The following is a 57,671-nucleotide window of genomic DNA, read 5'->3' as shown; positions in this document are numbered from 1 at the left end:
CTTCACTGCATCAATAGCCTTATTAACAGTGTCAGTGGCTGTTTCCTCCACGCTAGATGCTGCTTTATCAGCTGCTTCAGGTGCTTTCTTCACAGCATCAATAGCCTTATTAACAGTGTCAGTGGCTGTTTCCTCCACGCTAGATGCTGCTTTATCAGCTGCATCAGGCGCTTTCTTCACTGCATCAATAGCCTTATTAACAGTGTCAGTGGCTTTTTCCTCCGCGCTAGATGCTGCTTTATCAGCTGCTTCAGGTGCTTTCTTCACAGCATCAATAGCCTTATTAACAGTGTCAGTGGCTTTTTCCTCCGCGCTAGATGCTGCTTTATCAGCTGCTTCAGGTGCTTTCTTCACAGCATCAATAGCCTTATTAACAGTGTCAGTGGCTTTTTCCTCCGCGCTAGATGCTGCTTTATCAGCTGCTTCAGGTGCTTTCTTCACAGCATCAATAGCCTTATTAACAGTGTCAGTGGCTTTTTCCTCCGCGCTAGATGCTGCTTTATCAGCTGCTTCAGGTGCTTTCTTCACAGCATCAATAGCCTTATTAACAGTGTCAGTGGCTTTTTCCTCCGCGCTAGATGCTGCTTTATCAGCTGCTTCAGGTGCTTTCTTCACAGCATCAATAGCCTTATTAACAGTGTCAGTGGCTTTTTCCTCCGCGCTAGATGCCTTATCAACTTCATCAACTTTATCCGTATCATGTGCAGGATATTCGGAAGCCCTTCGTGCCGCACTTTGAACAAGTGAAGTAGAACAAGCTATGAAAACCGCCATATAAAAGAGTGTTTTCCAATTGATTTTACGATACATTCCTTTTTCCCCTTAAGAGCTTATTGAATAGTTGAAACAAACAATCTTCTTTTTAATGACTATTCATGTCACTCAACGTTGTCACAGCACGTCGATTTTGATTCCAACAGGAAATATCATCACAGACCGCTACAGGTCTTTCTTTTCCGTAAGAAATTGTTTGAATCCGTTGTTCAGACACACCTAGAGACACCAAATAGTTTCGCACAGCAACAGCACGGCGCTGTCCAAGTGCCAAGTTATATTCACGTGTTCCCCTCTCATCAGCATGACCTTCGATCATAATAGAATAATAAGGATAATGAAGCAACCATTCCGCTTGGCGCGTTAAAATACGTTCAGCATCAGCATCAAGTGAAGAAGAATCGAGACTAAAAAACACGCGATCACCCACATTAACCGTAAATTCTTGTCCTGAGCCTGGTGGCACCTGATTCAAACCAGCATCATTCATATAAGCGCCATTCATACCGTTAAGTGCACCGACATTTTTTTTGCCACACCCAGCCAAGCATAGTGCGAAAAAAAAGAGGACAGCTAAGGAATGAGAGAAGGTTTTTTGGGTAGAGCGCATAGTCCGTTTCTCCTTGAGTGTCGTAAAGAAGGGTAAATTCTTAAAAATATTTTCAAGAATAACCGTTAATTCCTAATGAAGACGAAATTTTTCTGTTTTTTTGGTCATCATTTTTATTTTTGAGTCTCTGCCAATTTTTCTTCTCTCCAGCCACTCCTCTAACATTTCCATAAGAAATGTTTCCCTTATACGTCATGGCTTTTTATGCATCATCTTGATCTTGACGATTTTTTTGCAGCGCGTTCAGCTTTGCAAAAACTTTATCAGCATCAAAAGTCTTATGCAGATTTTCTTCACTCTCATTTTCCTCTAGGGCAGCGTTTTCCGTCACAGAAGCGGGAAGCAACGACCTATCTTCTTCTGCAGCAACAGGGCGATTTTTCGCCGCACGCTGGAGCTCAAAATCTAAATCGATTTGCGAACACAAACCAAGTCCTACAGGATCAAGAGGAACCAAATTTGCACTATTCCAATGGGTTCTAAGGCGGATTTGTTCAATTGTCGCTTTTGTTGTCCCAATCAACCGTGCAATTTGTGCATCTTTCAACTCAGGATGGTTCGTAACCAACCATAGGATACCATTGGGACGATCTTGGCGTCGAGAAAGAGGGATATAGCGCGCCCCTTTGCGTTTTTTTTCAGGAATATGCACCCTAGATTGAGAAATTTTCAAGCGTGCGTTTTGATCAGCCTCCACCCGTGCAATTTCACTGCGCGTCAATTGCCCAGAACTAATCGGATCTAAACCTTTAATACCATAAGCCGCATCACCATCGGCAATAGCTTTTACTTCCAAAACATGCAATTTACAAAATTCTGCAATCTGATCAAAAGAAAGAGCTGTATTATCAACCAACCAAACAGCTGTTGCTTTGGGCATCAAAAGTTGCGTTGCCATTTTTTATAAATCCTCTTCTGCGCCTCTTCTATGAGGCCGGTTACCGCCCACTCAAGAGCACTAGAACTTTTTATATGTTAGGTCTCTCCAACCACTCCTAAAACAAAGCGAGGCATGGAATAAACCATTTTGCCATGAGATTACATTCTGTTATAGCGTTATTTTTGCTCAACGACAAGAGATCTCTCTTGTAATGATCCTCAACTAAGGTGTCTTTACCTTTAAGATGAATTTTCTTATAAAGGGTTTATTCGATTACTTCACCTCATGCTGTGGCACATTTATTCTGGTGGGATGCGTGTTTTGTCGCCTTAAATTCTAAAGAGTATCCAACTGGAAAGAAAGCCCTAAAATAGGAAGGAAAACTATGGCTGGCCATTCACAATTTAAAAATATTATGCACCGTAAAGGGCGTCAAGATGCAATGCGCTCGAAAATATTTTCTAAACTTGCGCGGGAAATTACCGTAGCAGCAAAACAAGGTGCTCCTGATCCAGCCATGAATCCACGTTTAAGGCTGGCTGTTCAAAATGCCAAAGCACAATCGATGCCGAAAGATAATATTGAACGCGCGATTAAAAAAGCTTCAGGTACCGATGTCGAAAATTATGATGAAGTACGCTATGAGGGCTATGGACCAGGTGGCGTTGCCGTCATTGTTGAAGCTTTAACTGATAACCGCAACCGCACCGCTTCAAATGTGCGCGCCGCCTTCACAAAATCAGGAGGAGCCCTAGGAGAAACAGGATCGGTCAGTTTCATGTTTAATCGGATTGGTGAAATAATCTATAAGCCAGAAGCAGGGACAGCCGATAACATCATGGATGCAGCAATTGAAGCCGGTGCTGAAGATGTGCAATCAGAAGAAACCGGACATCATATTACCTGCGCATTTGAAGATATTGGTGAAGTTTCCAAAACACTTGAAGCAAAACTTGGTGAAGCAGAATCGATTAAAACGATTTGGAAAGCCACCACCCTTGCACCAATAGATGAAGAAAAAGCTTTGTCCGTTTTACGACTGATTTCAACATTAGAAGAAGATGATGATGTACAAAATGTTTATGCCAATTTTGATGTCAGCGATGAGATTTTGGCAAAATTATCTGTATAATTCCTATCATTTGCACAAGCCCTCTCTTCATTCATGAGGGCTTCAAAAGCATCTGTCACCTCGCCTCTTTATCCGCACATATAAAAGCCCCGCGTCAATAGCGGGGACTAACCATTGGTGCAACAAGAAAACCGCCATTAATTCCAGAAAACATAACCCAAAAAAGAAAGCATAAAAAACTCTGTAGCCTCACGCCTTTCTTACATGCCCCAAAGATTATCCCTATAACCCCTCTCTATTTAATCTTTTTGTTCTTTAAGATTAACCTCCCCACCCTCAAGTAATGAAGATGATCTGGTCTGTAAACAATTCGGATTTTCTTGACGTATTCCTATAACGAATCACTCATGGAATTCATTTGAAACTTAAGGCTCAAAAAATACACACTCCCCTAAATATTCGCCATGCACTTAAAAAACACTTAAATATCTCAAGGAAGTTTATATGCCTTATATCGCCACACCTCAAATGACAGTGTTTTTACAACATCACAGAATAAAAATAAGCAAATGGAAAGCCAGAGCTGATTGTTTAGCAAAGTATTATCCAAAAAGCCGATATATCTCTCTAATCCGTTGCGGATAAATTTTTGACTTTATAGCATTAACTTTATGGCATCGTATGTTTCATAAAATAATGTCATTTATCTTAAAAAAATAATGTCATTTATCTTAAAAATCTGTCCTTTTGCTATTACCGATCAATCAATATTCTGACCTAAAACAACAGCGTACTTGAATAAAACACATCAGAGAGCAGCAGAAAAACACCCTTGACAAGAGTCTGGACTCTTCGCAAACCAAATCAAAGAGGAAGTCAAAAAAACATAGAGAGACACTTTGAATAAAAAGTTGAAATCTAGAGACCTCAGAATTTTCTGACTATATTTTTTCAAGATGTTGTTTTTGAATTTTTTAAGCATTTTCCCCCAAGGAAATTCTATTGTCGATAAACAACCGTAGATGATAGATGAAATCTACATAACTCCCCATGCCCACTATAATCGATTCCTTCTTTTAAATAATTAAAGACAATTGAGATTGTGTAAACTTGAAACTGTATAGACTATATTCCTTCTATGTTCTGTTTTTAAGCATTTTGTTTTACTGTATATTGAGCAATGGCGACCATGCTGGATCCGAAGCATCATTGGGGGTGGGTAATTGACGTTCATTGCGTCCTGTAATGTCAATCGTATAGATTTTTGGTCCCATACCGGGATTTTTGCGAAAGAACATCAGCACACGACCATTGGGTGCCCAAGTTGGTCCTTCATTGTGAAACCCTGTGGTTAAAATTCGTTCTCCTTGTCCATCAGGGCGCATAACACCGATAGAAAATTGTCCGCTTAATTGTTTTGTAAAGGCGATATAGTCACCCCGTGGAGACCAAATAGGTGTCGAATAACTCCCCTCGTTTGAAGAAATACGCTGAATATCACTCCCATCCGCATTCATTTTATAGATTTGCGGCTTTCCACTACGATCTGAGGAAAAGACGATTTGTTTTCCATCCGGTGAATAAGAAGCAGAAGTATCAATAGCAGAAGTTGTTGTAAGTCGCGTCATCGTACGGGTTCGTAAATCCATGGTGTAAAGATTTGCACTGCCATCATTTTGTAACAAACTCATAATGACCTTTTGTCCATCAGAAGAAAAACGCGGAGCAATTGTCATGTTATTAAACGTTCCGATCAACTCTCTTTGTCCCATTTCAATTTGTTGAAGATAAACATGAGGTACTTGATTGTCCTCATAAGCCATATAGGTCATTTCTTGTCTTTTTGGGGAAAAACGTGGTGTGAGCACCAATTCACTTCCATCAGACATATAAATCAAATTTGCGCCATCTTGATCCATCATTGCTAAGCGTTTAATGCGTGCATTTTGGGGGCCTGTTTCATCGATAAAAACAATTCGTGTATCAAAATAACCACTTTCTCCTGTCATCTCACTATAGATCTCATCTGCGATCATATGTGCCACACGCCGCCAACGTTCTGTCGCGGTATAAAAACGCCGTCCTTTCAATTGTCTTTGTCCAAAAACATCCCATAAACGAAAATCGACCCTCAAACGTCCATCGATTTCTCTCATGACTTGCCCCGTAACTAAACCTTGCGCTTTTATTTTCTGCCAAGACGCAAAATGCGGTTGTTTATTAGGATTAGAAATATTTTCAAGAAAATTTTCTTTATTAAGCGGTAAAAAAAGCCCCGACCGCTCAAGATCGGCTGTCACCACAGCAGATATTTTCAACCCAATCGAATCATTGGAAATAAAGTCTGTAATTGCAATGGGAATGGGATTAAAATCAGCGCTCGAAATAGTCCCTTTCAATTGCGCATAGCCCGATGAAATACTTGAAAGCCACAACCCACAAGTGACAATAAACCAAGCAAAAACTTTATGTCTCGTTATAGTCATCATGGAATGTGTCCTTTCGTTAAGCCAATTTATTTTTTCTCATTTATCATCTGATTTCTTGGAGGGGATCAACATTAAAGTCAAAACCTTGCCCCCATAGATCATATTGATCACGTGGGAGATCTGCATAAGGTTGGCATGAAAAGACAGCGGCGTACACCTGCCTTATCATAATAGCTTGTTGACTCTCAAGACCGCTTACGGGATCAATGATAGGATCGCCCACAACCATCCCTTCACGATCTAAATAAAATCGCAACCGCACAACCGGACGGTTTTTTAAATCGCCACCAAGCGCCACAAGTTTAAGCTTCTGTTGAATACATGCCCCCGCAATATTGACCAATGTTTGTGCCATTTTTGTGGTATCATCAATGTTTTTTCTTGCGCCCAAAGCTTCTGGTGTATGAGAACGTTTTGCTCCCCCTCCTTGTGACCGCGCACGATTGAGCAAATTATTTTCCTCCAGTGCTAAAATATCTTCAATAGTCTGTTTTTCTTGGTTTTTCTTGTTAAGCTTTGGTGTCTTTTGATTCAATGCAGCCGCATTCTTCCTTGGAAATTCTTCGTCAAATTTTGGTTTAAACTGTGGAAGAAGAGATTTTTCTGGAAGTGTAATTTTGGGCGCTTGATGAACAATCTGTTCTGCTGGTACCTTCTGTACCGTTGGAGCCAATTCTTTTGGCGATATCATCTCTTCATTTTTGTGCGCAGGCTTGAGCGCATCTTCCGGCGCCTTAAAAGGCATCTCAGGTGCAACCTTGGGGGTATCCTCCGGCGCGCTCAAAGGCATCTCAGGCGCAACCTTGGGGGTATCCTCCGGCGGCGCGCTCAAAGGCATCTCAGACGCAACCTTGGGGGTATCCTCCGGCGGCGCGCTCAAAGGCATCTCAGGTGCAACCTTGGGGGTATCCTCCGGCGCGCTCAAAGGCATCTCAGGTGCAACCTTGGGGGTATCCTCCGGTGCTCTCAAAGGCATCTCAGGCGCAACTTTGGGAGTATCCTCTGTTTTTGCTTCTAATAATTCTGGTTTTGTAAGTTCGGGTGCAAATGTTTCTGACGTGTTCTTGCTTGGTGGTAGCGATGCTGTTTCAACAGGACGCAGTTTTTCCTTTGGTTGAAAAGGTGCTAGACTATCTATTTGTCCCTCTCCAATATGGCGTGCATCTTCTTTCTCTTGTGGTTGCATAGTTGGTTTAACGGCAGGGATTGCACGGATGGGAGCCTTCACGGATCCTTGTTGAGAGGACAACTCGTCCACTAAAGGAGCAAGAGTGATGGGAATTGCTTCCAATGGTTGTGGTAAAGAGACAGAGCTTGTAAACTGAACGGCTCCCCAACTGAGAAAAATGACATGGACCACAAGGGATAAAGCCAAGCCTCGTTTCATGCTATGATAGGAGTCTTTGTTCATTCTTTATGCCTTATTTATGACTTATATTTTTTCATTTTTAATCACTCTGAGCTCTATTAAACACTTTAAAAACAACAGGTTATGCGAAAATTTTATTACTTATTATTTATTGTGCTAGACTTGCTAACGCAACTTGAGAAAACCCCGCTTTTTGAATATCCGCCAGCAGTTTTAATACTTGCTGATATTCAACAGTTTTAGCAACCCGCACAAAAACCCGTTGATCTTTTTGTGTAGCATCTTCTTCCAGAAGAGTTTTAAGGTGTGCAATCAGTGCTTGTGACGTTTCATAATAATCTTGATTAATGGCAAAGCGCCCTTGCGCGTCAAGTGAAACCGTAAGGGGCGTTTTTTGAGCTCGTACGGGACCCGCTTGACTATGAGGCAAATCTAGAGGAACACCGTTCACTAAAAGGGGGGCAGAGACCATAAAAATAATCAACAAGACCAGCATGACATCCACAAAAGGAGTGACATTGATCTCACTCATCAGTTGGCTTCGTGAATGATAGCGCCTGCGTGTATTTTTTCGAGAAGAAGAAGCAACAGAAATTCCCATGGGATAAGCTCCTTTTTATAATGAGGAAGGTGCTGTGCGTGTTTCATCAATACGCCGCGATACAATTGTTGAAAATTCATCGGCAAAATTTTCTATTTGTGCAATGATGCGCGCACTTTCATGAGTCAACTTGTTATAAGCAATAACGGCTGGAATTGCTGCAAACAAACCAATAGCGGTTGCTAAAAGCGCTTCTGCAATCCCTGGCGCGACAATGGCAAGTGATGTATTTTGAGAAGCTGAAATAGAAAGAAAAGACTCCATAATACCAATAACTGTTCCAAAAAGTCCGATAAAGGGCCCCGCAGATCCCAGTGTCGCAAGAAAACTTAATTTTGATTCTATTTTTTCACTTTCACGTCCCAGCGTCAAATCCATAGCCTTATCAATTCTGCTCTGCAAACTTTTCGATGTATGGGTCCCTTTTTCAAGAGATTTTTTCCATTCAATCATCGCCGCCATAAAAACGGCGGATATACTATTGGTGTGTTGACTTTTACATGATGCATAAAGATCTTCTAGCGCTTTGCCTGACCAAAATGTACGTTCGAACTGCTTTATTTCACGCCGTAATCTCCGATACGTAAAAATTTTATCAAAAATAATTGCCCAACTCCAAATGGAAGCGAGCAGCAACCCGATCATAACACCTTTCACGATCCAACTCGCTTGCATAAACAAATGCAACATTCCAATTGTTTCCGGATTCGTTAGTTCACCATGCAGCATAATTTTTGTCCCTCTAAATAAAAGGTGTATTTTTTAAAATTCTATAAAACAGATTATTTTATAGTTTCTAAATTTAAGTAAAAAACCTTAGTTTCACATAAATTCATGTGCTAAAACAAGACTTGTTTCTTAAATTTCTTTAAAAAGTGATGACGAGAGACATCCCTCAACACACGCCCCCCCTCATTTCACAACAGCATTTATGAAAAATATAACGATAAAGCCTTCCCCATAAATGCTATAAAAACAAAAGATATAAAAATGCATGATATCAAATCTATTATGCACCACCACCTTTACGCTCATGAAAAAAAACTAAAACATCATACACGTTTTAAGCTCAAAATGCAGCGATAAATCTTAGCACTTGAAAAGATTCATAAGAGGCATTTTTATTCCTTTCTCAAGTGTTTCTGTATCCACTCACCAACCCCGCTTGTGACATGTAAGAAAATGTTTTTGATTAATTCACAGCAATAGGGCTTGAAAAGAAAAAATCTTACAAGTTTCAGAATTATCCAAAAGTGACAACGCAATGAATTATCATTATAAATAAATATGTTATAATCATGAAAGATTACGCTTTGCCTCAGACTATTGTTTCTCTCATTTTTCATCGAATTTAATACGGGGATACCCTCGGGCACAAAAACGACAATAAACCACCATAAAATGCCTCACAACAATGCGCCTCACCCATGCACCCCTATTGTAAGTCCCATATAATCTATTGTAAGTCTCATATAGTCTCATTGTGTTGTGAATTCGCCCCTTTCAATGCCCATCATCTCTCTGACACCATGGTATAACGTACAAGCTTCTATGACGTAAAAAAAGCCTTTTCACATCTTTACTTCATGAAAACCGGCTTCTTCGCTCTCTTTGCTCACTTGCGATATTTGATCGTTATTGCATTGAGAATGATCCATAAGAAACATTTTTACAATTTTTTCAATGATTTATATTGCTCATCTTATGATGTATAAGCAAATGATTTTAATTGTTTCAACATGAACAGATTTGAAATGAAAGTATTTTACTCTATGACTCTATTGGGGTTTGTACCCGTGAGAAGTGATAATTTATCTTTCTAAGTCAATCTATTATATAAAATAATATGCTTTTGAAACTTTAAATCCAGAATACATTTCTGCTTTGTATACATTAATCTCTCACTCATTCACTGCGTTTAGGAGCGCAGATAAAGTCATGCATTATGGATGAAAATGGATGGGACATGCGCTCTTGTGATGCCAAATGACAATCCAGTAAAAAACAAATCAAATTGCTTAAAATACTCTTTGGGTGTTTTGAGAAAATTTTTGACCTAATAGCTTATTATCACTTTATTGCAATCACTTTATTGCAATATTGTGCTGGGTATGTGCATTTTTATAAAAATAAATCTTAATCCATTTTTTATTTCTTTTTTGTTTTGTACTTTTCTGCTGTTTTCTTATGCCAACGAACCTTTCTTCAAAAGAAAGAAAATATCTTGAGTTTATAGCAGAAAATGGATGATGAGACATTGATTTTGAATCATAACATGGATGAGGCGTGTTTAATTTTGTGGGATATCATCTTCAATTTAGTGTAGTTATTGTAGCAGAGGTGCTTTCTTTTGATGTATCATGTGACCTTGTTGGGAAACATTTAGGCTATGATAAATGTATGGTCTTAGATTGTAGGTTACTTTATATCCCCTGATCTCTCCTGAAGCTGCTCGCTCAATGAATAACACTTTTAACCAAGCATTTTTGCAAAAAGTTCTTTGGGTAAACGTCGCGGTTTTGCCTCCTCATTAATCAGAGCAATTTCAACTTTAGCTGTTACCAACGTGGTCGCCTCATGCAAAATAGATTGCTCCATAAAAAAGCGTGCCCCTTGGATATGAGTAACACGTGTTTTAACAACTAAAAGATTATCAATTTTAGCTGGTCTTGAAAAATTAATTTCCATATGACGCACAACAAAAAACAGTTTTTCCCCCTCAACCCCTGCTGCTAACATCTTATTATTAAAACCGGTATCCCGTAAAAACTCTGAACGTCCTCGTTCAAAAAACTCAAGATAACGCGCATGATAAACCACTCCGGAAAAATCTGTATCCGCAACATAAACGCGGACCTGAAAATTATGAAAAGCATTTGTATGATTGCTCTTAAAAGGAGTTATTTCTGTCATTGGCTTCATGTCCCATAAAATCATCTAATATAGCAAATTATTTATCAATCAAAAGATTGAACACATTTTTGTGTTGAAGTTGTGAAAAGAAAAAGCCCCCCCTTAATCGTGCAAGACCTTTTTGGTCAGAATATACTAAAAGAAGCACGTCTCTTGTATTTTATGACCTTGCTATAAAATATTCACATAGTTTCTTTTAATAAAGAGAATATCTTAGTCATCTTCCCCATCCCATAAAGACGTCTGAAGTGATGAATTGTCTTGAGCATCAGAAAGTTGAGAACGCCTTTGTATAGACGTTGTAGAGGCAGGAGCAGAAAGCCCTAAATGGCTCCAAGCCTTTTCAGTTAGAATGCGTCCACGAGCGGTTCTTTGAATAAAACCTTGTTGGAGCAAATACGGTTCAACAATATCTTCAATGGCATCGCGTGGTTCTGATAAAGCAGCAGCAATTGTTTCAATCCCCACCGGTCCCCCTAAAAAAGTTTCCGCAATCAGGAGCAAGTAGCGGCGGTCAAGCGGATCAAGCCCAAGATGATCGACCTCAAGGCGCGAAAGCGCTTCATCGGCGATTTTTTGGTCAATTTGTTTTGCCTGTTTAACCAAAGCAAAATCACAAACGCGCCGTAAAAGCCGCCCAGCAATACGAGGAGTGCCCCGTGCTCGGCGTGCAATTTCATGAGCACCATCATCACTGATCTTGACGGCAAAAAGCCGTGCATTACGCTGCACAATATATTCCAATTCTTCTATAGTATAAAAATTTAGACGAATTGGGATGCCAAAACGGTCTCTCAGCGGTGTGGTCAAAAGCCCCAAACGTGTAGTTGCCGCTACCAAAGTAAATTTAGCCAGATCAATTTTCACCGAACGTGCCGCCGGCCCCTCCCCAATAATCAAATCAAGTTGATAATCTTCCATAGCTGGATAAAGAATTTCCTCAATCGCCGGATTTAAGCGATGAATTTCATCAATAAACAAGACATCACGTTCTTCGAGATTGGTCAAGAGAGCGGCTAAATCTCCTGCTTTAGCGATGACAGGTCCTGAAGTAGAGCGAAAATTAACGCCTAATTCTTTTGCCATAATCTGTGAAAGCGTTGTTTTTCCTAACCCCGGAGGTCCTACAAACAAAACATGATCCAGCGCTTCTTGCCGCGTTTTTGCTGCTTCAATAAATATTTTTAAATTAGCCCGTGCCGCTTCTTGACCAATAAAATCATCGAGAACTTGTGGTCTTAAGGAACGATCTGGATCGTTAGGAAGGGGAGCGGGACCCAGAAGGCGTTTATCTTCATCTTTATGCATTGTTACCTTGATTTTAAGTAGGAGAAGAAAGCAATTTGAGACTATGGCGGATCAGCAGGGCAGAAGAAACAGTTTCCTCCTCAAGAGCGTTCATCGCAAGAGCAAGAGCACGGGATGCTTGCTCCCGTTCAAACCCTAGCTTCATCAACGCGGAAAGCGCGTCATGCGCAGGTTGATTGGTCATCTCACGCTGAGGAACCGAAACAGTCTTGAGCGCTTGTTCAAAGGGGAGTGTTTTACTTTTCAGTTCACCCACAATTCTTTCACTGACTTTTTTACCAACGCCCGGCGCTCGACTAATCATCGCAACATCGTTTAAGGCAATAGCTTGTGCGAGTTCATCTGGCGATAAAGTACCCAAGATTGCCAAAGCAACCTTCGCCCCTACTCCAGGAACATTTTGTAGAAGACAAAACCACTCCTGTTCAGCTCTTGTAGCAAAACCAAAAAGGCGGATTGCGTCTTCCCGAACATGCGTTTCAATAAAAAGGCTTAACGCCTCCCCAACAGAAGGCAAAGAAGGACGCAGCCGATTTGACACAAAAACAACATACCCCACACCGTGCACATCAAGAAGGATATGATCATCAAAGATATGTTCAAGGGTGCCCTTTAATTTGCCAATCATGTTGCCACCCCACTCATATCGCCATCCTTGCCTGATAAGATCGGTCAATACTCTTACGATGCATACTATGACAAAGAGCAAGAGCAAGAGCATCAGCCGCATCACTGCTATCAAATTCAGCACGTGGGAGTAGAACTTTTACCATCATATGGATTTGTTCTTTAGCACCGTGTCCAACACCAATAACTGATTTTTTCACTTTGTTGGGCGCATATTCAAAAACAGGAAGAGTTGCTTGCGCAGGAACCAGCAATGCAATTGCACGTGCTTGCCCAAGTTTTAAAGTTGCTGTAGCATCTTTGTTAACAAACACATGTTCTACAGCGGCTTCATGGGGCATAAATTGATGCACAACCTCTGAAAGACCTTTGTGGATCTGACATAATCTGGAAGCCAGCTCACACTTTACATCAGAAGAAACCGTCCCTGCTGCAATAAACTGAAGACGATTACCAGCAACATCGATAACGCCCCACCCTGTACGCCGTAATCCGGGATCAATGCCTATAATACGAATCGTCTCTGCCATAAACTACAGTCTATACACTTTTCCCCCTTGTGAATAAAGACAAGACCACAAAGAAAACAACAGCACAAGACAAAACCAGTCAAAAGATGGTCATGCCCCCCAATTTATACAATTATAAAACGCAACGAACAGCATCTTTATGGAACATACTTTATGAAGCATAACTAAAATCAATCAAAATCTTTTATCTGCACATCACACGTGGGATTTCCGTATGGAGTGAAACTGTACAAGAAAGGACTAAACATGCCTCTAATGAACCATCTCAAGAGCCAAGAACTTGTCGCAACACTGGGGACTGGCAAATATGATGATGGTGCCGGCTTGCTCCGTTGCAAGCGTTAAGATGAGGGAGCTCAATGGATGTGAACAAGAACTGAGAGGTGTTTTTGAATATGCCCATTACACCACAATGTCATTGCATAGAGAGGGGACATTGCATGGGGGCACAGAGAACCCCTGAGGCATTCATTATATGGCACTTTATTTTGGATGTTTTATTTTACGCGAAGAAAATAACTTCCATTCAAAACAAGAGAAGCCCAAAAACTGACACAATGTGTATCATCCTCATTAAGACACGCTCTACAGCAACTTTATAGGCATAAGTTATAGAGCATAAATAAATTGATATACAAGCCCCAGCTCTATCTAGCGCCTGATCATTATCATAGCCAAAACAAAATCACACGATATATCAACAGAAAGTGTTCCAGCTGCAATCAATCAAAGCCGATTTCCACAAGACCAACCATACCCCATCCCATGCCATAATTCGAAATCAATACCTCTCAGCTATAAGCTCAAGATATTTCCTACGCTCAAATAGAAATTAGGCAGAAAAAAGCACTCTAGATTGGTTTTAGTTGTGACATTTTGGTTGTGAAAAATGGGTAGATTGCTCTAAATATCGCAAGAAAGAAGCAAGGCGCTATTCTTCTCAAAACACCCCCAAAAGCTGTTTTCAGTAATTCGATTTGTTTTCCCACTGGATCGCTTAAACTACAGCCTCCCCTTATTTACCAGAGCGCTTAAACTACAGCCGCATATCTAAACGAAAAAATGCGCGCTTCTAAACGCAATGAATGAGAAACAAATTGGCGGAAAATTTCTGGCAATTCATGCCAATGAGGGGTTTCAAGTTCCAATATTGGTGTATGAAGTGACACTTTTACAATTGCTTTTTTATTTGTTCTGATGACATTTCCCCTTCGCGCAAAGCAAGGGAATACCTCTAAGAACGCCCAAAGGCTGTTTTGAGCAATTCGATTTGTTTTCCTACTGGATTATCATCTTCTAAGGCACAAGAGGCTGCAGTTTCCCACCCAGCACGCATATACTGTATGCGCGCTTCTAAACGCAATGAATGAGAAACAAATTGGCGGAAAATTTCTGGCAATTCATGCCAATGAGGGGTTTCAAGTTCCAATGTTGGTGTATGAAGTGACACTTTTACAATTTCTTTTTTTATTTGTTCTGATGACATTTCCCCTTCGCGCTCTGCCCGAAGAAGAAGGAGTTGAGAAGCAATTTGCATCAGTCGTGTACTTAAATACATAGCTTCTTTCGCATAGATTGCAGAAACTTCTGCCGAAAGGGAACGTGCCACTAATTTCCCTTCTGAATCAATATACGCTGCGGTTTTTTCAATCAGCGCCATTGTTTCTTCATAGAGACGATTAAAAGCATTTTCAAAAGCATTATGCTCAATCATGATAATAGGTTCATCATATGGACGTTTATGTACACTCACGCTTTTATACTCCAAGTATCAGCACAAAATTACACCACTCAACGAATAGAGTATTAAAAAGTTTCTTTTGTTGCTGTGTAGAACGCTTTTTTTTTTAAACTGCTACCTCTTTTAATTTTTTTGCGCAACGCGCTTTTTATACTAAGGTTAACGCACCCAACAAACACTACAGGAGCGTTTTTCTTATAAACGGATCAGTTTCCTTGAAAAGGACCACTGCCAAGATCGCCGTCTTTCACAATAATAGGCGACTCCAAATTGCAGAGCAATACCCGTTATTATTAAGAGGGTATCGGAAAAAAACGTTCCTGTCATCACTGTTTTTATAATTTGTCCAAACATCGCAAAAATGGTTCCCGTTACAAAGACCGGTAAACTATGTTTTCCTAAGATTGCTAAAGGATGTTTCTGAGAGACATAAAACCATTTATTGATGCAGGGCAAAGAAAGAATAAAAAAGGCTAATGCAAGAACATGGAGTAAACGTGGCAAGCTTAAAAAGGTTTTATTAAAGTTCAACAATGGGGAAGACCAGCCAAGCCACCCCAAAATACCCCACCAGTTTAAGCGAACCCATAACAGCGCCAACAAGAGATACGCTGCCGCACAAACAATCCAAAAAGACTGAAAAGCGATTGTTTTTCCTTGTTTAAGCGCTAAAGTACTGGTCAATCCTATGACGAATAAGAATTGCCAAGACAAAGGGTTTAAAAACCATTTTCCTTCTAAGGGATAAGAAGGAGGAGCAATTTTATAAAATCCGCAGATAAGATACAGTGTAAACGAGCCCAAAAGCAGCCACTTTGTCTGTTTACAACTCAAATAAAGGATAAAAGGCGCAAAAAACATCAAAACGATATAAAGAGGAAGAATATTATTATATCCCAATTGATGCCCAAAGCTTAAGGTACTCAAAAATGCGATACCAGGCTCTTTAAAAAAGAGTCCCACATTGTTCATTGATAAAAGTTTTTCTGTTTTCCATAATAAAAAGGCAGCAAAAAAAAGACTTAACGTGACAAAAGTAGTAAAAAGATATGCGCCATAGAGCTGCAAAGCTCTGTACCACAGTTTTCGGATGATAAAAGCAAAGGATTTTTGCTGTAACCGTCCATGAAAACTTAACCCAAGAGCAATCCCTGAAAGCAAAACAAACACTTCTGCACAATCAGAAAAACCGAAATTTCTATGGGTAAAAGACTCATAGATCGTTCTGGGAATATGGTTGATGAAAATCGTCAATAAGGCTAAAGAACGAAAAACGTCAATACGCGTATCACGGTGAAAAGGTTGAGTATTATGCTCAAGAACACCTTGGTATTTCATCAGTGGACTCCCACACGCCACAAACCCCTTGAAGTCCCATAAAAATGGTGGTTACCCTTATTGCCAACAAGCATCAACAGGATGAAATTTTAATTTTTAAGAGTCAAGTTTCATTTTAAGCGTTTATTTTTTAAAAGGCAAAATTTTTTTAAAGGTAAAAGAACGAAAAGAATCCATACATGTATCACAGCAAAAAGGCGACATATTATGCTTAAAAACACTCTCATTTCTCATAAGCAGGCTCCCACACACCCACAAATCCTTTAAATTACGTGAAAATGGTGGTCACTTTCATCGCAAATAAGCATAATAGAATGAAACTTTAATTTTAAGCATTATTTTTCTCTAAGAAACAGGGATTTGACATGACAGAACAAAAAAATAAACCAATTGATCCGCCTCTTTTCCCTCAGTTGATTTTAACACTCGATGTTCGGCGCAACACCCCACACACATTTTTGCAGCAAATTTTGCAAACAAAGTCTTTTGCATGCGTCATCCTCTATGATTCTGAAAAATTGAAAGATGATAGCTCTTTTTTACAACAACAAGCGCAAACTTACGCAGAAGATATTCAACATCATAACGCAGCCCTTCTCATCGCTGATGACAGCCGCATTGCTGGGCGCATAAAGGCTGATGGATTGCACATAGAAGATGATCTTAACGCTCTTGAAAGCTTCAAAAATCAGCAAAAGGAACAAAAAATCATAGGCTTTGGCAATCTACGCAATCGCCATAGTGCTATGCTTGCAGCGGAAACAGGTGTTGATTATCTATTTTTTGGCAAATTAGGGGCTGATAAAAAACCCCATGCGCACCCCCGCAATCTCCAGTTAGCAACATGGTGGGCAGAAATTATGCAAACCCCCGCCATTATCCAAGCAGGAAGCGATTTTTCAACCTTTGATGAAGTCTTAAAGACTGGATGTGAATTCATTGCTGTAGAAGAAGTGATTTTGGGGAACGACAACCCCTTAATACTGCTTAAAACAATGCAAGAAAAATGTGAAAACACCCCCTTGTAATATAGGAGGAGAATTTATAAATAAAGCGTTAATAAAAATCCAAACACTCACCACTATATTACTTATGTAGAGCACACAATAACAGATAAAGAAGATACCTCGAAACTCAATAAAATTGCTTAATAATTCAATCAAATGAGATGAAAAGCTAGCATCTTTTTTTGATATAATAAATAGAGAGAAGAATCATAAAAACTTTCTAATTCAAAATCTTATAAAAAGAAGCCTTTATGATTGCGGGGGAATTTGTCATTGTTAATGTTGATCACTAATACCAACAACGAATGATAGAGATATGAAGGGGACATAAAAAATGGAATACAAATACAGAGGGCCGTTTGAATACAATGGAACACTTGAAGATCTTAAAAACATAATTCGCAAAGCTGGATATCAAATCACAGATGTTAAAGCCATACAAAAAAGTCCCTATGGTTTTACGTATAAGATTGAAGCCTCTGAAGGAAGAATCATTCTTTGGGATGATAACACAGGAAAAACAGTCATACTAGGTGAAAAAATTTTCTGCCATGAGCTAGAAAAAGCTTTAGCAAAGCATCTAGAAGAAACATCAACGATTCCTTCCTCAAAAACTGCCCCCAATACCTCAAATAAAAAAATCTTTATCGTTCATGGTCACGATCGTTATGCCTTAAAGGAGCTTGAACTTATTCTTCTCAAGCTTGGTCTCGAACCATACATCTTACAAAACACGAGTGGTAATGGTTTAACCATCATTCAAACTTTGAAAAAAGAAATTTGTGACAGTTCTATAGGTTTTGGTATTGTACTCCTCACGCATGATGACATGGGTTATGCTATATCTCAAGGTGCAGAAAAAGTTCAACCCCGTGCACGACAAAACGTTATTTTCGAAATGGGCATGTTAGCTGCCGCACTTCCTCTTGAGAGGATTGCTATTCTACAAAAAGAAGGCATTGAAATGCTTTCAGATGTTGGTGGAGTTTACTACCTTTCTTTTAAAGAACACGTAAAAGAAACATTTCCCAAACTTATAGAGCGCTTAGGAGAAGCTGATTTCTCTTTTAATACAAATACAATTACTCGTGCATTAAATTAAATTTGAATAATGCTTATGTTTATTTTTTAAAGCGCACGCCCAAAACCACAAGACACCCCATCACATTCCACAGACACACAGATCCTATAGGCTCAAAGAAACGATCACCCCCCAACCCTTCCTCAAACAGCAAGCGATTGTGCAAATTTAAATGAAGAGACCGCGTGTGAATTCACTACCGTAGAAGAAATCATTTTAGTCTCTTTGATAAACGCGGGGCTGTTGTCATAATTTTGGTAATTGTTCCAGAAAGGTTTAAGAGGCAGATAGCCTCTGATTAGATTAAAGAAAAATAGGAAATTCACGTCGGGCATGTACTACAGCTACAATTTCGATTTGATTTGCAGCTACTCGATACAATATAAGGTAATTTGGATGCGCTACAATTTCTCGTAATCCTAATACCTTCTCACTCTGTCTGTATAAATATGGATGTTCTGCCAATGGCAGTACGGAGGCTTCTAAAAACCTTTTCATTCGGCGCGTAGCAGATGAATTTTCGCGAGCAATGTACGTTAAAATCTGACGCAAATCGTCGCGCGTCGAAGACAACCAAACAACCGGAAGCATCACTTTTCCTGTTCAGCTTCAAGCTGACTGATTATAACTTCCATTTCAGCCATAACCTCATCATGCGGAATAGGAGGATATGGATTTGCAAGACTTCTCGCTACCTTATCGCGCAGCCATGCAGTGTAGCTGCTTTCCTGTTCAACAGTTTCGAACTCTGAAATTAGCGGAGAAAGGGTGGTCTTCATAATATATGTCCTTTCTATTCCTGAATATTGAAGATAATTACTCTTGGCTATGTTGTCAATACTAGAGAATTGAAAATGTTTAACTTTTAAGCGTCCAAAGTTCTTTTGATCTTAAAACTTAAGGCTTTTTAACCCTCTCAAAAAACACGGATCTGATATCATGATTTTGGTAATCGTTCCAGAGAGGTTTAAGAGGCGAATAGCCTCTCATTAAAAAACAAATTTTGTAAGTAAAAAACTATTTTTATTGTAAATTTCCTGAAATTACTTTATGAATTAAAAGATGTTTTGGTCGCATACGCAACGACCAAGAGGGTCTTGAAAGCCCGAAAATCTAAACATGAATTTACCCCACTTTGTGGGTATCCCGGAATTCCGGGAGTTTTTGCTATGTCCAGGTGCTTTAAGCACTAAAAGTAAAAAAAGCTGATTAGATTTCAGTACTTTCAAGCTCCCGGAATACTCATGCGAGGGCGCTCGCAACCGGCGGGGAAAAATGCAATCTCAGAATCTTGATATTGACCTTTTTATTGGCAAAAAAATTCGCTTAAAACGAAAAATGTTGAAGATGTCTCAAAAAACATTAGGTCAACATTTAGGCGTCACTTTCCAACAAATCCAGAAATATGAAAAAGGCTTAAATCGTGTCAGCGCAGGGCGTTTAATGGAAATTTCTGATATTTTGAATGTTCCACTTTCCTTTTTTTACGCGGATATCTTAACAAAACAACAGCCCCCATATCATCATGATGAAATCGCATCGAGCACAGAGGAATATCTGCTGCTCCAAAGATTTAGAACTCTCACAACGGTAAAAAAGAAAGCCTTTTTACAGCTCATCGCTGATGAGAATGCAAGCTAACATCATACGGATAGCGCACTATTCATAAGCATTCATACGTATTTTAAAAAGCAGCCCCCATTGTAAGCATTTTTTCATTTTAGGAGGAGATGCCCTTAATATAATAGAAGATAAGCATTTTTACACACGATACTCTTCATCATTATTATTTTTAACAAAACTGTTTTAAACAGTCTGGCTCTCGTCGACATTTATGCTATTTTTTTAAACTTACCCAACCCTACCTTAACTAAGATGAAAAACTGAGAAATAAAAAGTAATATAGAAATGAGATTCTTATACGGCTTGTAATGATGAAAGAAAAATGTGAAAATTCTGATCGGTAATGAGGAGAAAACACCATGATCAAGAGAAGCGTGAAGCTGCTTATCTTAGGCGTGATTGGACTTGCAAGTTCTGCTGTCAATTCAGCTGGAAACACTGAAGAATTCTCAAGTTCTGAAGGCTCTTTCAATACGATTCAAGAAGCTTCAAACACTCAAGAACCTTTTCAGCCCTTAAAAGCTGGAGACTATGATCAAGCCTATGACTATTACATCCAAGGTTATTATTTAAAAGCTTTTCGTGAAGCACTCCGACGTGCTGAAAAAAATGATCCTTTTGCACAAACTCTTCTTGCCCGAATTTATATGGAGGGATGTGCTGTCCCTATTGACGGTGCGCGTGCTGCTTTATGGTTTGAACGCGCCGCAAAACAGGGGGAACCCCAAGCACAACTACGCTATGGACTTATGTTGTTTGATGGTCACTTTATAAAACAAAATCAAGAACTTGGTGAACAATTCATTCAAAAAGCTGTCAATGCAGGCGTCAAGGAAGCCTATTTTTATTATGGACAACTGCTTCTTTATAAAGCCTCACAGGAAAAACAAGCTCTCCCCGGTGTTTCTTCCCAAAGTCGTGAAAATGAAGCAATCGAGCAAGCCTTAAAATTGTACTTAAAAGGTGCTGCTCTTGGGGATGCTGAAGCTGCTTTTTCTGCTGCAAAAATTCTTGCCTTAGGCACGTTAACACGACCCAAGGATGATCGCAATGCCCGCAAACTCATGGAGGTAGCGGCTCAAAACAACCACTTAAAAGCTCAACTTCATTTAGCACAATGGCTTATACAGGGGCGTGGAGGAGAAACAGATTTTCCCCGTGCTTTTCATTTACTTCAAAGAAATGCTATCAACATGATAGCACCAGCACAGATTTCCCTTGCAAGGCTTTATCGAGATGGCACAGGAACAAAAGGCGATATAATAATGGCAGCGGCATGGTATATGCTTGCAAAGGAGGCAAAAATGCAAGCCCCTGATCTTGAAATGATGCTCCAAGGCATGGACAAAACACAACTAGAAAAAGCGCACAAAGAAGCAATAAAGCTCCTTCCTGTTTTTTAAAATACTCCTCTCTGCTTCAAAAAGATAAAATTTATAGAAATTCCGGAAGATTTTGCACTGTCTAGGGGCGATAAGCCCTAAAAGCAAAAAGGCTGACTAGGACTCAGTGTTTTTAACTCCCAGAATACCAATGCGAGGGCGCTCGCACCCCGTCGGAGGGAAATGCAAACCAAAGATCTTTATAACGACATTTCCATTGGTAAAGAAAACGCACTGATGTCATTTGCTTAAGCAAACAATATCCAATAAGCAAAAGAACTAGGCTATCACGCAAATTCCAAAAGCTCTATTTTTTCATTCTTTTTGCTTGGATAAAAAACACGCCGTCTCTTATAAAAAAACTATTTTTTATTGTAAATTCCCTAAAATTACTTTATGAATTAAAAGATGTTTTGGTCGCATACGCAACGACCAATAGGGCCTTGAAAACCCGAAAACTCAAACATGAATTTACCCCACTTTGTGGGTATCCCGGAATTCCGGGAGTTTTTGCTATGTCCAGGTGCTTTAAGCACTAAAAGCAAAAAGGCTGATTTGAGTTCAGTATTTTCAAGCTCCCGGAATACCAACGCGAGGGCGCTCGCAACCGGCGGGGGCTTTAAAATGCGAGCTAAAAATCCTCATATTGATCTTTTTGTAGGCAAAAAAATTCGTTTGAGACGAAAAATGCTAAAAATGTCTCAAACAACTTTAGGTCAACATTTAGGTGTTACTTTCCAACAAATCCAGAAATATGAAAACGGCTTAAATCGTGTCAGTGCAGGGCGTTTAAAAGAGATTTCCGATATCCTAAATGTTCCGGTTTCCTTTTTCTATGCTGATATCGTCACAAAACAACAGCCCCCATACCACCATGATGAAATCGCATCAAGCACAGAGGAATACCTGCTTTTAAAAAGATTTAGAGTTCTAACCACTGTAAAAAAGAAAGCCATTTTACAGCTGATCTCTGATGAGAATGCAAGCTAACATCATACGGATAGCACACACCACACTCTATCCCATGAGACACTATAATAAACTCCGTATTCAAATATTCACCACACATTCTCAATTAAAAACACCTCATGGTTTTACGGAACTTATATCATTGCCATCAATTATATCATTGCCATCAATGATGATATTTTACGACACAACGGGATAAATTCCCCCAAAAATTCTAAAAAATTTTTGTGCAAATTTTTAAAAAGCTTGCGTCTGAGCGCTTTTTATGGTCTTGCAAAGAACTGAAAAGCAAAAATACATCAAGGTCCTTTTTTACTTAAGCTTTTCTCTTTGCAAAAAACATGAGAAAACCTATGGAGCACACAGGACCATGAGAGAGCCGCAAGGCTAATCAAAGAGATTTGAGCCCGAAAATAACAAAAGAGCTCACCGTTAAAGGCAGCAAAGAAAAGCGCCATAACGACAACAAAAGAGTTCTTTTTGCAAGAATAGAATTGGATAGAAACGATGAAAATTAATGGCAATGAAATTCGCCCTGGTAATGTGATCGAACATCAAGGAAGCTTATGGGTTGCTGTTAAATGCAACGCTGTAAAACCAGGAAAAGGTGGTGCATTTAACCAAGTTGAAATGAAAAATTTAATTGATGGTACAAAACTTAATGAACGGTTTCGTGCTGCTGAGACGGTTGAACGCGTGCGCCTTGAACAAAAAGATTTCACATTTCTTTATCAACAAGGGGATGCTTTGGTCTTTATGGATTCAGAATCTTATGAACAACTTGAACTTCAAAAGGATTTTGTTGGTGAACGTGCTGCGTTTCTCCAAGATGGGATGACTGTCACAGTTGAACTTTATCAAGAAAAGCCTATTGGCATCTCACTTCCTGATCAAGTTGCTGTCACGATTGTGGAAGCCGATCCTGCCATCAAAGGACAAACGGTTACCTCCTCTTATAAACCCGCCATTCTTGAAAACGGGATTCGTATTCTTGTTCCCCCCTTTATGAATGCTGGTGAACGTATTATTGTAGACACCAATGAGTTGATTTATTTGCGTCGCGCAAATGAAAAAGATAAATAAAGGAATAAAAAATGGCCCATTCTGCAGTCATGAATGTCATGGTGCAAGCTGCAATGAAAGCAGGACGCTCGTTGGTGCGTGATTACGGTGAAGTGCAAAATTTGCAAGTATCTTTGAAAGGACCAGCAGATTATGTCAGCCAAGCAGATCGCAAAGCAGAAAAAATCATTTTCAATGAATTAAGCAAAGCGCGCCCCAAATTTGGTTTTCTAATGGAAGAATCTGAAGAAATCATTGGCGAAGATTCCCAACATCGTTTCATTATTGACCCTCTAGATGGCACCACAAATTTTCTTCATGGCATTCCTTTTTTTGCTGTTTCCATTGCCTTAGAAAGTCAAGGGAAAATCGTTGCTGGTGTCATTTACAATCCCGTAAGTGATGAACTATTTACCGCAGAACGCGGTTGTGGTGCTTTTTTCAATGACCGGCGCTGTCGCGTTTCTGCTCGACGCAGACTAGAAGATTGTGTCATTGCCACAGGTATGCCGCATTTTGGTCGCCCAAATCATGGAACCTATCTTATTGAATTACGCAATGTGATGGCGGAAGTTGCCGGACTTCGCCGTTTTGGCGCTGCTGCTCTTGATTTAGCTTATGTTGCTTCTGGCCGAACCGATGGCTTTTGGGAAGATAACCTGCAAATTTGGGATATGGCTGCTGGAATATTGATGGTTCGCGAAGCCGGTGGTTTTGTCACCGATAAAGAAGGCGGCAGCGATATATTCCGCAAAAAAAATATCATTGCTGGCAATGAACACATTCGCATCAAACTAGAAAAAACCCTCAAAAAAGGCATTTAGACCTCAGAAGTAGTGTCTTTTTAAAAGGCAATGCTAAAAGTTCAACTTTGCAACATCCCCATAGAGATATCTCTCATCACGCAACCTTATCTCTTATTGAATTGCGCAAGTAATGATGAAAGTTGCTGGACTTCGCCGTCTTAGCGCTGCTGCTCTTAATTTAGCTTATGTCACCGCAGGAAAAACCGATGGCTTTTGGGAAGATAACCTACAAATTTTTGATAGAACTACCGGCATACTGATGGTTCGCGAAGCCGGCGGCTTTATCACCGATAAAGAAGGCAACAATATATCCCGCAAAAAAATATCATTGCTGGCAATGAACACATTCGCATCAAACTAGAAAAAACCCTCAAAAAAAGTATTTAACTCTTACAGTTTTTTACAAAAACCTTAGAACCTTAAAAAACCACGTGGAGAGAGAGTTTTAAATTTTCTTTACATAAAACGATAGGAAATAACTGATCAGATAGTGACAAAAACATCATCACAAATAAAAAATATACTCGCTATACCCCCACAAAAGCAATCCTCAACAGCTTACCTTATTGACGTTTCTGTTATTCAAATCCCCCTCCAAACAAGCTAAAAAAGGCAATAAACAAAAAAACATCATAACAAAAAGCTACAAAAAGCAATTATCGAACCCAAAACAAAAACACAATCCATTTCCTCCTCAATATATGCTCTTTATAGTGCGCTATCCATTGATCAAAAAACTCTCCTCTCTCATAAAAGCTGCCGCATATGTTTAAGAGTTTTCACGTCTTTTCCACCACTGCATAATAGCAGAGATTTCCGAAAATCCACTGATTTATAGGACTGTTCTCTACCCCTTTATTCAACCGTTTTACAAATAGTTTATCAAATGCCGACGACATTTATAATAATGAAAATCTTTGTTTTCCAAAATTGCTTTCTGCATTTCACTTGCAAGCTGCTCTTTATCTTTTTCAATAGCCTCTTCCAGCACCTTTACCTTCTCATTACAGAAGATAATTTTTAATTTTTCTTTTAACTTTTTTTCCTCAACAAGCTTCTCCCAAAAGATCAATCGGTTATCGCATTTCTCATTTGATGATTTCATCCACTCTTTAACGCCTAATTTATAAATTTCTTCAAATGTTGGATTCCCTTCAACAATGGAAAGATTTTTTGCTCTATTTGTGTCATTCTCTTTACAAGTATTGATTACATCTCTAACTGTGACAGAATGGCAACCATTATCAAAGGCAACATAGCCCTTTTTCACTGTTTTAATAAGCTTCTTATAGTAAATGAAAGTTTCTCTTGCCGCCTTATAATCACTGGAAATATCACACAACAACAACAACACATTCTTTTTACAATATAATAATAAAGTACACTCACCAGATCAAGATTTCGAAAGCGTTAGTATTTCCTCTATCTCTTCATGTTCTGTACTTATAGAGATGCTGTCCCACAAAGTATCTGTAAACTTTTTCTTTTTATACTCCCCTGTAGAGTTTTCCTTTTGGTGCTGTTTACATTCAGCTGTAATCATATCATCAAGAACATATAACCACCAATGAAGTAATAACATCGTAGGTTGACTCCGTTTTTTGTTCGTAAGAGGATCTACAAACTTTTGCAGAGTTATTCCATTCTTTCTCATTAATCGCACTGCTTTTACACAAAATTTCTTAAAATACGAGTTATCCAAGACACTACATATTTTTTTGTAATGTTCATAAGTAAGTTTTTTTCCAAGTGCTTGCTTGTACAATAAACGCACTTTGTGCTCACCTCGAACACAAATATCCTTTACCAATGGAAGCCGATCTCCACTGAATTTCATATCTTCCCTAGGATTTTTTATCCCCAGTACGTCTCTTTCCCATAGCCTTACTCCCTCATCCCATTGTTTCAACTATTCCTGCGATACTTTTTGAGTTTTTGCCAAAAGTCTCTGTTCCCCTTCTGCAATAATATCTTGATATCCAACGCAATCTTGCTCTTTTGGCTCAAGTTGTTTAGTTAAATGCTTGTTTTGATAAATTGCCAATGCAAGCATTAAGCTTCCTCCACAACACACTATCATTGCAAAACCAAACAAAAAATCCACTGAGTATCCCAAATACCACGACTTCCCCATCAATATGATGCAGAAAATTATAACGCCGAATCTTCTGCTCCCACATTCTTTCCCTCATTTCCAAATGACCTTAATTGTAGCTATTATGAAAGCTATTGCCCATTTTATGTCTTCTTCCATTCTTGCTCTCTTTTATTCTCACCAACATTTAACGCAGCTCTTTTATCGATTTCTCGATATTGTATCATTGTGTGTACATCTGATTTGAAAATCACTACATATTATATTTTAATAAAAACAATACACAAAATATAGATATTTTTGTTGGTAAAATAGAACAATTTGTATTTAATAATGCTGTTTTAGTGATTTATGTACTTTAAAGAAAAGCCTTATAAGCCCTCAAAATGCATGATCCATGAAATATTGATTTTCAAAGTAATAAAAACCTTAACTCAACCAAACAGCAAAACAAACTGCGTGCTTTGTTCGCACTGTTTTATAACATCGATAAAAAGCGCCTCTCTGCCTATTTATCAGTTCTTCTTTAAGTAGCCCAGCACCATCATACTCTTATGCCAGCGCCCCCCGTTGTGACAGTCCCTACAACTTGTGACGATTCATGAAGAGGACTTATTCTTTCTAAAGTGTTTTATTCACGCGGGCTCTCTCTGCTTGCCACATACAAGAGACATGGTTTTGATTGATTTAATATAACTAAATTTGACATGAGAAAATCCTATAGTATTAATAATCTCTCATAAAAAACAATGAATTATCCTTATAAATCAACGTGACAGTGCTGTTATGAAGAGAACTCCTTGCACATCTTAATAGTTCATAGAGATTAACTGGGTGTCATTTTATATTCTGTACACAGATGAAGTATTTTTATAAAAATGCTCCGTCTCACGCAGAAAAAAGGACAGCCCGTTAAGACTTTAAAAAGAAAAACCTCTCAATGCTTGCCCTCTTTTTTCCATGAGAGATTCAAATTGATAAGCCTGTCTGAAAGGAGTGCTGGTTATGTCCTTAAAGATACTGCTCTTGTATCAAGATCACTTACTCCGGTGAAAATTGGAGTTTTGCGAGGTAAGCATAGACGCCATTTTTTGCCACAAGTTCTGCATGGGTTCCTTCTTCCACAAGAGCGCCTTTATCCATCACGAGAATACGATCAGCTTTTAAAATTGTTGCCAAACGATGTGCAATTACCAAGGTTGTACGATTTTGCATCAATCCTTCTAAGGCGTCTTGCACCAACTTTTCACTGTTTGCATCTAAAGCAGATGTTGCTTCATCAAGTAGCAACAGGGGTGCATTTCTTAGAATTGCCCGTGCAATACCAATGCGTTGTTTTTGCCCCCCAGAAAGCATGGTACCACGTTCTCCTACTTGCGTATCCAAGCCATCTGGTAAAGCTTGAATAAATTCAAGTGCATTAGCCGCCTTAGCGGCAGAAAGGATTTCCTCTTCATGAGTATTTTCAGTTCCAAAAATAATATTATCACGCAATGTTCCATCAAAAATGGCGACATCCTGTGGAACATAGGAAATTGCGCTGCGTAAATCTTCTAAAGAAAGGCGATTAATTTCCATGCCATCCAACCGAATTGTTCCACTTATCGGGTCATAAAAACGAAGGATCAAAGAAAAAATGGTGCTTTTTCCTGCTCCTGAAGCCCCAACAAAAGCAACCGTTTCGCCTGCCTTCACAGAAAACGAAAGCGAGCGTAAAATCTTCTCTTGTGGTCTAGAAGGATAAATAAAATCAACCTGATCAAAAACAAGTTCGCCTCGAACAGGTTGTTCCAATGATAAAGGATTTTTAGGAGCTACAATAGTAGGTTGTTCTTGTAGCAATTCGGAAAGCCGCTCAGCAGCGCCTGCTGCTTGGATTAACTCTGCCCCCAGTTCCGATAATTGCGCAAAAGTAGAAGCTCCAAAAACCGCATAAAGGACAAATTGCCCTAATGTCCCACCTGTCATCGTTCCATTCAAAACATCGCGCGACCCAATCCATAAAACAGCAACCACACTGCTAAAAACCAAAAAAATTGCAAACCCCGTAAAAAAGGAGCGCAGGATCACAGAAGCACGTGCTGTTTGAAAAGCCCGTTCTATCAATTGTGAAAACCGTGTTGCAACGAGTTTTTCTGCGGTAAAAGCTTGCACAGTGCGAATAGCACTTACCTGTTCTGTAGCAACAGCATTGGCATCTGCCAGACGATCTTGCGCCGCACGCGTACGAGAGCGAACTTTCCGCCCAAAAACCACCAAGGGAATAGCCACAACAGGAATAGCAACCAAAACCAACAAAGACAATTTAGCATTGGTAATCACCATCATCACGACGGCTCCGATCACTATAATCAACTGACGCAAAGCAGTAGAGGCGGTAGAACCCACAGCTAATTTTATTTGTGTGGTATCTGTTAGAAGCCTTGAAACAATCTCTCCTGAATGCGACCGATCAAAAAAAGCAGGAGAAAGTTTCATAATATGAATAAACACATCACGCCGTAAATCGGCAACAATCCGCTCTCCCAATGTGATAACACAATAATAACGGCCAGCAGAAGCAAATGCGAGAAGCAAGGCTAAGATAAACAAAATTCCGAAGTAAAAATTGATATGTCCATGGCTTGAAGTAGAAAACCCATGATCAAACATTTGGCGGATAGCCACAGGCAAAGCTAATGTGACAAGAGCAGCAACAGATAACGCTAGAAAGGCAAAGATAAACAACCAACGATAGCGCAAAAGATAAGGAAAAAAAATTGCAAGCGAAGAGAATGAAGATTTTTTAAGGGAAGACTTTGTAGATTTTTCTGAATGATTGAAGAGATTCATAAGGTTTCGCTCACTATATTGAATTTATAACACTTGATACAATGATGCATCTTGAACACTTGTTTTTTTATGCATGCTCAGCTATAGGAATAAATACTTTAATCAATGTATCAAAAAGACAAAGGAAGCGCACTTAAAAAATCGAGCAAGTGCTGTTTCATTCTGTAAACGCAAAAGGTTTTTACGCATGAAAGCGAATATTCATCCCAACTATCACACAATTACCGTTGTTATGACGGATGGAACCCAATATAAAACGCGCTCTACTTGGGGAAAAGAAGGCGATACTCTTAATCTAGATATTGACCCAAGAACGCATCCAGCATGGACAGGTGGCTCCCAGACACTCGTAGACCGTGGCGGTCGTCTTTCTAAATTCAAAAATCGTTTTGGTAATATTGGCATGTAAAAGCCTATTCCTGATTATAAAGAGCACAAGTTTTAAAAAATGATTGCTCTATTGTAAGTGATTGGTTTTTTTATGCTGTAAAGAGTGCACTTTAAATATTAATTCAAAAACGCATCCAACATAAATAGATGGGATCTTAGGCACTAATAAATCTTGGTGGCTGCGTTTTTTAAATTTAAAAATCAGTTTGAAATACGAGCATAAATCCTTCCTCGTAGAGTATAACGACCTGAAATAAAATAATTGCAAACCATTCTTCTTTTTTTGGAACTGAAAAATACCCGTGAAGAGAGTATTCTTGTCGCCGCTAAAGCGGCTAATGCGCTTGAACTGATTCAAGCTTTACCAGATAGCTTGATACGTGAATAGGAGAACGTGGTACCATGCTTTCTGGGGGACAAAACAACACATTGATATTGCACGTGCAATTCTAAGAAATGCACCCCTGTTGCTGCAAGCCGGCACCATCATTATATTTGCCAGCTCATGGGTATTGCTACAGCCCTTGGCACTTGAGAGGATTTATTATAAACATTTTAAGTCCTTCCTTAATATTTTTTTATTCACGCGGTCTCTCCCCACTTGTAACGTACAAGAGACATGGTTTTTGTTGTTTCAACATGGAACAGGTTTGAAATGAGAAAATCCTGTAATATTCGGGATCCCCATTCAACATACAAAACAGTGAACTATTATTATAAATCAAAGTGTTGCTGCTTGATGAAGCAACATCTGCTTTAGATGCAAACAGTAAAAAGTTGGTGCAAGACGCCTTAGAAAGATTGATGCAAAATCGTACAACCTTGGTAATTACACATCGTTTGGCAACAATTTTAAAAGCTGATCGTATTCTCGTGATGGATAAAGGCGCTCTTGTGGAAGAAGGAACCCATGCAGAACTTGTGGCAAAAAATGGCGTCTATGCTTACCTCGCAAAACTCCAATTTTCACCTGAGTAAGTGATCATTATAAAGAGCAGTATCTTTAAGGGCACATAAACAGTACTCTTTTCAGACAGGCTTATCAATTTGAATCTCTCATGGAAAAAAGAGGGCAAGCATTGAGAGTTTTTTCTTTTTAAAGTCTTAACGGGCTGTTTTTTCTGCGTGAGATGGAGCATTTTTATAAAAATACTTCATCTGTGTACAAAATATAAAATGATCCCAGTTAATCTTTATGAACTATTAAGATGTGCAAGGAGTTCTCTTCATAACAGCACTGTTACGTTGATTTATAAGGATAATTCATTGTTTTTTATGAGAGATCATGAATACCATAGGATTTTCTCATGTCAAACCCTCATAGTGAATCAAACAAAATCTCTTGGCTTGCACATCACAAGCAGAGTTAGCGTGTGGAGTGAAGCTTTACAAAAAAGAACAAAATGCCTCTCTTATCCCTTTAAATACCAAGGGCTGTCACAACATTGGGGCGCTGGAAAGAGTATACGACTGGCAAAGAGTATAATGGTGCTCGCCTTACCGAGGAAGCCCTTATGCGGCCCACTTTATAGGCTGGATACAAGCTCTACCCTAAAGACTGATCACACTCTTAAAAAAACTGAATATGAAAAATTTTTCATGCCCTCTATCACCGCCCTAAACAATAGTGTTTACCGAAAATCATGACAAATTGTAATTCACAAATAGGCTTTTCTCATCTGCAAGAGTATCCTTTTATTCTCTTTCAAAAAAACGAACACTTTTTGAACATTGTTTGCAGATCCGTACTATTGAAAAAGAGCAAAAACTCTTTTAGCGCTTTTGGGCTTCTTATAACTTTTGTGAGCGCGTATAAGCAACAGCTTTTATAATAAACCAGCTGTTGGCAAAATCGTAAAATTTTATCAAATTTATTGTTTGTAAATATCACCACAACCACTGTTCTGCTCTTGCAGACACGCATCCTCAAAACACTTTCTCTTTGCTCACAAATTGTCTCTCCAGCTCTTTCTTCCAGTCATAGCCTATAAAAATAAGGATAGCGTACTTTAATTGGACACCATCTTCCCACACCACCACCAACGCCATCATTTATATTTACAGCCCTCAATTTTATAGCCACCCCCTGTCGTGCTTTAAGAAGGCACATTAACGATGATAGAAACATGTACAAAGAGGATATATTTTTAAGGTATTTATGTTTTAAAGCTTACACCAAATCATAATTTTTTTATAGCTAGTCAAGCGTCTGCAGAACTAACACCCTAACCCTTTTAAACCGTTCAGCTGTTTCAGTCACAGATAAGCCAAGTTCTACAATTATATCTTCAACCACGAGTTCACCGAGGTACAGAGGATTTTCCATCATTTTTTAGCACTCCCTCTTCAGTGATCCTCTGGATAATTAACTCATTCAGCATCTATACCAGCAAAGCCAAACATTACGTGCTAATTTTCCTTTACAATCATTAACCAATAGCCCTCAAAATGACCTTGTAGTGAATAGAGCTAAAAGGATAAGTCATTCAAAGTCATCTGGAGATATAGCTATATCAAAAGCACCTAAAATACGCCTTAGTTGCTCAGTATAGGCGACCTTCCCCCTTTTATCGTATCAGCTTGTAGAAGACTTTAAATCCTTTATGTTTAAATAAAAAAATCATAATTGGATTATATTGCATAAAGATGCTTTTTCTGATTTTTCCATTTAACACACGATAAGATACCATTTAGGCACCATGAGAAGCTTTCCCCTTATATCATGATTTCAGAGCCGCATGAGAAAAATAAAATAAGCCGTTTGGGTGTCTTAGGTCAAGGATGCCGTTAGACGCAACCTTTAAAGAATTTCCTTGAGCTTAAGGATCAAGGCTTGTTAGTCCTCTCATTAAACGCAGGTCTAATGTTATGATCTTGGAGAGCGATTATTAAGAATTTGAGAGGCAGACAACCTCTCATTTTGATTTATATGCAAACAAATTGCACTCTATTTATTCAGGGAGAATAAGAACATACCCAGGAGGTGCTAAACGGAATAAGAGAGCGTCGTAACCCCACGCAGCAGACAGGCAGCAAATAGAAGAAACGCCTTCAAGAATTGTTAAGAATAATGCGTACGATATAGCGGCTTCATCTGCTGCTTCACGGCGTTCTATGAGATATCCGAAAAAAAACAAAAAGCACCCTATTCCACTCACCGACCCAAAGACTTTTAATGCGGTATGAACCGGTCCACGTATGCTGAGCAAGATAATAAAAATTATGAAAGTAAATACTGTAAAGATCCCTTCGAATACCCCACGCACCATATTGCACAATTTTCGCATCATAATTACAGAAAAGCTCTGTTCTGCGTATCGATTTTTTCTTTTTGTGCTTGTATTCTTAGAAGATATGCTGTCCACAACTCCCCCCCATTTTAAGCCAAAATGCTGTAAAATTAGCTATTTGTAATTATATCATCATAAAATACAAGAAAAATTTATTCATTTTAACGAAAAATAGGTGTTTTATTGAGGTGCAAATCTATTTTGTTAGCAAGAGTTATTCAATCCGTTCGTCAATAGAAAGGCTACCCCCTTGCAGAGGAAGCTATCCTGACGCACAAAAACTTCATAAGCTGTATATTAAAATCCACTCAGACATCGCAACTCTCTAATCTACCCGCTTAATCCACCTTTGAAACTGCAATCAAATGAATTCTGCTGATGACAAGTAATGATAACATGAAAAAGAAAAAATATCACAATATCAAACTCTTCAATACAGTCTTAGTTTTATGATTTTCATTCAAAAAGCAAGTGCCCACCCATGAACGACACCATACTAAGATGCTGCGCATTCACAAATTTCCTTTAAAGCACCATCTCCCCTTCCCGCAATCGCACCTCTTGCGCAATATTATCTCTCGATAGTACCCATTAGAGACTTTTAAAAGGTCCAAGGAGAAAACTCTCTGAGAAAGCTTTCAAGCCTAAAACGCCCCCGCCATTTTTATCATGATGAGGGCACCCAAAATCACGCAGAAACATGTAAAATCTCTCCGCATTTAGGTATAGGGCTTGTGCTTCAAGCGCACGCTTTTTCTTGTTCTGTTGTCCATTGTCCCAAAGCCGCAAGATGATTCATCAAAGCCCGATGACTAAATGCCTTCTGTGCAACAGCAATATTCTCATCTTTTCCAGCCCATGCTTTTAAAGCAGCTGCTTGCAATGCCCGTCCATAAGAAAAAGTCAATTTCCAAGGCAATGCGCCCAAAGAATTCATGGCAGATAAATGCGCCGTTGCTTCCTGATCAGACTGCCCTCCAGAAAGAAAAGCAATTCCTGGAACAGCGGCAGGAACAGTCTGTTTAAGCACCTGGACGGTCTTTTCAGCAACTTCTTCGACAGAAGCCTTGCGCGCATCCTTACCATCAATCACCATATTGGGCTTTAAAATCATCCCCTCCAAAAGAACACGAGCTTCAAATAATTCTTTAAAGACGGTCTGTAAGACAGCTTTTGTCACCTCAAAGCAGCGTGTAATGGAATGCCCACACGATGGTCCATCCATCAACACTTCGGGCTCAACAATCGGCACAATCTTGAACTCCTGACACAAAGCAGCATAGCGTGCAAGAGCTTGTGCATTTTGTCTTATTGCTCCTCTTGTTGGCAAAGTGTGTTCATCAATAGCAATCACCGCACGCCATTTAGCAAAACGTGCTCCCAAAGCATAATAGTCTTTTAGCCGTTCACGAAGACCATCCAACCCTTCGGTAATTGTCTCTTGAGGAAAAGCGGCCAAGGGTTTTGCACCGGTATCAACTTTAATCCCTGGCAAAGCGCCTGCATCCCGAATAAGATCCGTCAACATTTTCCCAGTTGATGCTTTTTGCCGAATGGTTTCATCAAATAAAATAACCCCAGAGATGGCGCTTTCCATTGCTTCTTTTGTACTAAAAAGCATTTCACGATAAGCACGGCGTCTATCTTCATTGGATTCAACACCAATGCTTTCAAAACGCTTTCCAATGGTCGCCGTACTTTCATCTGCCGCCAAAATACCTTTACCCGCATGCACCAAAGCAAGTGCAATATCTTCAAGCCGTTCATTCATAAAAAAATCCTCTTTATTTTGTCTTAAAATTTCATTTTGTCTTAAAACTTCCAAAAGTGCGCAACACTATCAAAACACCCTTAAACGACCGTATAGTTTTTCTTTAACCTTCTTCTTCAAAGAAGCCCTCTAAGCCTGCATAAGGGCAAGAATTCCAGGCAGAACCTTACCTTCCATCCATTCTAAAAAAGCCCCTCCAGCAGTCGAGAGATAAGTAAAATCATTGGCAACACCAGCATGATTAAGAGCAAAAACTGTATCGCCCCCTCCCGCAATTGAAACCAACTTTCCCGTCAAACTACGTTCTGCTGCATGGCGTGCAACTGCAATGGTCCCCTTATCAAAAGGAGACATTTCAAAAACACCAAGGGGTCCATTCCACACAAGAGTAGCAGCTTTATCTATCACAGTATTGATATGCGCAATAGAGCGTGTCCCAATATCCAATATCATGCCATCTTGTGGAATATCTTCAATGTCATAAAGACGATGCGGTGCATCTTTTTCAAAGCGAAATCCAACGACAGCATCCTGAGGGAGCAGAAGCGTACATTGACACTCTTGCGCTTTTTTAATGATTTTTTTTATCGTGTCCATCAGTGCATGTTCACACAGTGACTTACCAACAGACACACCTTGCGCTACTAAAAAACTGTTAGCCATGCCCCCACCAATCACGAGATGATCAACTTTTTCCACCAAATGATTGAGCACAAAAAGCTTGCTGGAAACTTTCGCTCCTCCCACAATGGCAACCACAGGGTGTGTTGGATTGCCAAGTCCCTTTTCTAACGCCTGCATCTCACCTTGCAAAGAACGCCCTGCATAAGAAGGCAACAAATGCGTTATTCCCTCCACCGAAGCATGGGCACGATGAGAAACTGAAAAAGCATCATTGACATAGAGATCCCCATTATGAGCCAAAGCTTCCGCAAAAGAACAATCATTCTTTTCTTCACCAGCATAAAAACGAACATTTTCAAGCAGTAAAATACCCCCATTTTGTAATGACTCAACCGCAACCTGCACCACCGAACCGATGCAGTCAGGAGCAAAAGAAACAGGCTGATTAATGATCTTTTCCAGCACTTGCACAACAGGACGGAGTGAAAACTCTGGCTCTACCTTTCCTTTGGGGCGACCACAATGAGAAAGCAGAATAAGTTTAGCACCCCGCTTTTGTAGCTCAACGAGTGTCTCTTTATGTCGCTCTAAGCGTGTCGTATCACAGACCTTGCCCTGCGCCATTGGCACATTAAAATCCACCCGCACAAGAACACGTTTTCCAGTGACATCAACATCATCAAGTGTACGAAACCCCATCACTGCTTCCTCTTCACTTTCCATTGTTTCAAATAAAAACGCATCCAACAACCCTGCCCACTTTTCTTTCCACTTATCCCCTCTTTGCTTTTACAAGAGATCCACGACAGCCCATCTCTCACCCTCTGCTTCTGAAAAGCCAAAGCTTTCATCATCAAATGTACAAAAGCCCACCATTGCTCTTAATCTTCATATCCCATTGTGGCAAACAAATGCATTGGCTCAACTTGATCTCTATTAAAGCTTCCTTTTACTTCTAGGCAAAAGAATTTACATCTCCTAATTTTCTGACGTTTTCTCAAAGAGTGTCTCGTTCAGATCTTACTTTTTCAAAGTTTACTCTTTCATGCAGCTTTTAAAAGCACGTATTGACCCAGTATTAAAACAAAACACACCATCAATTTTTCAATAGTTTCTTCTCTCCAGCGCATGAGAACAACAGCCTCTATCTGTTGTTCTCAAAATTGTACAAAAATGAGACTTTTTCCTATAAAAAGGAGGACCCTGAGGTCCTCTTATATTGTCTTAGCAAAAGCCACAGCCGTATCACTCATACGGTTAGAAAAGCCCCATTCATTATCATACCAAACCAAAACGCGACAGAGCTTACCATCAATCACTTTTGTTTGATCATTGTGGAAAATAGCTGAATGAGGATTATGATTAAAATCACAACTCACGAGTTTTTCTTCTGTATAATCCAAAACGCCCTTCAAAGGACCTTGTGCAGCAATAGCAATGGCTGTATTAATTTCTTCAATTGTTGTGGAACGCTTAGCGGTAAATGTCAAATCAACCACAGAAACATTAGGGGTCGGAACACGAATCGATACACCATCAAGCAATCCCTTTAATTCTGGCAAGACCAATCCCACAGCTTTTGCCGCTCCTGTTGAGGTAGGAATCATAGAAAGAGCTGCCGCACGTGCACGATAAAGGTCACGATGCATTGTATCCAACACAGGTTGATCACCCGTATAAGAATGGATTGTTGTCATAAAGCCCTTTTCAATGCCCACCGTGTTGTGCAAGACTTGTGCAACAGGCGCCAAACAATTGGTTGTACAAGAAGCATTTGAAACAACGCGATGCTCGCTGCTTAAAGATTGATGATTAACCCCATAGACGACCGTAAGATCTGCTCCTTCAGAAGGCGCAGAAACAAGAACACGCTTTGCCCCCGCATCCAAATGAGCACTTGCTTTATCACGCGCAGTAAAAATGCCCGTACATTCTAAAGCAATATCAATATCCAAATCTTTCCAAGGCAATTGAGCAGGATCACGCTCTGCGCATACCTTTATTAAACCACTCCCCACATCAATGGCATCCCCTACCACCTTAACGGTCCCAGGGAAACGCCCATGAACTGAATCATAGCGCAACAAATGGGCATTTGTTTCCACCGATCCCAAATCATTAATTGCGACCACTTCAATATCTTTCCGTTCACTTTCCACAAGTGCACGTAAAATATTGCGACCAATACGACCAAACCCATTAATTGCAACACGAACTGTCATTTCACATGTTTCCTCATCAATTTTTTAAGCACAACATTTAAAACACAATAAATGGGTATTTCACCAATCCCAAATCATTAATTCCCACAATGTCAATATCTTGATCACTCACTCACTTATCCACAATAATGCACAAGATCATCCAGAACACTGCACAGAATATGATGCCCTAAAACCATCCCATTCATGACAACACAAGCTGTCATTTTGTCTTTTCCTCTTTGATCTTTCCAAGCTCTTTTTCAACAGTGGCGACCACATTCTCACAAGTAATACCGAAATGCGCATAAAGGGCATCAATTGTTCCACTTGCCCCAAAGCCCTCCATACCAATAAACACACCATCACAGCCAATAAAACGGTCCCATCCTTGGGCGACAGCAGCTTCAATGGCAATTTTAATCGGCGCATCTCCAATGAGAGCACGCTGATAGGAGAGAGATTGTTGAGAAAAGAGTTCAAAACAAGGCACAGAAACCACACGCGTTGGAATGCCTTTTTCTTCTAACACCGCATGTGCCTCCACCGCAATTTGCAATTCTGAACCAGAAGCAAACAGCGTCACTTGTGCATCATCGCTAGCTGTTAGGAATTCATAAGCACCGAGCATACAGAGATTTTCTTCTTCATACTCTTGACGCAAAAGCGGTAGATTTTGTCGACTCAAAGCCAAGGTAGAAGGCGTTTTGCGTGCTTTCAAAGCCAATTGCCAACACTCAACTGTCTCCATAGCATCAGCAGGGCGGAACACAAGATGATTAGGCATTGCGCGCAGGCAAGCCAAATGCTCCACGGGTTGATGGGTAGGACCATCCTCACCAAGACCAATGGAATCATGAGTCATGACATAAATCACCCGCAATCCCATCAAAGAAGAGAGCCGCATAGCGGGACGCATATAGTCAGAAAAGCATAAAAAGGTTCCCCCATAAGGAATAAAGCCGCCATAAAGGGCAAGACCATTCATCACGGCTCCCATTGCATGTTCGCGAATTCCATAATGCAGATAGCGCCCTGAAAAATCTTCAGCAGAGATACTTTTCATCTGACTGCTTTTGGTATTATTAGATCCGGTTAGATCAGCCGAACCACCAATGGTCTCAACAACGACTTCATTGATCACTTCAAGAGCCATTTCCGAGGCTTTACGCGTAGCAACAACGGGGCGCTCTTCAACCAGTTTTTGTTTATAAGTATCAATAGCGCCATCAAATCCACCCACGAGATCGCCTCGCATCAATCTTTCGAACTCCACACGCTCTGAGACAGGAAGATCAGCAAATTTTGCTTCCCACTTTTGACGTTTTTTAGCAGCATTGAGACTAGCCAAGCGCCAACTATCGAGAATATCGGCTGGAATAACGAAAGGCTCAGCCTCCCACCCTAAAGCGATACGGGTTTCAGTGATTTCTCGTGCGCCCAAAGGAGCTCCATGAACTTTATTGGTACCCGCTTTATTTGGCGCTCCAAAACCAATTGTTGTTTTACAAGCAATCAAAGTTGGTTTATCGGAATTTTGTGCCGCCTCAATAGCCCGCGCAATTGCTGCTTGATCATGCCCATTGACTTTATGGGTCTCCCAACCAGAAGCTTTAAAACGCGCAATCTGATCAGTACTATCAGCAAGTGAAATCTCTCCATCGATGGAAATATTATTATCGTCCCACAACACAATCAACTTATTGAGTTTCAAATGGCCAGCAAGGGAAATCGCTTCTTGAGATATCCCTTCCATAAGGCATCCATCACCCACCAACGCGTAAGTGTAATGATTGATGAGATCACCAAAACGGGCATTTTGCAAACGCTCACCAATCGCCATTCCCACAGCATTTGCCAACCCTTGTCCAAGTGGCCCAGTGGTTGTTTCGATTCCTGCAATATGCCCATATTCTGGATGCCCAGCAAGTTTAGACCCTATCTGGCGAAAATTTTTGAGATCCTCAAGAGAGAGATCTTCATAACCAGAAAGATACAAGAGAGCATAAAGCAACATAGACCCATGCCCCGCCGATAACACAAAACGATCACGGTTAGGCCAGCGAGGATTTTTAGGATCATGAGCAAGGAATTGTGTATAAAGGACCGTAGCAATATCGGCTGCCCCCATTGGCAAGCCCGGATGACCAGAATTTGCTTTTTCAATCGCATCAATAGCAAGAAAACGGATAGCATTGGCCATCTGATTCTGTTGGTGGGTATTTGTCATGAATAATCGACCATTTCGTTAAATACGTTATTCTGTTGCTTTTTCCGTATTCTCTTAAAATTCTCAAGGAATACTATTTTTTAACCATTAGCGTGAAACTTTTTGCCACCACTTCAATAACATTAACAACATTCCCCTCACGCGTCCTGTATATCCATGTCATTTATGTCAATACGCGCAAAAAATCCAGCTTTTAATTTATATCTATCCCCTGCTTTGCTTGCTAAAATATCCTACATACTTAAAAATAAAATGCACACAATACAAAATTGAAAGTGATTCGTTTTTGCATAACACATTGATAAAGGATACAATTACCCAAAGGATAAAAGCAATGAACCAAGAAACGACGGTTCTACAAGATGCTCTAGAGCACCTAGAAAAAGCACTTAGAACTTTAGAGATCACCATAATAAACCGCAATGCCGTTATTGATAAAAATAACGAATGGGAAGAAGAAATTCAACGAATGAATGCTGACCGCAGCCATCTTGCTCAAGCGCTTGACAAAGCTGAAGCCCAAATTGAACGCTTAGAGTCCGTAAACAAAGAAGTTTCCAAACGTCTTATTAAAGCAATGGAAACAATTCGTGTTGTCATTGATAGATAAAGGTTTGAATGTATGGAAACTGTTTCCGTTACCATTGATGGTAAAATTTATCGCATGGCTTGTGATAAAGGACAAGAACGTCGTCTTATCGCGCTTGCTGCTCAATTGGATCAATATATCACACATTTAAAGAACAATTTTGGTGAAATTGGCGACCATCGTTTATCGGTTATGGCTGGCATAATGATTATCGATGAAATGGAAGAAATAAAACGAGAAAATAAAAAACTACAAGAAGACTACAATGCTCTTTTACGACTCCACAACGAAAGAGACCGCACCATGGGGAAAATTATGCGTGACACCACACAACGCATTGAAAATCTCACCAACCAATTGCTCAAAGATGATCAAAACAGCACAAACTTTCAAGAACAGGAAGATTTCTAAAAGTACATCAGCGCGTAACAAACCAGTGATTTTACTTGTCCGCTACACCTCACAGGATAAAAACTCTTAAACCCACACCAGTCTGTAAATGGTCCAGTTTTTTATAGAGAGGATTCCAGCTACTCACCACTTATGGGATAAACTTAAAACTCAACAAGAAAAACTCGGCCCTGAATATTTCACCCCTGCACAAACACTTCTTATATCAAAGAGGAAACCTTATATCACCACCCTTCAAATGAGATGTCTTTTAACAGCACAACAAGATAAAAAACCAACATCATTGTAAAAAAATCATATAAATGACAACAGAAATAAACAAATAAAGCATGCTTCGAGAAAAGAACTATATTCATGTTCCCTACGAATGCATACCAAAAGTCCTTGCCCCTAGATAATACCAAGCAGATTCAATATATATTCAAAATATATTTAAAAAATAACCGTATCTATTATCCCGTAAAACACCGCCATTTGATAATATAAGCACCATGGAGTCTTTGCACCTAGAATGTCCATCAGATGAAACCCACCTAGAAGAACCGTATCATTTATAAACCAGCGTGAACTTTAGTATTTTCATCCTTTAGAGCAGGAAAAAAGCCAAACCCGAAGATTATGTTAATCTGAGACAACTTCAAACATCATAAACGACAATAATAACTCTTGCAAACATTCTCTCCCGACATCTTTATCCTTATAACAAACAATCCATCCATATCTCTCTCCCCAGTCCTCAAAATCTCCACGCTTAATAAAAGAAAGAGCAAACCGGCACCATCATTATAACCGGCCCCCAATATTGCAACAGCCCCCTTGGCTCTTAAAACGATTCATAAGAGAGGACAACCTTTCTTGTACAGTTTTTACCCACAAGCCCCCCAGTCGTGACGTACAAGCATGACTTTTTAGGCACATAATTCTAATTTTATTCAATTCTGTTTGCAAAAGTTTAAAATGAGAAAAGTTTCAAGGCTCTCATTCAAAAAGCAAAAGAATGAACTCTCATTACCAATGAACATCTTGCTCGTATAAACATCAATAAAGCAATCCCCAATATGCCTTAATGAAATAAAAGGGGGGGCTCCCATTAAATGCCCTACCGTAAAAGCAGCTTCCTCAGAACTAAAACAAAATCAACAGACAACATCACCGCATCTGCTCCCATCCCCAAACCTGACAACTTAAAGCAACACCTTGCTATCTTTACAATGGGAGATAAAAGAATAATAGGTCTATGGAAGCATTCACAAAAAGCGCACACGTGTTGTGTTTAAAGCCTGTTCAAAGGCGCATGAAAAAACACCATGCGTAAACGGCTCAAATCCCTTTCGTTCCATCTTGAGAGACAGAAGCAATACGCAAGAGATTTGTCGCTCCAGGCGTTCCAAGGGGAACACCAGCTGTCACAAGAAAGCGATCTCCCCCTTTGCAAAAACCTTCCTGAAATGCAATGGCTGCTGCACGATCAACCATATCCTCTAAATTCCGTGCATCTTGCGCAACCACACAATGAAGCCCCCAAACTAAAGCTAAACGCCGTGCTGTTTCCACAATGGGAGATAAAGCAATAATCGGTCTATTGGGACGTTCACGAGAGGCGCGCACCCCCGTTGTTCCTGAAGCCGTATAGGCAACAATAGCTGCTAATTCAAGTGTTTCAGCAATCTGACGCGCGGCAAGAGAAATCGCATCTGTTCCTGTTGATTCTGGTGCTGGATGTTGTGCCCCAACCTGAGCTGCATAAGTGTGATCTTGTTCGATTTGCCGCGCGATTCGATCCATCATAAGCACGGCTTCTTCAGGATAACGACCAGAAGCAGATTCAGCAGACAACATCACCGCATCTGTTCCTGCATAAACTGCTGTAGCAACATCCGACACTTCTGCGCGTGTCGGAACAGGAGATGAGATCATTGATTCGAGCATTTGTGTTGCCACCACAACAGGCTTTCCTGCTAAACGACAAGCTTTTATGAGCTCCATCTGAAGTGCAGGAACCCTTTCCAAAGGCATTTCCACTCCAAGATCACCCCGTGCAATCATAATACCATCGGATACATCAATAATTTTCTCTATATGCTCTAAAGCTTGCGGCTTTTCGATTTTAGCCATCAAAGACACCTTGCTTTTCGTCAATCGACGCACCGCTATAATATCTTCTGGACGTTGAATAAAAGAAAGAGCAACCCAATCAACAGGCTGCTGTAAAAGAGCCTGAAGATCCTCTTTATCTTTTGACGTCATCGAATCAAAAGGCAAAATTGTATCGGGAAAACTGACACCCTTTCGATCAGAAATACGGGTTCCAGCAACCACGCGACACTGTACAGAATGACCATCACAAACTTGCGCACGCAGTTCCAGTTTTCCGTCATCAATCAACAACCGATCCCCTGGTTTAACAGCCGAAAATACATCCTCATGAGGGAAAAAAACACGCTGTGCATCACCTGACACATCGCGATTATCTAACGTAAAGCTTTGCCCAACACGCAAATCTTCTTGACCCTTAGTAAAACGACCCACACGCAGTTTTGGCCCCTGAAGATCCACTAAAATACCAATGGGTCGCCGAACTGTTTTTTCAACTTCTCGTATAGACTTGACCAAATCAACCATCATATCACGATCAGTATGGCTCATATTAAGACGAAAAACGTCTGCTCCTGCCCTAAAAAGCTTCTCAATCATTTCACTGGAAAAAGAAGAAGGACCAAGAGTCGCAATAATTTTCACTTTACGTGCACGTTTCACGGCGGAGAATTTCCTGAAAGAGAAGGGACAACAGAATTGTTTAACAAAGACTCATCCGTCAACTGTATCATCCAACTGGTTTGATTCCCGGTATCGATTTCTTTAAATTCAGCCTTTTGATATCCTCGAGGGAAACAATCATGAACCCCTTGAATGGTAAATTGGCTATCTTGCACACACATGGTTACAGAGCCTGCCCAGTTCCCTTTTTTTTGTGCCCCTTCCGCATAAAAATAATAAAACCGTGAAGCAAGAGGCCCCTCAATTAAGGTTTTACACTCCGTCACGGGTACCGTCCACCAGCCTTCGCTCACCCACCCTGAAAATGTACGATATCCAAGAGCAACCCCTACAGACTGTTGGGTTGTATTACAAACCCTAAAGTCAGCTTTTGCAAAAACAACAAGGGGAAACAAGAGCAAAATGCTCAAGAGAAAAACCTTTAATCCTTTTTGAAACACCCAATATCGTTTTTTTAAAATCACAAAACTTCCTCTATGATGTCAAATTCTCAAAACAAATTACACACTTCTTTTTCAAAAGCTTTTCAAGTCTAAAACGTATATTTTTATATTTTTCTTTTTATAGCCCTTTTATCAATGCATATATCTTAAAAATTTTACAAAATATTTAAAGTCAATTTGTAAAAAAACAGTGTAGCTTGATTTACTTTTTGTTTTTCAAGCTTTTTCAACATAAATTCGTCGTCGAAAAACAACTTAAAATATATAACTTGGAGAAAAATACAATGAACGATACAGTAACCGATCAAACACACGCTATATCCGTAAACCAATTACGCTCTTTTATCGAACGTATTGAACGACTAGAAGAAGAGAAAAAAACCATTTCTGATGATATTAAAGACGTTTACACTGAACTTAAAGGCTCTGGTTTTGATAGTAAAGCTGTTCGAAGCATTATACGGTTGCGTAAAAAAGAAGAGCACGAACGAATGGAAGAAGAAGCAATCATTGAGCTTTATAAAAATGCGCTTGGTATGAATTAAAATCATTGATACCATTGGAAATTTTCTTAAGAAAAGAAAACGCAAAATGCAAAAAAAAATGAATGTATAAAAATTTCACCCAACAATAAGCAGTTTGTGTAACTTGTAACGAGACTATCGGTCACAGAATACACAATATTGCAACAGCCCTCATATTAAAAGGATTTATACAGAGCATTTTTATCCTTGTCCTCCAATCATTTTTATCCACACAACCCCTCACTTGTACGCCAATCCAGTTTGTGATGTGCAAGAGAGGTGATTTTTATGATTAAACATCTATAGATTTGAAATGAGAAAGTCTTACGATATTGAGGACTCTCTTCCTTCAAATTGAAAAAATGAATGATGATGATAAATCAATTCATTATCTACGAAAAGAAACATATAAAGTGGTTAGCAGTTGAAATCCGCTAAATGAGAGTCTGAACTGTTTACAAAAGAAGAGGTGGTTAAGGATCTTCGTCTTTTAGGATAGGCAGAAATTCGGCATATTTACACATTTGATAAAAAGCCCCTTGATAGAACTTTTAACAAAACTTTATTCGAATCTATTAACGGGCTCATACAGATCATTGATTCGAGAGGTTAGAATGTGGTCTCTCCATTTTCCAGAAATCATCAAATAGTCTTTGGCATAGCCTTCTTTTTCAAAATGAAGGCTCTTTAATAAACGTTCGCTTTTTATGTTCTCAGGTATATAATTTGCCATCACTCTATGCAGATGATAAACATGAAAGATATGCCGTATTAGAGCCGATAAACTCTCAAACATGAGACCTTTGCCTTGTTGTTTTTCATCAAGAGAAAAACCAAGATGACAAGCTTGAAAAACACCCCGAACCACATTTGTAAAATTCACAACACCAATGACTGTTTTTTCATTTTTTAATCGTACGGCATATCGGTATGCTTGTCTTTGTGCACTTTCACAAGCAAATGCATTAGCTCGTGTTTCCCAAGCTGTTAGGCTGTGGTAACCATCAGATCTAACAGGTTCAAAAGGACGCAGATGATTCGCATTACGGAGGTAATAAGGAAGACAGTTCAGCTGCATCTTCTAAACCGATCAATGTGGAAATTGTTCGCTTTGTTTTAATTGCCATCATTTTCTCCTCCTCGAAATGTTACAATAACACGTTGGTTTATCCTAACAAATCATCATTTTTAAACTTAAATCATAACGTCGAATACAGTAAGCTTTCCCCATCACAACACTTCTCACGTTAGAATCAATGAAGATCATTTGCTTTTCCGTCAGAAGCGGGGTTGGTGCATTTAGGATATAAGGTAAAGATAAGGGAATGTTTCTTATGAATGCTCTCAAATTCCAAGGGGGCTGTAGCAACATTGGGGACTGGCAAAGTATGCAATGGAACTAGCGTACTTCTATATACGAAATTTTGAAAAAACTCACGGCAAAGATAGTTTTGTTTCTTTGCCTTGTAAACTCAGAGCATGCTTGTTTTGCGCTATCATATCACTGCACCCGCATACAAATCCCAATGACCATCACCTTGAAATGCTATATGTTACAGTGCGATCTAAAAAGTTTCTGCCATGACTCATCAACAACACTGTTCTCGCAAAATCAGCCATAAGATCTTGTAACAAATCCAAGAAAACGTGATAATGAATACAAATCTCTTAAAATGTTTTAGACATTACCGTGAACACGCTTCCATTTCTTCGCGTAAAATTTCAAGTTCTAACCATTCTTCTTCTTTTTGTGTGCAAGTATTTTTCTTTTTTTCCAACGCTGTTGATAAACGCTCAAAACGCTCTTTATCACTGCGATAAAGAGCTGGATCAGAGAGCTCTTGTTCAATTTTTTTGATTTCATTTTGCAAAACAGCAATTTCTTCAGGCAATCTTTCCAATGCATAAACCTGCTTATAAGACAATTTACCTCGTGTTTTTTTCTCCCGCACTATCAAGCTATGATCTGTTGATGAGTCCTGCTTTGAAAGCTCTCCCACATGAGATTTTGAAGGTGCTTTAAGCTGCGATAATTCTGTTTTTTTTCGTTGTAAACTCAGAGCATGCTGGTTTTGCGCCATCATATCACTATAGCCGCCCGCATACAAAACCCAATGACCATCACCTTGAGGTGCCAACATATGCGTTACAGTACGATCTAAAAAGTCTCTGTCATGGCTGACCAACAATACTGTTCCCGCAAAATCAGCAATAAATTCTTGCAACAAATCCAAAGTTTCCATATCCAAATCATTGGTCGGCTCATCAAGTATCAAAAAGTTTGCAGGACGTGAAAGAAGTCGTGCAAGCATGAGGCGTGCTCTTTCTCCCCCCGAAAATTCTTTAAGGGGAGTGCGTGCTTGTTCAGGCAAAAATAAAAAGTCTTTCATATAAGAAACTACATGCCGCTCCAGCCCATTGATCACAAGAGTATCACCTCTTCCTCCCGTTAAATAATGCGCTAAAGTCTCTTCTTCATTTAAAATACGTTGCTGATCAAGCAATGCCATAGAAAGGTTATAGCCATGCCTCACCGTTCCACTATCCACGGCTTCTTGCCCAATTAATGCAGAAAGGAGCGTTGTCTTTCCGATACCATTGGGTCCTACCAACCCGATTCGATCACCACGCTGAATACGCAAAGAAAAATCTTTCACGATAATGCGATCACCATAGGATTTTGAAATTTTCTTTGCTTCAAGAACCAATTGCCCAGACTCATGACTTTTCGCTGCTGTCAAAAGTGCATTTCCAGGCTGCCCTTTATAGGTTTGATGACGCTGTCTTAAGTTTTTTAATTCGCCTAAACGCCGTACGTTACGCTTACGCCGTGCACTCACGCCATAACGCAACCATTGTTCTTCACGGGCAATTTGGCGCCCCAATTTATGCTGCTCAATGGCTTCTTCTTGCAACGCCTTATCACGCCAACTTTCAAATTCTGAAAAACGCTTTTCCAGTCTTTTGGTTGTGCCACGATCAAGCCATACCGTTGACCGCGTAACATTTTCTAAAAATCGCCGATCATGGGAAATCACCACAATCGCTGAACGCAAAGACGATAAAACAGCTTCCAGCCATTCAATGGTTGGTAAATCGAGATGATTGGTTGGTTCATCTAAGAACAAAATATCGGGTTTTGCAGCAATGGCCTGTAACAATGAAACACGCCGCTTTTCGCCTCCCGAAAGCGTTTCCAATTTTTCCGCCCCCGAAAACCCTAAATTTGTGCGAAGCGTATTGATCCACTGAACATCAGATATATCGTCCAGCCCCGCTTCCATATAAGCGTTAATATCTTCAAATCCTGAACAATCCGGATTTTGTGAGACATAACGGAGCGTCACTCGCGGGTGGCGAAAAATTTCGCCACCATGAGGCTCTAATATTCCTGCGGCAATTTTTAATAGGGTTGATTTTCCACAACCATTACGGCCAACCAGCGCGATACGCGCCCCCTGCTCAACCGATAAACAAGCTTGATTGAGCAAAGGCGTTTTTCCAAAATTTAAGAAAATGCGGTCAAGCCGCAGGAGCGGCGGCGCCATTAACGAACGCGGTGCGGACAAGGTGCTTTATACATCACCCCTCTTGCATCACGGTAAGCACACAATTGCCGTACAGGGACTCTTTGTGCACAAGGTGCTTGGTAAACATGCCCTCTACGACCACGATACGTGCACAATTGTGATGCCTGTCTTTGTTGTTTTCTTTGATTTGCAGCCGCACCTGTTACTGTTCCAGCCAAAGCACCAAATGCTGCACCGGTAAGTGCTGCTCCAGGAGTACTTCCAGCAATAGCAGTTCCAGCCAACGCACCAATTGCTGCTCCTCCTACGCCGTAACGTGCAACGCGTTCATCGTTTGTGGTACAAGCGACTGAACTGAAACCAATGGCTGAAACAACAGCCACTTTAAAAATTGATTTTAACATATCAAAACCTTTCCTTCTCAAGATCAATACATAATATATCGTTTATGTCGGCACTTAATCACTAGGCCCCCCCCTGCCTTATTCAAAATATATTGGAAGAGCTTTATGGAATAGGCACAGACGCTAACAATATAGCTTTTCCAGAACCTAAATGGCAAGAAAAGGTTCCCAAAATACGGTTAGAAAGTGTTAAAGAAGAGCCAAATGACACATTTTTGTCACAAATTGGCCATTTTACCCCTGCAAGAGTTAAGCCTTTTAAATCAGAAAAACCGATAATACTAAACAAACATCCCTTAGGCAAATCATACGAACAAGGTCTTGGCAAAACCGGCCAGCCTTCTTCCAAACCGCTTGTCAACAACACTGAAATGCCCCTTTCAGCCATCACCAATGCTTGCGTCATATGAGAAAGGCTATGATCACTTCTTTCACCTCCCAAAGCACCGCACAAAATAAGCTTTTTAGCACCATTTTGCAGCGCTCTTTCGCAAGCTAGAGCACTATCTGTCATATCTTTATCAGAGGGAAAAATCTCACGCGGAACATGACTATATTCGCGTATTAAATTCTCATCCGATGAATCAAAATCGCCTAACCACAACTCAGGCAACACATTAAGCGCTGCCGCATGACGCATACCACCATCAGCAGCAATCACCCGACTGTTTTGAATTTGATTAAGCAAGCGATCAGTGATACAAACATCTCCATTTAACAATATCGTAAATGTTGTCATGCCATACTTTGCCTTTCACAAAATTTCCTTTATAGCGCACCCTTTTATCAGTGAGAGTCATTTTTTATAAACAAAAAGCGTGATATAGCCAAACGAATCCTTATCCCTGATGACTCTCTTGAAGAAACATACGATACAAAGATACAAATGCAATTTGCCAAATTACTCCGCAGAAACAATGTGCACCATGATCCAACGCACTCCATTTTTCAACGCAAGTTTCTTTTTCGCTCACGCCTGTATAAAGCAACTTTCATAAGTTTAACGTTTCTCCTTTCGGCTTGTCATACGCCCCTCTCTCAAAATGATAGGCTTTCTTCCACTTCTTCTAAAACGATCAAACGTACCAACAATCACAATATCTATGTCACATTAAGCGCTCTGCAACACCCACGTATTTTGCAAATGTATGGCGGCGCTTATTATGATGTAAAACTTGAACACCTTTTAGCAAAGATTGTCCGTAAACTGACAGTTGCATCCCATAGTTCTCATCAAAGCTATTCTGTAACCATTTTAAACTCAGAAAGTATTAACGCATTTGCGCTCCCCAATGGCGCGATCTACATCACTCGTGGTATGCTGGCATTAGCCAATGATTCTTCAGAAGTTGCAGCCATTTTAGCCCATGAGATAGCACATATTAGAGCCAATCATGGCATTTTACGCCTGCAAAAAGAAGCCCAATTAAAGATGGCAAATCACATATCTTCACATCTTCTTTCTTCTATTGGCAAAAAACTTCATAACCCTACGCAAAACAAGCAACAACTCGCGCAATTTTCCCGCAATCAAGAGCTAGAAGCTGATTCCCTTGCACTTGAAATGCTCCAACAAGCAGGATATGATCCATTTGCTTCACCACGCTTTCTTCAAACAATGGAAGCCTATAGTGCTTTGCGTAATATCTCCGGCACCCAAAATGCCTCTCTAGATTTTCTAGCCTCTCACCCAACCACCCCTCAACGCATTCGGCTTGCGATAGAAAAAGCGCGTAAAATAAGTAAAGGGAATAGTAAAACAACCGATCGCGATTCTTTTCTCAAAAGCATTGATGGCATGATTTTTGGAGGAGGATTTTATACAGGTTTTGTACGAGGCAACCAATTTATTCACCCACAGTTGCGCATAGCTTTCTCTGTTCCAAACAATTTTACAATAGAACATTCAGCACACACTGTTTGGGCCAGTGGACCAGATAAAATTGCGATTCGTTTTGATGCTATTCCGCATCCTGCTGGAATATCTGCGAGTGATTATTTGAAAAGCGGCTGGATTATCGGGCTAGACCAATCATCTATCCGCCCCATCACAATTCAGGGACTCCCCCATCAAGAATTTACGCGTCAAGGATTCCAAAGCCAAAGTTTACTTGGAGCACGAGCCCATGCTACCAATGAGCAATGGCAATTTGATGTAGTTGTCATTCCATTCAACAACCACATCTTTCGTTTTCTGACAGCCGCCCCACATAATTCTCAAAATTTTGTAGAGGTTGCCCAAAAAACGCTACAAAGCTTTCATTCTCTTTCATCTTCACAATTAAAAAAACTGAAGCCCTTAAAAATCCGTGTTGTCCGCGTTAAACAAGGAGAAAACGTTGCAAACCTAGCCAATAAAATGCAACACACACCAGATAAAGAAAAACTCTTTCGCATCCTCAACGCCCTCTCACCAACACAAACTTTATCCGCAGGTACAAAAGTGAAAATCATTACAGAATAAGCCTTTTTTCTCATCTGCTACAGTTTTGATTCTTTTCTATCTGTATGACTCCCTCCCCCTTAAAGCATATTCACAAATGAAGAGGGACATTTCAAAAACCAATTTCATCATACCTTCATACGACTCCGTTTGATACATACTTCCTCGAACTAATATCACCCCCAATCTTCCTCTGTTCATCAATAGCACCAAACACATCCCCAAGGAGGCATATCCCTAGACAAATCTGGCAATCCTCTAAATCCAACTTCATCATACTCTCATATACCCCCTTACTTATACGTTCTCTCTCTTCCTCCCACAAAGCCTTTCACTGCTTATATATCGTAAGCATCTTCTGAATGAACCGTAAGAAGAGCAGAACGCAATTTCTGCAAAGCCCGAGCTTCAATTTGACGCACGCGTTCTTTTGATATTCCTAACTTTTCACCCAAAACTTCGAGAGTTGCACCCTCTTCATTTAAGCGACGAAAGCGAATAATTTCCAACTCCCGTTCATTGAGAATTTGTAACGCGTCGTAAAGCCATTGTGTACGCCGTTGACCATCAATTACTTGCTCAATTAAAGCATCAGGAAGAGGACTATCATCCACCAAAACATCCATCTTAGCAATGGGATTATCACTGTTCTCAGAAACAGAAACACTCAAGGAATTATCAGAACTGGAAAAACGAAAATCCATCGTTTCAACATCGCGCACGGAAACGCCAAGCTTTTCAGCGATTGTGCGAAAAATATCCTGTTTTGACAAAGCACTATCATCTTGTATCAGCTTTGCACGCAAACGCCGAAGATTAAAGAAAAGTGCTTTTTGCGAAGAACTAGTTCCCCCTCGAACGATTGACCAATTTCGCAAAATATAATCTTGAATAGAAGCGCGTATCCACCACGTTGCATACGTTGAAAAACGCACTTCCCGATCAGGTTCAAAACGTGCAGCTGCTTCCAATAGTCCCACATACCCTTCTTGTACCAAATCCCCCAATGGCATTTTGAAACGTTTAAAGCGGTTAGCAATAGCAATCACTAAACGCATATGAGCTGCTGCAATTTGATGCATGGCATCATCATCACGTTTGTCTTTCCACCGCAGAGCCAAATCATGCTCTTTTTGTCGTTCAAGATAAGGCGCTTGCATAGCAGAACGCATCATATTACGTCCTAAGCTTTTGTCTGCATCGCTATAATTTTTGCTGCTTTTATAAACAGCATTTGAAAGATTACCCATAATAACCCCTTGCGATTAAAATTATCAAAATTGATTTGGCAACGACATCATTGTTCTTTGCTTAAAAAGAACGCAAAAGTTGTTAACTTCTGTATCCACTACTTTAACGTGTATTTTTATAATCGCAATTGTTTTTTTTTACTGTCATGGTAAAATTTCTTGTCATAAGACACAATTTCACCTGCAAAATGCCTTTACAATATGCCTTTTAGCCTATGAAATATTTGAAAAAACTTTCTCTTCACTTTTCATGACAAAACAGCAAAAAAAATAAAATGATCATGTAAAACAAAAGCTGTTTATTAATAACCGGTTCTTTTTCCTTTTAAATTGAAGAATTTATTTATGCTTTCATCTTTACAATACAACTAATAAGTGTAATTTGCAAATATAAAGCATCCAAACTGAATGAAAACTGAATAAAAAAAGAATCATCCAAGTTTTAAAGGCGCAAAAAGAAACAGCAAAAAACGACAAGAGTGATTGAAGAAAACGCAACAAACATGTTAAAGAAAAAGAAGCATTATGAAATTGTCGCAAAAAGCTTTTGACCAATTTCGCACTGAGAAAGAAAATGATCATGGATAGCAAGATTGTTCAACAGGATGAAATTCTTCAAGATGATATTCTCATTGAAAAACACGGAAGGGGTAAATTTGAAGGTTTTCGTTTTTATGCCAACAAAAACAGTACCGATCAAATAGCTGAGAAGCAAATTTCAACAGAGAATGAAAATTTGATTCTTGCTTTTTCCAAACGTGCAACACGTTTTTGTGCTTGTGCAAATGGAGATTTTACCCTCGGTTCTGATGGAATTGTGCGCTGGATTGGTCAGCCCGTAGGACAGCTTGTAGCAACAGAAGATTTTTTCAAACCAAAACTGATTGTTTTAGCAGATGAACAACTCACAGGAGAATCTCGCGATAACGTTGTGAAACGATTAGAACGCTTTGTCACCTTTCATTTTGAAACGACTTTAAAACCTCTATTTGATTTGCGTAATGCTGATAATTTAACGGATTCGACAAACAATCTTGCTTTACAACTTTTTAACTCTTTAGGGATTTTACCACGCCGCGAAGTCTTAGACATTGTAAAAGAACTTGCGCAAGAATCACGTGCCGTGCTTCGGCGTCTAGGTGTGCGTTTTGGCGCTTTTCACATCTATGTTGCCGGAATGCTTAAACCTGCTCCGGTTCAAGCCATTACTCTCCTGTGGAATCTTCAAAATGCGGGACAAGATCAAACTGGTTTGGGTGAAATTTTGTCAGCATTATCTGCTGGTCGAACCTCTTTGATTGTTGACCCTACCTATAACCGCCAATTTTATCAATTAGCCGGCTACCGAATCTTAGGACAACGTGCTGTACGGATTGATATTTTAGAACGTCTCGCCAATCTCATCCGCCCCGCACTTCATTGGAAACAAGGAAGTGATCCCAAACCCGATGGCGCCTATGATGGCAAAAGTTTTTTTGTTACACCAGCCATGATGTCCATTCTTGGGGCTAATGGAAACGATATGGAAGAAATCCTCAAAGGACTTGGTTATCAATCGTACAGCATAAGCAATACTGTTTTTGAACAAAATCTCCTTGCACACCAAGCCTCTTCCCCTATCAATGAGACAATGCAAGATGTTCCCGCAGCAGAATGCGTTGGCAGTCAATGGAAAACAATAAGCGATTCAGAAACAACACAAGAAGAAGAAAATACCTCATACCCAAATACTTTATCCTCTGGTATTGAAAAACATCCCCATAAAACCAATCGTTTACCGGAGGCTGAACCTGTTGGGAATTTTGCCAAAACCCCTCTCCCTACAGAAGAAGATAAAGTTATTTTACTATGGCATTATAGACATCAATTTCATCACCACGCGCAAAAAAAACGTGATAAATTAGGAAATAAGTGGCAAAATAAATCGAAGAGCGCTGTAAAAAAAGGGGAACACACAAATGAAAATTCCCCTCAAGAAGCGCTATCACAAACAAAACGCTCTCATAAGTTCCACAAATCCCAAGGCAAACATGCAAATCATAAGCCTTTTCAAAAAGAAAAGCGCCTTAATCCTGATTCACCTTTTGCAAAACTAGCTATACTACGCGATCAACTCACCAATCATAAAAACACGCACACACTTTCCTCTAAAGAGAATTAAAATAACAAATGGAGTTTGATCTTGACCCACGTAGTAACCGACAACTGCATTCACTGCAAATATACGGATTGCGTTGAAGTCTGCCCTGTTGATTGTTTTTATGAAGGGGAAAACATGCTTGTTATCCACCCAGACGAATGCATCGATTGTGGTGTTTGTGTGCCAGAATGCCCAGCAGAAGCGATTTTACCTGATACAGAACCAGGATTAGAAAAGTGGTTAGAACTTAATCTTCATTATGCAGACAAATGGCCTAATCTAACCACCCAAAAAGATCCTCTTCCTCAAGCAAAAGAAATGGATGGCGTTCCAAATAAATTAGAAAAGTATTTTTCAGAAAATCCAGGAAGCGGCGAAGAGTAATGATACAGTGTACACCCTCCTCCTCCAACAATTGAAAGACTTCTCTTGTAAAAATAAAAAAATCCTTAAGCGAAATGATTGATTCTTTGGAAGTTTGATGTTAATGTTATTTTAACATGATCATCTTTCTAAGTATTTTTCTTTGCTTTTTATAGTAAAGCGATGTATTTTTTTTGGATTTAAAAGTACTCGGCTTTTATGCTCGCTTAATTGGTACAATATACTTGGTTAAAGAAAACTCAACCCTCAGGTTTATAACCTGTTTTCCGATACATTTGTTGATCATAAGGGAGTAAACTAAAATTATGGCATCCCAACATGGAACGTCTTCCAAGACCAAAGAATTTGCAACCTCTGAATATATAGTCTACCCTACGCATGGAGTAGGACAAATTATAGCGATTGAAGATCAAGAAGTTGCAGGACATAAATTAAAACTTTTTGTCATTCATTTCGCGAAAGATAAGATGGATGTCAAAGTCCCCATTGCAAAAGCCCTTTCCGTTGGAATGCGTAAATTATCTGCTAGTGATTCTGTCGACCGCGCCTTAAAAGTTTTACGTGGAAAAGCACGCGTTAAACGAACCATGTGGTCACGTCGTGCGCAAGAATATGATGCTAAAATCAACTCAGGAGATCTTATTTGTATCGCCGAAGTGGTCCGTGATCTTTTCCGCTCTAATCTACAGCCTGAACAATCTTACTCTGAGCGCCAACTTTATACAGCTGCTCTTGAAAGAATGGCCCGCGAAATTGCGGTTATTAATAGTCTTTCTGAAACAGAAGCTATCAATCTCATAGAGATGCATCTCTCCAACAAACCGAAACGCGAATTTAAAACTGAGAGAGAAGAAACAGATGAAAGCAGTAAAGCTGTCTACGCTGCATAATACACTCTTTCATCATAATGAGATATTTTGATAAAACCAGCTTTTGCTGGTTTTATTTTTTTAACATCCTCTCTGCCCTTAAGGACAAAGTTTCTTAACCTGCGCCAACCTATAAACAATCTAACTTTTCGACAAATTCCTTCTCCCTATTTGCTTGCTTCATAGATAACAAATTGATTAATCATCATAATCTAGCATTATTCATATTAAATTAGAATCTTGAGTATCGTAAGATTTCTCATTTCAAATTTCTCTCATGTTGAATCAATCAAAATCACTTGCTTTTCGGTCGCAAGCGGAGCTGATCTGTGAGTAAAAACTGTACAAAAAGAGCTAGTAGAACCGTCTCAAGCACCAAAGGATATACCAACATTGGAATCTGGCAAGATGTGTAAGGATGCGGGCTTGCTTTTTCATCAGGCTTGCTTTTTCATTAAGCGTAAAGATCATAGTGCCGTTTATACACTGCACCGAAACTTTACCATTTACCCTTCTACAAAACCATTATAACATTCAAAAACGCCGTCATAAAATGGATGCAACAAATATTTCTTTTAAAAAAAACGCGTGACAGTACAACATAAGCATATTTTGTCTTGGGCGCTCTATTTTGCATGAGAAGCATTCCCCATTAAAGAACGCGATAAACAAAAGCATGAAATAAACCATTATCTCCATTCTGTAACAGGCATTCCAAATACTTTTGAAAGTTTGTAAAGCTAACTTAAAAAAATAACAATACAAATGAGCGTTGATATTGCCCCTTGCAACTTCATATTTTTCCAAAATGAGGTTATATTCTCATTTCAGAGATTACGAGATATACGCAATATTCTTACTCCAATCGGACATACAAAATCTAAAACGATTCATAGAACTCTTAAAAGTCTTAACCTCTGTTTTAAACAGACCGCTAAAGATTAGATATTGATGAACAGATAACAAAAAAATCACAAACTTAGGTAAGCAACACCATAAAACCATTCATAAACCAGCGATGAACTGGAGAGTCATACCGGCTTTGATAAAATACTTCGCTCAACCCCATACATAAAACATCTGGTTTTAAGTTTACTTATTTTTACAAGCTGTTCGTAACAAATCCCTTATATTCACAAAAATAAGAAAAAATATATGGACAATTCTTAGTTCAAAAATATAAAAAGAAAGCGTGATATTCATAGAAAAGTCTCATGTGCCTTTATCATCAAAAGCACTAAAGATTATTGAATGTGTACACCTTCTGTCTTGTAACGGTTTTCTCTTTTCTGCTTATAAGAAAACACCCTGGTATCAGCATACACTAACCCCCAATATTACAAAAATCCTTACATTTGAAAGTATTCATTATAGACATTTTGTCCTTTCTTATAGAGTTTTTACCCACATACCAGCCCCACTTATGACCGAAAAGCAAGTGATTGCCATTGATTCAACATGAGCGAAATTTGAAATGAGAAAATCCTACGATAGACCCTTCATTCAAGGCACAAAACAACAAATGAACCTTATAAATCAATGTGATGTAAATCTCTATTTTTTATGGAGAATCACATGTCACAATATAAGCCTATAGACAAACCATTGCCTTAAATATTCTCATAAAAACACCAGTATGCTTAAAGCCTTACATGGGGCAACCGTCTTAAACGACGATATTTTACGGTTTAATAGGATTCCCTCTACATTCAATAAAAATTAAGTGCGATACAAAATGATTCCATTACTGACCTAACTTATATCAATACCCCAGCTCTTAACGAAATCATCATAAAAGACACTGACACAAGCAATCCTTTATAGCCTCTCAAAAAAACAAAAAAATCATCTCCCACAATAGAATCATTTTTCTATGGCCAAGCCTTACACATGTTCTCAAGAAAAAGCGAAAAACGCATCTCACCCAATGCATTCACTCATGAATCAAAAGAAGCTTACTACTGGAAAAGAGATAAAACGCTAAAGTTTTAACCACTAAAACGGAACGCCCGCGATACATTCCCGTTTTCAAATCAATGTGATAAGGGCGACGCAGGGACACCTCAACATCCACCTTAAAGCGAAAATGCACGCCACAAACGTGCATTCACTCATGAATCAAAAGAAGCTTACTACTGGAAAAGAGATAAAACGCTCAGTCTTTAACCACTAAAACGGAACGCCCGCGATACATTCCCGTTTTCAAATCAATGTGATGAGGACGACGTAATTCACCAGAATTTTTATCTTCGATATAAGTCGGCGCCTTCAGAGCATCAGCCGAACGGCGC

General features: G+C 39.6%; 50 protein-coding genes and 3 pseudogenes (2 of these 53 cut by a window edge). 19 read left to right on the top strand and 34 right to left on the bottom strand.

Annotated features, from left to right (window positions below; genetic code table 11):
• From ACFIJ9_RS01715 to ACFIJ9_RS01705, 3 genes are all read right to left on the bottom strand, one after another.
• Window positions 1–810, bottom strand: the 5' portion of a protein-coding gene (locus tag ACFIJ9_RS01715) for a tol-pal system protein (protein WP_375635537.1). It extends 1,050 nt beyond the left edge of the window; only the first 810 of its 1,860 coding nucleotides appear in the window; its start codon is at window positions 808–810; its stop codon lies beyond the left edge, outside the window.
• 52 nt (window positions 811–862) lie between these two features.
• Entirely contained in the window at window positions 863–1,384 is a 522-nt protein-coding gene (gene pal, locus ACFIJ9_RS01710; RefSeq protein WP_015856939.1) for a peptidoglycan-associated lipoprotein Pal, read from the bottom strand.
• 202 nt (window positions 1,385–1,586) lie between these two features.
• Window positions 1,587–2,282 (bottom strand): DUF1013 domain-containing protein, encoded by a 696-nt coding sequence (locus ACFIJ9_RS01705; RefSeq protein WP_375611764.1) that lies wholly within the window; start codon window positions 2,280–2,282, stop codon window positions 1,587–1,589.
• A gap of 367 nt (window positions 2,283–2,649) precedes the next feature.
• On the opposite strand from ACFIJ9_RS01705, the gene ACFIJ9_RS01700 reads away from it, so the two are divergent.
• Window positions 2,650–3,396, top strand: coding sequence for a YebC/PmpR family DNA-binding transcriptional regulator (locus tag ACFIJ9_RS01700; RefSeq protein WP_005774608.1), 747 nt, complete (start codon window positions 2,650–2,652; stop codon window positions 3,394–3,396).
• Window positions 3,397–4,499: 1,103 nt separating this feature from the next.
• Here the strand turns inward: ACFIJ9_RS01700 and tolB are convergent.
• From tolB to ACFIJ9_RS01645, 11 genes are all read right to left on the bottom strand, one after another.
• The gene (gene tolB, locus ACFIJ9_RS01695; RefSeq protein ID WP_015856942.1) at window positions 4,500–5,825 is read right to left on the bottom strand and encodes a Tol-Pal system beta propeller repeat protein TolB; all 1,326 of its coding nucleotides are present in this window, start codon (window positions 5,823–5,825) and stop codon (window positions 4,500–4,502) included.
• A gap of 43 nt (window positions 5,826–5,868) precedes the next feature.
• A complete protein-coding gene (locus ACFIJ9_RS01690; RefSeq protein ID WP_375635536.1) occupies window positions 5,869–7,236 on the bottom strand; it encodes a cell envelope biogenesis protein TolA in 1,368 nt (455 codons plus the stop codon).
• Window positions 7,237–7,342: 106 nt separating this feature from the next.
• The gene (tolR, locus tag ACFIJ9_RS01685) at window positions 7,343–7,795 is read right to left on the bottom strand and encodes a protein TolR (RefSeq protein WP_273787696.1); all 453 of its coding nucleotides are present in this window, start codon (window positions 7,793–7,795) and stop codon (window positions 7,343–7,345) included.
• Between the two features lie 15 nt (window positions 7,796–7,810).
• Window positions 7,811–8,524, bottom strand: a complete 714-nt coding sequence (gene tolQ / locus ACFIJ9_RS01680) for a protein TolQ (RefSeq protein WP_375635535.1) — start codon at window positions 8,522–8,524, stop codon at window positions 7,811–7,813.
• A 1,743-nt stretch (window positions 8,525–10,267) separates the two neighbouring features.
• Window positions 10,268–10,708 (bottom strand): tol-pal system-associated acyl-CoA thioesterase, encoded by a 441-nt coding sequence (gene ybgC, locus ACFIJ9_RS01675; RefSeq protein WP_375635534.1) that lies wholly within the window; start codon window positions 10,706–10,708, stop codon window positions 10,268–10,270.
• Window positions 10,709–10,921: 213 nt separating this feature from the next.
• Window positions 10,922–12,016: a Holliday junction branch migration DNA helicase RuvB gene (gene ruvB, locus ACFIJ9_RS01670; RefSeq protein WP_375635533.1), complete on the bottom strand. Its 1,095-nt coding sequence runs from the start codon at window positions 12,014–12,016 to the stop codon at window positions 10,922–10,924.
• Between the two features lie 13 nt (window positions 12,017–12,029).
• Entirely contained in the window at window positions 12,030–12,644 is a 615-nt protein-coding gene (gene ruvA / locus ACFIJ9_RS01665; RefSeq protein WP_375635532.1) for a Holliday junction branch migration protein RuvA, read from the bottom strand.
• A 13-nt stretch (window positions 12,645–12,657) separates the two neighbouring features.
• Window positions 12,658–13,173 (bottom strand): crossover junction endodeoxyribonuclease RuvC, encoded by a 516-nt coding sequence (gene ruvC, locus ACFIJ9_RS01660; RefSeq protein WP_273787693.1) that lies wholly within the window; start codon window positions 13,171–13,173, stop codon window positions 12,658–12,660.
• A 1,031-nt stretch (window positions 13,174–14,204) separates the two neighbouring features.
• Entirely contained in the window at window positions 14,205–14,342 is a 138-nt protein-coding gene (locus ACFIJ9_RS01655) for a hypothetical protein (protein WP_375635531.1), read from the bottom strand.
• Window positions 14,343–14,407: 65 nt separating this feature from the next.
• Window positions 14,408–14,926 carry a DUF1465 family protein gene (locus tag ACFIJ9_RS01650; protein ID WP_015856950.1) on the bottom strand — a complete coding sequence of 173 codons (519 nt, stop codon included), beginning with the start codon at window positions 14,924–14,926 and terminating at the stop codon, window positions 14,408–14,410.
• Window positions 14,927–15,109: 183 nt separating this feature from the next.
• Window positions 15,110–16,252 carry an OpgC family protein gene (locus ACFIJ9_RS01645; RefSeq protein WP_375635530.1) on the bottom strand — a complete coding sequence of 381 codons (1,143 nt, stop codon included), beginning with the start codon at window positions 16,250–16,252 and terminating at the stop codon, window positions 15,110–15,112.
• A gap of 365 nt (window positions 16,253–16,617) precedes the next feature.
• Between ACFIJ9_RS01645 and ACFIJ9_RS01640 the strand changes: the two genes are divergently transcribed.
• Both ACFIJ9_RS01640 and ACFIJ9_RS01635 read left to right on the top strand, forming a co-directional pair.
• Window positions 16,618–17,280 (top strand): thiamine phosphate synthase, encoded by a 663-nt coding sequence (locus tag ACFIJ9_RS01640; RefSeq protein WP_375635529.1) that lies wholly within the window; start codon window positions 16,618–16,620, stop codon window positions 17,278–17,280.
• A 313-nt stretch (window positions 17,281–17,593) separates the two neighbouring features.
• Window positions 17,594–18,361 carry a TIR domain-containing protein gene (locus tag ACFIJ9_RS01635; RefSeq protein WP_375635528.1) on the top strand — a complete coding sequence of 256 codons (768 nt, stop codon included), beginning with the start codon at window positions 17,594–17,596 and terminating at the stop codon, window positions 18,359–18,361.
• 282 nt (window positions 18,362–18,643) lie between these two features.
• On the opposite strand, the gene ACFIJ9_RS01630 is transcribed toward ACFIJ9_RS01635, so the two are convergent.
• Both ACFIJ9_RS01630 and ACFIJ9_RS01625 read right to left on the bottom strand, forming a co-directional pair.
• Complete coding sequence (locus ACFIJ9_RS01630; protein WP_375635527.1) at window positions 18,644–18,913, bottom strand: type II toxin-antitoxin system RelE/ParE family toxin; 270 nt, start codon at window positions 18,911–18,913, stop codon at window positions 18,644–18,646.
• Window positions 18,914–18,930: 17 nt separating this feature from the next.
• Window positions 18,931–19,119, bottom strand: coding sequence for an antitoxin (locus tag ACFIJ9_RS01625; RefSeq protein ID WP_375619989.1), 189 nt, complete (start codon window positions 19,117–19,119; stop codon window positions 18,931–18,933).
• 496 nt (window positions 19,120–19,615) lie between these two features.
• Here ACFIJ9_RS01625 and ACFIJ9_RS01620 point away from each other — a divergent pair, with 496 nt between their 5' ends.
• From ACFIJ9_RS01620 to ACFIJ9_RS01595, 6 genes and pseudogenes are all read left to right on the top strand, one after another.
• Complete coding sequence (locus ACFIJ9_RS01620) at window positions 19,616–19,981, top strand: helix-turn-helix domain-containing protein (RefSeq protein ID WP_375635526.1); 366 nt, start codon at window positions 19,616–19,618, stop codon at window positions 19,979–19,981.
• 341 nt (window positions 19,982–20,322) lie between these two features.
• The gene (locus ACFIJ9_RS01615; protein ID WP_375635525.1) at window positions 20,323–21,366 is read left to right on the top strand and encodes a tetratricopeptide repeat protein; all 1,044 of its coding nucleotides are present in this window, start codon (window positions 20,323–20,325) and stop codon (window positions 21,364–21,366) included.
• A gap of 444 nt (window positions 21,367–21,810) precedes the next feature.
• Window positions 21,811–22,335: a helix-turn-helix domain-containing protein gene (locus tag ACFIJ9_RS01610; RefSeq protein ID WP_375635524.1), complete on the top strand. Its 525-nt coding sequence runs from the start codon at window positions 21,811–21,813 to the stop codon at window positions 22,333–22,335.
• Between the two features lie 486 nt (window positions 22,336–22,821).
• Window positions 22,822–23,397, top strand: a complete 576-nt coding sequence (efp, locus tag ACFIJ9_RS01605; protein ID WP_273787683.1) for an elongation factor P — start codon at window positions 22,822–22,824, stop codon at window positions 23,395–23,397.
• A gap of 11 nt (window positions 23,398–23,408) precedes the next feature.
• Window positions 23,409–24,200, top strand: a complete 792-nt coding sequence (locus ACFIJ9_RS01600; RefSeq protein WP_015856959.1) for an inositol monophosphatase family protein — start codon at window positions 23,409–23,411, stop codon at window positions 24,198–24,200.
• A 92-nt stretch (window positions 24,201–24,292) separates the two neighbouring features.
• Window positions 24,293–24,569 (top strand): annotated as a pseudogene (locus tag ACFIJ9_RS01595) (inositol monophosphatase family protein); the annotation flags it as partial.
• 481 nt (window positions 24,570–25,050) lie between these two features.
• Here the strand turns inward: ACFIJ9_RS01595 and ACFIJ9_RS01590 are convergent.
• From ACFIJ9_RS01590 to ACFIJ9_RS01575, 4 genes are all read right to left on the bottom strand, one after another.
• Complete coding sequence (locus ACFIJ9_RS01590) at window positions 25,051–25,452, bottom strand: hypothetical protein (RefSeq protein ID WP_375635523.1); 402 nt, start codon at window positions 25,450–25,452, stop codon at window positions 25,051–25,053.
• Window positions 25,453–25,575: 123 nt separating this feature from the next.
• Window positions 25,576–26,091 carry a hypothetical protein gene (locus ACFIJ9_RS01585; RefSeq protein WP_375635522.1) on the bottom strand — a complete coding sequence of 172 codons (516 nt, stop codon included), beginning with the start codon at window positions 26,089–26,091 and terminating at the stop codon, window positions 25,576–25,578.
• Complete coding sequence (locus ACFIJ9_RS01580; protein WP_375635521.1) at window positions 26,092–26,286, bottom strand: hypothetical protein; 195 nt, start codon at window positions 26,284–26,286, stop codon at window positions 26,092–26,094.
• A 1,032-nt stretch (window positions 26,287–27,318) separates the two neighbouring features.
• On the bottom strand, window positions 27,319–29,109 hold the full coding sequence (locus ACFIJ9_RS01575; RefSeq protein WP_375635520.1) for an ABC transporter transmembrane domain-containing protein: 1,791 nt from the start codon (window positions 29,107–29,109) through the stop codon (window positions 27,319–27,321).
• A 187-nt stretch (window positions 29,110–29,296) separates the two neighbouring features.
• Between ACFIJ9_RS01575 and rpmE the strand changes: the two genes are divergently transcribed.
• From rpmE to ACFIJ9_RS01560, 3 genes and pseudogenes are all read left to right on the top strand, one after another.
• A complete protein-coding gene (gene rpmE, locus ACFIJ9_RS01570; protein ID WP_015856961.1) occupies window positions 29,297–29,518 on the top strand; it encodes a 50S ribosomal protein L31 in 222 nt (73 codons plus the stop codon).
• Between the two features lie 243 nt (window positions 29,519–29,761).
• Window positions 29,762–29,887 (top strand): hypothetical protein, encoded by a 126-nt coding sequence (locus ACFIJ9_RS01565; protein ID WP_375635519.1) that lies wholly within the window; start codon window positions 29,762–29,764, stop codon window positions 29,885–29,887.
• A 338-nt stretch (window positions 29,888–30,225) separates the two neighbouring features.
• Window positions 30,226–30,477: pseudogene (locus tag ACFIJ9_RS01560) on the top strand (ABC transporter); the annotation flags it as partial.
• Window positions 30,478–32,450: 1,973 nt separating this feature from the next.
• Here ACFIJ9_RS01560 and ACFIJ9_RS01555 read toward each other — a convergent pair.
• The 5 genes from ACFIJ9_RS01555 to tkt form a co-directional block, all read right to left on the bottom strand.
• Entirely contained in the window at window positions 32,451–32,789 is a 339-nt protein-coding gene (locus ACFIJ9_RS01555; RefSeq protein WP_375635518.1) for a hypothetical protein, read from the bottom strand.
• A 739-nt stretch (window positions 32,790–33,528) separates the two neighbouring features.
• Window positions 33,529–34,560, bottom strand: coding sequence for a class I fructose-bisphosphate aldolase (locus tag ACFIJ9_RS01550; RefSeq protein WP_375635517.1), 1,032 nt, complete (start codon window positions 34,558–34,560; stop codon window positions 33,529–33,531).
• 129 nt (window positions 34,561–34,689) lie between these two features.
• Window positions 34,690–35,883 (bottom strand): phosphoglycerate kinase, encoded by a 1,194-nt coding sequence (locus ACFIJ9_RS01545; RefSeq protein WP_375635658.1) that lies wholly within the window; start codon window positions 35,881–35,883, stop codon window positions 34,690–34,692.
• A 515-nt stretch (window positions 35,884–36,398) separates the two neighbouring features.
• Window positions 36,399–37,406, bottom strand: a complete 1,008-nt coding sequence (gene gap, locus ACFIJ9_RS01540; protein WP_375635516.1) for a type I glyceraldehyde-3-phosphate dehydrogenase — start codon at window positions 37,404–37,406, stop codon at window positions 36,399–36,401.
• A 202-nt stretch (window positions 37,407–37,608) separates the two neighbouring features.
• Window positions 37,609–39,615, bottom strand: coding sequence for a transketolase (gene tkt / locus ACFIJ9_RS01535; RefSeq protein WP_375635515.1), 2,007 nt, complete (start codon window positions 39,613–39,615; stop codon window positions 37,609–37,611).
• A 334-nt stretch (window positions 39,616–39,949) separates the two neighbouring features.
• Here tkt and ACFIJ9_RS01530 point away from each other — a divergent pair, with 334 nt between their 5' ends.
• Together ACFIJ9_RS01530 and ACFIJ9_RS01525 are read left to right on the top strand one after the other, a co-directional pair.
• Window positions 39,950–40,225, top strand: a complete 276-nt coding sequence (locus tag ACFIJ9_RS01530; RefSeq protein ID WP_005774573.1) for a DUF4164 domain-containing protein — start codon at window positions 39,950–39,952, stop codon at window positions 40,223–40,225.
• A 12-nt stretch (window positions 40,226–40,237) separates the two neighbouring features.
• The gene (locus ACFIJ9_RS01525) at window positions 40,238–40,615 is read left to right on the top strand and encodes a cell division protein ZapA (protein ID WP_375635514.1); all 378 of its coding nucleotides are present in this window, start codon (window positions 40,238–40,240) and stop codon (window positions 40,613–40,615) included.
• Between the two features lie 1,320 nt (window positions 40,616–41,935).
• Here the strand turns inward: ACFIJ9_RS01525 and pyk are convergent.
• Window positions 41,936–43,372, bottom strand: a complete 1,437-nt coding sequence (pyk, locus tag ACFIJ9_RS01520; protein ID WP_375635513.1) for a pyruvate kinase — start codon at window positions 43,370–43,372, stop codon at window positions 41,936–41,938.
• Window positions 43,369–43,857 (bottom strand): DUF1036 domain-containing protein, encoded by a 489-nt coding sequence (locus ACFIJ9_RS01515; RefSeq protein ID WP_375635512.1) that lies wholly within the window; start codon window positions 43,855–43,857, stop codon window positions 43,369–43,371. The genes pyk and ACFIJ9_RS01515 overlap by 4 nt, the downstream gene beginning before the upstream one ends.
• Window positions 43,858–44,120: 263 nt before the next feature.
• On the opposite strand from ACFIJ9_RS01515, the gene ACFIJ9_RS01510 reads away from it, so the two are divergent.
• The gene (locus tag ACFIJ9_RS01510; RefSeq protein WP_005774567.1) at window positions 44,121–44,381 is read left to right on the top strand and encodes a DUF2312 domain-containing protein; all 261 of its coding nucleotides are present in this window, start codon (window positions 44,121–44,123) and stop codon (window positions 44,379–44,381) included.
• Window positions 44,382–44,922: 541 nt separating this feature from the next.
• Here the strand turns inward: ACFIJ9_RS01510 and rimJ are convergent.
• From rimJ to ACFIJ9_RS01490, 4 genes and pseudogenes are all read right to left on the bottom strand, one after another.
• Window positions 44,923–45,487 (bottom strand): annotated as a pseudogene (rimJ, locus tag ACFIJ9_RS01505) (ribosomal protein S5-alanine N-acetyltransferase).
• Window positions 45,488–46,045: 558 nt separating this feature from the next.
• Window positions 46,046–47,908 carry an ABC-F family ATP-binding cassette domain-containing protein gene (locus ACFIJ9_RS01500; protein WP_375635657.1) on the bottom strand — a complete coding sequence of 621 codons (1,863 nt, stop codon included), beginning with the start codon at window positions 47,906–47,908 and terminating at the stop codon, window positions 46,046–46,048.
• On the bottom strand, window positions 47,908–48,294 hold the full coding sequence (locus tag ACFIJ9_RS01495) for a hypothetical protein (RefSeq protein WP_015856972.1): 387 nt from the start codon (window positions 48,292–48,294) through the stop codon (window positions 47,908–47,910). The genes ACFIJ9_RS01500 and ACFIJ9_RS01495 overlap by 1 nt, the downstream gene beginning before the upstream one ends.
• A 103-nt stretch (window positions 48,295–48,397) precedes the next feature.
• The gene (locus ACFIJ9_RS01490) at window positions 48,398–49,033 is read right to left on the bottom strand and encodes a thiamine diphosphokinase (protein ID WP_375635511.1); all 636 of its coding nucleotides are present in this window, start codon (window positions 49,031–49,033) and stop codon (window positions 48,398–48,400) included.
• A gap of 147 nt (window positions 49,034–49,180) precedes the next feature.
• Here ACFIJ9_RS01490 and ACFIJ9_RS01485 point away from each other — a divergent pair, with 147 nt between their 5' ends.
• On the top strand, window positions 49,181–50,758 hold the full coding sequence (locus tag ACFIJ9_RS01485; protein ID WP_375635510.1) for a M48 family metalloprotease: 1,578 nt from the start codon (window positions 49,181–49,183) through the stop codon (window positions 50,756–50,758).
• 317 nt (window positions 50,759–51,075) lie between these two features.
• Here the strand turns inward: ACFIJ9_RS01485 and ACFIJ9_RS01480 are convergent, their stop codons facing one another.
• Entirely contained in the window at window positions 51,076–51,987 is a 912-nt protein-coding gene (locus tag ACFIJ9_RS01480; RefSeq protein WP_015856975.1) for an RNA polymerase factor sigma-32, read from the bottom strand.
• A 580-nt stretch (window positions 51,988–52,567) separates the two neighbouring features.
• Between ACFIJ9_RS01480 and ACFIJ9_RS01475 the strand changes: the two genes are divergently transcribed.
• The 3 genes from ACFIJ9_RS01475 (at window position 52,568) to ACFIJ9_RS01465 (ending at window position 55,401) form a co-directional block, all read left to right on the top strand.
• Complete coding sequence (locus ACFIJ9_RS01475) at window positions 52,568–54,148, top strand: hypothetical protein (protein WP_375635509.1); 1,581 nt, start codon at window positions 52,568–52,570, stop codon at window positions 54,146–54,148.
• A 21-nt stretch (window positions 54,149–54,169) separates the two neighbouring features.
• A complete protein-coding gene (gene fdxA, locus ACFIJ9_RS01470; protein WP_375635508.1) occupies window positions 54,170–54,511 on the top strand; it encodes a ferredoxin FdxA in 342 nt (113 codons plus the stop codon).
• A 305-nt stretch (window positions 54,512–54,816) separates the two neighbouring features.
• Window positions 54,817–55,401 carry a CarD family transcriptional regulator gene (locus ACFIJ9_RS01465; protein ID WP_375635507.1) on the top strand — a complete coding sequence of 195 codons (585 nt, stop codon included), beginning with the start codon at window positions 54,817–54,819 and terminating at the stop codon, window positions 55,399–55,401.
• Window positions 55,402–57,313: 1,912 nt separating this feature from the next.
• On the opposite strand, the gene ACFIJ9_RS01460 is transcribed toward ACFIJ9_RS01465, so the two are convergent.
• Both ACFIJ9_RS01460 and rpmF read right to left on the bottom strand, forming a co-directional pair.
• Window positions 57,314–57,442: a hypothetical protein gene (locus ACFIJ9_RS01460; protein ID WP_375635506.1), complete on the bottom strand. Its 129-nt coding sequence runs from the start codon at window positions 57,440–57,442 to the stop codon at window positions 57,314–57,316.
• Window positions 57,443–57,535: 93 nt separating this feature from the next.
• On the bottom strand, window positions 57,536–57,671 hold the 3' portion of the coding sequence (gene rpmF, locus ACFIJ9_RS01455) for a 50S ribosomal protein L32 (RefSeq protein ID WP_005774555.1). It continues 44 nt past the right edge of the window; 136 of the gene's 180 nt are visible here — the last part of the coding sequence; the start codon falls outside the window, past its right edge — the gene reads right to left on this strand; it ends in the stop codon at window positions 57,536–57,538.

Origin of the sequence: Bartonella sp. MR90HLJMH (assembly GCF_042194115.1) — a bacterium.
In the GTDB taxonomy this organism is placed as follows: domain Bacteria; phylum Pseudomonadota; class Alphaproteobacteria; order Rhizobiales; family Rhizobiaceae; genus Bartonella; species Bartonella grahamii.
Note: the sequence above shows the minus strand (reverse complement) of the source record. Positions and strands in the feature narration are given on the sequence as shown.

What these genes read in the sequence shown, in the direction of transcription:
- ACFIJ9_RS01690 (WP_375635536.1), bottom strand. Translation starts at nt 7,236, where the DNA reads ATGAACAAAGACTCCTATCATAGCATGAAACGAGGCTTGGCTTTATCC.
- ACFIJ9_RS01620 (WP_375635526.1), top strand. Translation starts at nt 19,616, where the DNA reads ATGCAATCTCAGAATCTTGATATTGACCTTTTTATTGGCAAAAAAATT.
- ACFIJ9_RS01615 (WP_375635525.1), top strand. Translation starts at nt 20,323, where the DNA reads ATGATCAAGAGAAGCGTGAAGCTGCTTATCTTAGGCGTGATTGGACTT.
- ACFIJ9_RS01635 (WP_375635528.1), top strand. Translation starts at nt 17,594, where the DNA reads ATGGAATACAAATACAGAGGGCCGTTTGAATACAATGGAACACTTGAA.
- ACFIJ9_RS01625 (WP_375619989.1), bottom strand. Translation starts at nt 19,119, where the DNA reads ATGAAGACCACCCTTTCTCCGCTAATTTCAGAGTTCGAAACTGTTGAA.
- ACFIJ9_RS01465 (WP_375635507.1), top strand. Translation starts at nt 54,817, where the DNA reads ATGGCATCCCAACATGGAACGTCTTCCAAGACCAAAGAATTTGCAACC.
- ACFIJ9_RS01555 (WP_375635518.1), bottom strand. Translation starts at nt 32,789, where the DNA reads ATGATGCGAAAATTGTGCAATATGGTGCGTGGGGTATTCGAAGGGATC.
- ACFIJ9_RS01510 (WP_005774567.1), top strand. Translation starts at nt 44,121, where the DNA reads ATGAACGATACAGTAACCGATCAAACACACGCTATATCCGTAAACCAA.
- ACFIJ9_RS01530 (WP_005774573.1), top strand. Translation starts at nt 39,950, where the DNA reads ATGAACCAAGAAACGACGGTTCTACAAGATGCTCTAGAGCACCTAGAA.
- pal (WP_015856939.1), bottom strand. Translation starts at nt 1,384, where the DNA reads ATGCGCTCTACCCAAAAAACCTTCTCTCATTCCTTAGCTGTCCTCTTT.
- ACFIJ9_RS01640 (WP_375635529.1), top strand. Translation starts at nt 16,618, where the DNA reads ATGACAGAACAAAAAAATAAACCAATTGATCCGCCTCTTTTCCCTCAG.
- ACFIJ9_RS01705 (WP_375611764.1), bottom strand. Translation starts at nt 2,282, where the DNA reads ATGGCAACGCAACTTTTGATGCCCAAAGCAACAGCTGTTTGGTTGGTT.
- ruvA (WP_375635532.1), bottom strand. Translation starts at nt 12,644, where the DNA reads ATGATTGGCAAATTAAAGGGCACCCTTGAACATATCTTTGATGATCAT.
- ACFIJ9_RS01490 (WP_375635511.1), bottom strand. Translation starts at nt 49,033, where the DNA reads ATGACAACATTTACGATATTGTTAAATGGAGATGTTTGTATCACTGAT.
- efp (WP_273787683.1), top strand. Translation starts at nt 22,822, where the DNA reads ATGAAAATTAATGGCAATGAAATTCGCCCTGGTAATGTGATCGAACAT.
- tolR (WP_273787696.1), bottom strand. Translation starts at nt 7,795, where the DNA reads ATGGGAATTTCTGTTGCTTCTTCTTCTCGAAAAAATACACGCAGGCGC.
- ACFIJ9_RS01575 (WP_375635520.1), bottom strand. Translation starts at nt 29,109, where the DNA reads ATGAATCTCTTCAATCATTCAGAAAAATCTACAAAGTCTTCCCTTAAA.
- ACFIJ9_RS01610 (WP_375635524.1), top strand. Translation starts at nt 21,811, where the DNA reads ATGAATTTACCCCACTTTGTGGGTATCCCGGAATTCCGGGAGTTTTTG.
- ruvB (WP_375635533.1), bottom strand. Translation starts at nt 12,016, where the DNA reads ATGCATAAAGATGAAGATAAACGCCTTCTGGGTCCCGCTCCCCTTCCT.
- ACFIJ9_RS01495 (WP_015856972.1), bottom strand. Translation starts at nt 48,294, where the DNA reads ATGTTAAAATCAATTTTTAAAGTGGCTGTTGTTTCAGCCATTGGTTTC.
- gap (WP_375635516.1), bottom strand. Translation starts at nt 37,406, where the DNA reads ATGACAGTTCGTGTTGCAATTAATGGGTTTGGTCGTATTGGTCGCAAT.
- ACFIJ9_RS01645 (WP_375635530.1), bottom strand. Translation starts at nt 16,252, where the DNA reads ATGAAATACCAAGGTGTTCTTGAGCATAATACTCAACCTTTTCACCGT.
- ruvC (WP_273787693.1), bottom strand. Translation starts at nt 13,173, where the DNA reads ATGGCAGAGACGATTCGTATTATAGGCATTGATCCCGGATTACGGCGT.
- ACFIJ9_RS01480 (WP_015856975.1), bottom strand. Translation starts at nt 51,987, where the DNA reads ATGGGTAATCTTTCAAATGCTGTTTATAAAAGCAGCAAAAATTATAGC.
- ACFIJ9_RS01550 (WP_375635517.1), bottom strand. Translation starts at nt 34,560, where the DNA reads ATGAATGAACGGCTTGAAGATATTGCACTTGCTTTGGTGCATGCGGGT.
- ACFIJ9_RS01485 (WP_375635510.1), top strand. Translation starts at nt 49,181, where the DNA reads ATGCAATTTGCCAAATTACTCCGCAGAAACAATGTGCACCATGATCCA.
- tolB (WP_015856942.1), bottom strand. Translation starts at nt 5,825, where the DNA reads ATGATGACTATAACGAGACATAAAGTTTTTGCTTGGTTTATTGTCACT.
- ybgC (WP_375635534.1), bottom strand. Translation starts at nt 10,708, where the DNA reads ATGACAGAAATAACTCCTTTTAAGAGCAATCATACAAATGCTTTTCAT.
- ACFIJ9_RS01600 (WP_015856959.1), top strand. Translation starts at nt 23,409, where the DNA reads ATGGCCCATTCTGCAGTCATGAATGTCATGGTGCAAGCTGCAATGAAA.
- ACFIJ9_RS01475 (WP_375635509.1), top strand. Translation starts at nt 52,568, where the DNA reads ATGGATAGCAAGATTGTTCAACAGGATGAAATTCTTCAAGATGATATT.
- ACFIJ9_RS01525 (WP_375635514.1), top strand. Translation starts at nt 40,238, where the DNA reads ATGGAAACTGTTTCCGTTACCATTGATGGTAAAATTTATCGCATGGCT.
- ACFIJ9_RS01500 (WP_375635657.1), bottom strand. Translation starts at nt 47,908, where the DNA reads ATGGCGCCGCCGCTCCTGCGGCTTGACCGCATTTTCTTAAATTTTGGA.
- ACFIJ9_RS01700 (WP_005774608.1), top strand. Translation starts at nt 2,650, where the DNA reads ATGGCTGGCCATTCACAATTTAAAAATATTATGCACCGTAAAGGGCGT.
- rpmE (WP_015856961.1), top strand. Translation starts at nt 29,297, where the DNA reads ATGAAAGCGAATATTCATCCCAACTATCACACAATTACCGTTGTTATG.
- tolQ (WP_375635535.1), bottom strand. Translation starts at nt 8,524, where the DNA reads ATGCTGCATGGTGAACTAACGAATCCGGAAACAATTGGAATGTTGCAT.
- tkt (WP_375635515.1), bottom strand. Translation starts at nt 39,615, where the DNA reads ATGACAAATACCCACCAACAGAATCAGATGGCCAATGCTATCCGTTTT.
- ACFIJ9_RS01545 (WP_375635658.1), bottom strand. Translation starts at nt 35,883, where the DNA reads ATGGGGTTTCGTACACTTGATGATGTTGATGTCACTGGAAAACGTGTT.